General features: G+C 60.4%; 52 protein-coding genes and 3 CRISPR repeat arrays (2 of these 55 cut by a window edge). Of the genes, 18 read left to right on the forward strand and 34 right to left on the reverse strand.

All coding sequences use genetic code 11. The features are described from left to right. The 15 genes from ACZ5OO_RS04175 to cas4a all read right to left on the reverse strand — a co-directional run. Positions 1 to 1,689, reverse strand: partial view of a hypothetical protein gene (locus tag ACZ5OO_RS04175; RefSeq protein WP_464077874.1) — the 5' portion only. 405 nt of this gene lie to the left of the window's left edge; the window shows 1,689 of its 2,094 coding nt (coding positions 1-1,689); its start codon is at positions 1,687 to 1,689; its stop codon lies off the left edge, out of view. Between the two features lie 817 nt (positions 1,690 to 2,506). Beyond that, positions 2,507 to 3,035: direct repeats of the CRISPR family, unit length 24 nt; unit sequence GAATCCGCTCAATGGAATTGAAAG. Positions 3,036 to 3,069: 34 nt separating this feature from the next. Beyond that, on the reverse strand, positions 3,070 to 6,108 hold the full coding sequence (locus ACZ5OO_RS04180) for a DEAD/DEAH box helicase (protein WP_464077875.1): 3,039 nt from the start codon (positions 6,106 to 6,108) through the stop codon (positions 3,070 to 3,072). A 1-nt stretch (position 6,109) separates the two neighbouring features. Further along, complete coding sequence (locus tag ACZ5OO_RS04185; protein WP_464077876.1) at positions 6,110 to 7,171, reverse strand: hypothetical protein; 1,062 nt, start codon at positions 7,169 to 7,171, stop codon at positions 6,110 to 6,112. Further along, entirely contained in the window at positions 7,168 to 7,851 is a 684-nt protein-coding gene (locus tag ACZ5OO_RS04190) for a CRISPR-associated endonuclease Cas3'' (protein WP_464077877.1), read from the reverse strand. The genes ACZ5OO_RS04185 and ACZ5OO_RS04190 overlap by 4 nt, the downstream gene beginning before the upstream one ends. Then, a complete protein-coding gene (gene cas3 / locus ACZ5OO_RS04195; RefSeq protein ID WP_464077878.1) occupies positions 7,848 to 9,380 on the reverse strand; it encodes a CRISPR-associated helicase Cas3' in 1,533 nt (510 codons plus the stop codon). Before cas3 ends, ACZ5OO_RS04190 begins: the two co-directional genes overlap by 4 nt. A gap of 12 nt (positions 9,381 to 9,392) precedes the next feature. After that, on the reverse strand, positions 9,393 to 10,127 hold the full coding sequence (gene cas5a / locus ACZ5OO_RS04200; RefSeq protein WP_464077879.1) for a type I-A CRISPR-associated protein Cas5a: 735 nt from the start codon (positions 10,125 to 10,127) through the stop codon (positions 9,393 to 9,395). A gap of 22 nt (positions 10,128 to 10,149) precedes the next feature. Next, positions 10,150 to 11,175: a type I-A CRISPR-associated protein Cas7/Csa2 gene (gene cas7a, locus ACZ5OO_RS04205; protein ID WP_464077880.1), complete on the reverse strand. Its 1,026-nt coding sequence runs from the start codon at positions 11,173 to 11,175 to the stop codon at positions 10,150 to 10,152. Continuing rightward, the gene (gene csa5 / locus ACZ5OO_RS04210; protein ID WP_464077881.1) at positions 11,172 to 11,657 is read right to left on the reverse strand and encodes a type I-A CRISPR-associated protein Csa5; all 486 of its coding nucleotides are present in this window, start codon (positions 11,655 to 11,657) and stop codon (positions 11,172 to 11,174) included. The genes cas7a and csa5 overlap by 4 nt, the downstream gene beginning before the upstream one ends. A gap of 90 nt (positions 11,658 to 11,747) precedes the next feature. Beyond that, entirely contained in the window at positions 11,748 to 12,371 is a 624-nt protein-coding gene (csa3, locus tag ACZ5OO_RS04215) for a CRISPR-associated CARF protein Csa3 (RefSeq protein WP_464077882.1), read from the reverse strand. A 54-nt stretch (positions 12,372 to 12,425) separates the two neighbouring features. Next, complete coding sequence (gene cas6 / locus ACZ5OO_RS04220; protein ID WP_464077883.1) at positions 12,426 to 13,340, reverse strand: CRISPR system precrRNA processing endoribonuclease RAMP protein Cas6; 915 nt, start codon at positions 13,338 to 13,340, stop codon at positions 12,426 to 12,428. A gap of 76 nt (positions 13,341 to 13,416) precedes the next feature. After that, positions 13,417 to 14,816: direct repeats of the CRISPR family, unit length 24 nt; unit sequence CTTTCAATTCCATTGGACGGATTC. A gap of 573 nt (positions 14,817 to 15,389) precedes the next feature. Next, entirely contained in the window at positions 15,390 to 16,088 is a 699-nt protein-coding gene (gene csa3 / locus ACZ5OO_RS04225; RefSeq protein WP_464077884.1) for a CRISPR-associated CARF protein Csa3, read from the reverse strand. A 45-nt stretch (positions 16,089 to 16,133) separates the two neighbouring features. After that, positions 16,134 to 16,700, reverse strand: coding sequence for a CRISPR-associated protein Cas4 (gene cas4 / locus ACZ5OO_RS04230; protein WP_464077885.1), 567 nt, complete (start codon positions 16,698 to 16,700; stop codon positions 16,134 to 16,136). After that, positions 16,684 to 16,965, reverse strand: a complete 282-nt coding sequence (gene cas2 / locus ACZ5OO_RS04235) for a CRISPR-associated endonuclease Cas2 (protein ID WP_464078555.1) — start codon at positions 16,963 to 16,965, stop codon at positions 16,684 to 16,686. Before cas2 ends, cas4 begins: the two co-directional genes overlap by 17 nt. Beyond that, on the reverse strand, positions 16,965 to 17,951 hold the full coding sequence (gene cas1, locus ACZ5OO_RS04240) for a CRISPR-associated endonuclease Cas1 (RefSeq protein WP_464077886.1): 987 nt from the start codon (positions 17,949 to 17,951) through the stop codon (positions 16,965 to 16,967). Before cas1 ends, cas2 begins: the two co-directional genes overlap by 1 nt. Then, positions 17,932 to 18,756 carry a type I-A CRISPR-associated protein Cas4/Csa1 gene (cas4a, locus tag ACZ5OO_RS04245; protein ID WP_464077887.1) on the reverse strand — a complete coding sequence of 275 codons (825 nt, stop codon included), beginning with the start codon at positions 18,754 to 18,756 and terminating at the stop codon, positions 17,932 to 17,934. Before cas4a ends, cas1 begins: the two co-directional genes overlap by 20 nt. Before the next feature lie 371 nt (positions 18,757 to 19,127). After that, positions 19,128 to 20,643: direct repeats of the CRISPR family, unit length 24 nt; unit sequence GAATCCGTCCAATGGAATTGAAAG. Positions 20,644 to 20,733: 90 nt separating this feature from the next. Here cas4a and ACZ5OO_RS04250 point away from each other — a divergent pair. The 3 genes from ACZ5OO_RS04250 to ACZ5OO_RS04260 are packed head-to-tail and all read left to right on the forward strand — an operon-like array spanning position 20,734 to position 24,164. After that, positions 20,734 to 21,936, forward strand: a complete 1,203-nt coding sequence (locus ACZ5OO_RS04250; RefSeq protein WP_464077888.1) for an MFS transporter — start codon at positions 20,734 to 20,736, stop codon at positions 21,934 to 21,936. Positions 21,937 to 21,973: 37 nt separating this feature from the next. Further along, complete coding sequence (locus ACZ5OO_RS04255) at positions 21,974 to 22,705, forward strand: ABC transporter ATP-binding protein (RefSeq protein WP_464077889.1); 732 nt, start codon at positions 21,974 to 21,976, stop codon at positions 22,703 to 22,705. Then, positions 22,692 to 24,164 carry a hypothetical protein gene (locus tag ACZ5OO_RS04260; protein ID WP_464077890.1) on the forward strand — a complete coding sequence of 491 codons (1,473 nt, stop codon included), beginning with the start codon at positions 22,692 to 22,694 and terminating at the stop codon, positions 24,162 to 24,164. The genes ACZ5OO_RS04255 and ACZ5OO_RS04260 overlap by 14 nt, the downstream gene beginning before the upstream one ends. Here the strand turns inward: ACZ5OO_RS04260 and ACZ5OO_RS04265 are convergent. Both ACZ5OO_RS04265 and ACZ5OO_RS04270 read right to left on the reverse strand, forming a co-directional pair. Next, entirely contained in the window at positions 24,155 to 26,827 is a 2,673-nt protein-coding gene (locus ACZ5OO_RS04265) for an ATP-dependent helicase (RefSeq protein ID WP_464077891.1), read from the reverse strand. The two genes, ACZ5OO_RS04260 and ACZ5OO_RS04265, sit on opposite strands and share 10 nt — an antisense overlap. A 133-nt stretch (positions 26,828 to 26,960) precedes the next feature. Continuing rightward, positions 26,961 to 27,758, reverse strand: a complete 798-nt coding sequence (locus ACZ5OO_RS04270; protein WP_464077892.1) for a DUF2208 family protein — start codon at positions 27,756 to 27,758, stop codon at positions 26,961 to 26,963. 74 nt (positions 27,759 to 27,832) lie between these two features. On the opposite strand from ACZ5OO_RS04270, the gene ACZ5OO_RS04275 reads away from it, so the two are divergent. Continuing rightward, entirely contained in the window at positions 27,833 to 28,951 is a 1,119-nt protein-coding gene (locus ACZ5OO_RS04275) for an amidohydrolase family protein (protein ID WP_464077893.1), read from the forward strand. On the opposite strand, the gene ACZ5OO_RS04280 is transcribed toward ACZ5OO_RS04275, so the two are convergent. Continuing rightward, complete coding sequence (locus ACZ5OO_RS04280; RefSeq protein WP_013265945.1) at positions 28,913 to 29,266, reverse strand: SCP2 sterol-binding domain-containing protein; 354 nt, start codon at positions 29,264 to 29,266, stop codon at positions 28,913 to 28,915. The two genes, ACZ5OO_RS04275 and ACZ5OO_RS04280, sit on opposite strands and share 39 nt — an antisense overlap. A gap of 196 nt (positions 29,267 to 29,462) precedes the next feature. Here ACZ5OO_RS04280 and ACZ5OO_RS04285 point away from each other — a divergent pair, with 196 nt between their 5' ends. Next, positions 29,463 to 30,653 carry a thiolase domain-containing protein gene (locus ACZ5OO_RS04285; protein WP_464077894.1) on the forward strand — a complete coding sequence of 397 codons (1,191 nt, stop codon included), beginning with the start codon at positions 29,463 to 29,465 and terminating at the stop codon, positions 30,651 to 30,653. Between the two features lie 6 nt (positions 30,654 to 30,659). Continuing rightward, the gene (locus ACZ5OO_RS04290; protein ID WP_013265947.1) at positions 30,660 to 31,199 is read left to right on the forward strand and encodes a Zn-ribbon domain-containing OB-fold protein; all 540 of its coding nucleotides are present in this window, start codon (positions 30,660 to 30,662) and stop codon (positions 31,197 to 31,199) included. A 37-nt stretch (positions 31,200 to 31,236) separates the two neighbouring features. Here ACZ5OO_RS04290 and ACZ5OO_RS04295 read toward each other — a convergent pair whose 3' ends face one another. After that, the gene (locus ACZ5OO_RS04295; protein WP_464077895.1) at positions 31,237 to 32,553 is read right to left on the reverse strand and encodes a 5'-methylthioadenosine/S-adenosylhomocysteine nucleosidase family protein; all 1,317 of its coding nucleotides are present in this window, start codon (positions 32,551 to 32,553) and stop codon (positions 31,237 to 31,239) included. A gap of 175 nt (positions 32,554 to 32,728) precedes the next feature. On the opposite strand from ACZ5OO_RS04295, the gene fba reads away from it, so the two are divergent. The 3 genes from fba to ACZ5OO_RS04310 are packed head-to-tail and all read left to right on the forward strand — an operon-like array spanning position 32,729 to position 35,136. After that, positions 32,729 to 33,565 (forward strand): class I fructose-bisphosphate aldolase, encoded by an 837-nt coding sequence (fba, locus tag ACZ5OO_RS04300; RefSeq protein WP_464078556.1) that lies wholly within the window; start codon positions 32,729 to 32,731, stop codon positions 33,563 to 33,565. Positions 33,566 to 33,583: 18 nt separating this feature from the next. Beyond that, on the forward strand, positions 33,584 to 34,546 hold the full coding sequence (locus ACZ5OO_RS04305; protein WP_013265950.1) for a carbohydrate kinase family protein: 963 nt from the start codon (positions 33,584 to 33,586) through the stop codon (positions 34,544 to 34,546). Next, positions 34,543 to 35,136 carry a UbiX family flavin prenyltransferase gene (locus ACZ5OO_RS04310; RefSeq protein ID WP_464077896.1) on the forward strand — a complete coding sequence of 198 codons (594 nt, stop codon included), beginning with the start codon at positions 34,543 to 34,545 and terminating at the stop codon, positions 35,134 to 35,136. The genes ACZ5OO_RS04305 and ACZ5OO_RS04310 overlap by 4 nt, the downstream gene beginning before the upstream one ends. Here the strand turns inward: ACZ5OO_RS04310 and ACZ5OO_RS04315 are convergent. After that, the gene (locus ACZ5OO_RS04315) at positions 35,111 to 35,719 is read right to left on the reverse strand and encodes a hypothetical protein (protein ID WP_464077897.1); all 609 of its coding nucleotides are present in this window, start codon (positions 35,717 to 35,719) and stop codon (positions 35,111 to 35,113) included. The two genes, ACZ5OO_RS04310 and ACZ5OO_RS04315, sit on opposite strands and share 26 nt — an antisense overlap. A gap of 76 nt (positions 35,720 to 35,795) precedes the next feature. Between ACZ5OO_RS04315 and ACZ5OO_RS04320 the strand changes: the two genes are divergently transcribed. Genes ACZ5OO_RS04320 through ACZ5OO_RS04330 form a run of 3 tightly spaced genes read left to right on the forward strand, consistent with a single transcriptional unit; the run spans position 35,796 to position 37,441 of the window. Next, complete coding sequence (locus ACZ5OO_RS04320) at positions 35,796 to 36,473, forward strand: hypothetical protein (protein ID WP_464077898.1); 678 nt, start codon at positions 35,796 to 35,798, stop codon at positions 36,471 to 36,473. Next, positions 36,457 to 37,020: a tRNA-intron lyase gene (gene endA, locus ACZ5OO_RS04325; RefSeq protein WP_464077899.1), complete on the forward strand. Its 564-nt coding sequence runs from the start codon at positions 36,457 to 36,459 to the stop codon at positions 37,018 to 37,020. Before ACZ5OO_RS04320 ends, endA begins: the two co-directional genes overlap by 17 nt. A 31-nt stretch (positions 37,021 to 37,051) precedes the next feature. Further along, positions 37,052 to 37,441 (forward strand): hypothetical protein, encoded by a 390-nt coding sequence (locus ACZ5OO_RS04330; RefSeq protein ID WP_013265955.1) that lies wholly within the window; start codon positions 37,052 to 37,054, stop codon positions 37,439 to 37,441. Here ACZ5OO_RS04330 and ACZ5OO_RS04335 read toward each other — a convergent pair. Then, complete coding sequence (locus ACZ5OO_RS04335; RefSeq protein WP_464077900.1) at positions 37,410 to 38,288, reverse strand: cation efflux transmembrane domain-containing protein; 879 nt, start codon at positions 38,286 to 38,288, stop codon at positions 37,410 to 37,412. The genes ACZ5OO_RS04330 and ACZ5OO_RS04335 overlap by 32 nt on opposite strands. Before the next feature lie 98 nt (positions 38,289 to 38,386). Next, a complete protein-coding gene (proC, locus tag ACZ5OO_RS04340) occupies positions 38,387 to 39,193 on the reverse strand; it encodes a pyrroline-5-carboxylate reductase (protein ID WP_464077901.1) in 807 nt (268 codons plus the stop codon). Positions 39,194 to 39,263: 70 nt separating this feature from the next. Between proC and ACZ5OO_RS04345 the strand changes: the two genes are divergently transcribed. Continuing rightward, positions 39,264 to 40,049 carry a GNAT family N-acetyltransferase gene (locus tag ACZ5OO_RS04345; RefSeq protein WP_464077902.1) on the forward strand — a complete coding sequence of 262 codons (786 nt, stop codon included), beginning with the start codon at positions 39,264 to 39,266 and terminating at the stop codon, positions 40,047 to 40,049. Here the strand turns inward: ACZ5OO_RS04345 and ACZ5OO_RS04350 are convergent. Next, positions 40,037 to 40,831 (reverse strand): ATP/GTP-binding protein, encoded by a 795-nt coding sequence (locus ACZ5OO_RS04350; protein WP_464077903.1) that lies wholly within the window; start codon positions 40,829 to 40,831, stop codon positions 40,037 to 40,039. The genes ACZ5OO_RS04345 and ACZ5OO_RS04350 overlap by 13 nt on opposite strands. 140 nt (positions 40,832 to 40,971) lie before the next feature. On the opposite strand from ACZ5OO_RS04350, the gene ACZ5OO_RS04355 reads away from it, so the two are divergent. Together ACZ5OO_RS04355 and ACZ5OO_RS04360 are read left to right on the forward strand one after the other, a co-directional pair. Then, complete coding sequence (locus tag ACZ5OO_RS04355) at positions 40,972 to 41,349, forward strand: thioesterase family protein (RefSeq protein ID WP_464077904.1); 378 nt, start codon at positions 40,972 to 40,974, stop codon at positions 41,347 to 41,349. A gap of 42 nt (positions 41,350 to 41,391) precedes the next feature. Then, positions 41,392 to 42,426 carry an aldo/keto reductase gene (locus ACZ5OO_RS04360; protein ID WP_464077905.1) on the forward strand — a complete coding sequence of 345 codons (1,035 nt, stop codon included), beginning with the start codon at positions 41,392 to 41,394 and terminating at the stop codon, positions 42,424 to 42,426. Here ACZ5OO_RS04360 and ACZ5OO_RS04365 read toward each other — a convergent pair. After that, positions 42,423 to 43,622, reverse strand: a complete 1,200-nt coding sequence (locus ACZ5OO_RS04365) for an MFS transporter (protein WP_464077906.1) — start codon at positions 43,620 to 43,622, stop codon at positions 42,423 to 42,425. The two genes, ACZ5OO_RS04360 and ACZ5OO_RS04365, sit on opposite strands and share 4 nt — an antisense overlap. Positions 43,623 to 43,735: 113 nt before the next feature. On the opposite strand from ACZ5OO_RS04365, the gene ACZ5OO_RS04370 reads away from it, so the two are divergent. Next, positions 43,736 to 43,975: a hypothetical protein gene (locus ACZ5OO_RS04370; RefSeq protein WP_013265963.1), complete on the forward strand. Its 240-nt coding sequence runs from the start codon at positions 43,736 to 43,738 to the stop codon at positions 43,973 to 43,975. Here ACZ5OO_RS04370 and ACZ5OO_RS04375 read toward each other — a convergent pair. The 8 genes from ACZ5OO_RS04375 to ACZ5OO_RS04410 all read right to left on the reverse strand — a co-directional run bounded on the left by ACZ5OO_RS04375 (position 43,964) and on the right by ACZ5OO_RS04410 (position 54,294). Then, positions 43,964 to 45,166 (reverse strand): LUD domain-containing protein, encoded by a 1,203-nt coding sequence (locus tag ACZ5OO_RS04375; protein WP_464077907.1) that lies wholly within the window; start codon positions 45,164 to 45,166, stop codon positions 43,964 to 43,966. The genes ACZ5OO_RS04370 and ACZ5OO_RS04375 overlap by 12 nt on opposite strands. Beyond that, complete coding sequence (locus ACZ5OO_RS04380) at positions 45,159 to 46,103, reverse strand: heterodisulfide reductase-related iron-sulfur binding cluster (protein WP_464077908.1); 945 nt, start codon at positions 46,101 to 46,103, stop codon at positions 45,159 to 45,161. The genes ACZ5OO_RS04375 and ACZ5OO_RS04380 overlap by 8 nt, the downstream gene beginning before the upstream one ends. Positions 46,104 to 46,180: 77 nt before the next feature. Further along, positions 46,181 to 46,945 (reverse strand): hypothetical protein, encoded by a 765-nt coding sequence (locus tag ACZ5OO_RS04385; protein ID WP_464077909.1) that lies wholly within the window; start codon positions 46,943 to 46,945, stop codon positions 46,181 to 46,183. Positions 46,946 to 47,013: 68 nt separating this feature from the next. Next, positions 47,014 to 47,934: a VIT1/CCC1 transporter family protein gene (locus ACZ5OO_RS04390; RefSeq protein ID WP_013265967.1), complete on the reverse strand. Its 921-nt coding sequence runs from the start codon at positions 47,932 to 47,934 to the stop codon at positions 47,014 to 47,016. A gap of 50 nt (positions 47,935 to 47,984) precedes the next feature. Continuing rightward, positions 47,985 to 48,500, reverse strand: coding sequence for an NUDIX hydrolase (locus ACZ5OO_RS04395; protein WP_013265968.1), 516 nt, complete (start codon positions 48,498 to 48,500; stop codon positions 47,985 to 47,987). Further along, positions 48,497 to 50,437, reverse strand: a complete 1,941-nt coding sequence (locus ACZ5OO_RS04400; RefSeq protein WP_464078557.1) for a S9 family peptidase — start codon at positions 50,435 to 50,437, stop codon at positions 48,497 to 48,499. Before ACZ5OO_RS04400 ends, ACZ5OO_RS04395 begins: the two co-directional genes overlap by 4 nt. 64 nt (positions 50,438 to 50,501) lie before the next feature. Continuing rightward, positions 50,502 to 52,826: a M1 family metallopeptidase gene (locus tag ACZ5OO_RS04405; RefSeq protein ID WP_464077910.1), complete on the reverse strand. Its 2,325-nt coding sequence runs from the start codon at positions 52,824 to 52,826 to the stop codon at positions 50,502 to 50,504. Positions 52,827 to 52,911: 85 nt separating this feature from the next. Beyond that, positions 52,912 to 54,294 carry a hypothetical protein gene (locus tag ACZ5OO_RS04410; RefSeq protein WP_464077911.1) on the reverse strand — a complete coding sequence of 461 codons (1,383 nt, stop codon included), beginning with the start codon at positions 54,292 to 54,294 and terminating at the stop codon, positions 52,912 to 52,914. Positions 54,295 to 54,429: 135 nt separating this feature from the next. Between ACZ5OO_RS04410 and ACZ5OO_RS04415 the strand changes: the two genes are divergently transcribed. Continuing rightward, entirely contained in the window at positions 54,430 to 55,695 is a 1,266-nt protein-coding gene (locus ACZ5OO_RS04415; protein ID WP_464077912.1) for a hypothetical protein, read from the forward strand. Here the strand turns inward: ACZ5OO_RS04415 and sat are convergent. Together sat and ACZ5OO_RS04425 are read right to left on the reverse strand one after the other, a co-directional pair. Then, complete coding sequence (sat, locus tag ACZ5OO_RS04420; protein ID WP_048812915.1) at positions 55,673 to 56,836, reverse strand: sulfate adenylyltransferase; 1,164 nt, start codon at positions 56,834 to 56,836, stop codon at positions 55,673 to 55,675. The genes ACZ5OO_RS04415 and sat overlap by 23 nt on opposite strands. Before the next feature lie 10 nt (positions 56,837 to 56,846). Then, entirely contained in the window at positions 56,847 to 57,086 is a 240-nt protein-coding gene (locus ACZ5OO_RS04425; protein ID WP_013265974.1) for a hypothetical protein, read from the reverse strand. Between the two features lie 111 nt (positions 57,087 to 57,197). On the opposite strand from ACZ5OO_RS04425, the gene cysC reads away from it, so the two are divergent. After that, positions 57,198 to 57,671, forward strand: the 5' portion of a protein-coding gene (cysC, locus tag ACZ5OO_RS04430; RefSeq protein WP_013265975.1) for an adenylyl-sulfate kinase. Its footprint extends 69 nt past the window's final position; only the first 474 of its 543 coding nucleotides appear in the window; it begins with the start codon at positions 57,198 to 57,200; the stop codon falls past the right edge of the window.

Genomic DNA, 57,671 nt, shown 5'->3' on the forward strand with positions numbered 1-57,671 from the left:
GTTATTGAGGGGCTTTTCAACAAACACACGCCCTTCTAGGAAGTTCAATATCTCGTCGATCTCGGACTTGCGACTCCGAAGGTCAAAATCGTTGAGCTCCTCCAGAGAACTCGCCCAGTGCCTCTCCCTCGCGAACCTGCTTATGAGGTGTATCAGAGTCAGGACCTTGCCGGCCCTGTGCTCGTCGCTCTCTGCTCCTGAGGTGCCCGCCATGACACTAGATATGTATAACGTCAGGTTGCCTAGGTCAAGGTTCAAGTTGTGCTCTCTCTCGTTGAAGGCGAGCCGCCCGCTCCTAGCATAGTTGGCCAGCCTGTCGACCCTCGCCTCGCGCCACCTGAGGAAATCGTTGAGCCGCCCCAGCGGCCTCCCAGGCTCGGCCTCGGTGAGGAGCTTCCTAAGCTCGGCCGGCGGCTTGAAGGAATTAAAGGAATCGGCTGTTCTGTAGGCTGTAAAGTCAAAAGTGATGTTGACCGCAAAGCCAAGGACGTCGTACTCGTCAACCCCCGCGCTGGCCGGCAGGCTCTCGGGCCTGAGGGTCAGGACGTACATTGGAATTGAGGGATTGTCATAGCGCTGTCCTATAATGGACGGCATCAATTTGTTGTAGTACTCCTGCGGCATTATAACGTAGTTGTACGGAGGCTCTGAGCCGCCCATCTCGTTGAGGAGCCTCTCAAGGTCCAGGCCACACTCTTTCAGGAACTCCTCACGCTGCTCCTTGGGCGAGCCCACGAGGCCTGGCGTGATAACTAGAATTGCCGAGCGGTCCTCAAGGGCCACCCTGTAGTAGCACTGCTCCTTCTGATCATAGGCGTTCGGCGTGGCCTCCACTATCCTCCTCGAGACGTCCTTCTCATTTAGCAGGCCGCTGACGGCGAGGCTCCTCTCAATCATGTAGGATATCGGCTGGGCCAGCCAGTAGCGGCTTTCCGGGATCATTATGACGCCCTTCTCCTTGGTCAGGCTCTCCTCAATGCTGAGGTCCTCCTGCCTTGGGGCAACGGCCGCCTGCGGGGGCTGCCCGTGGCCTGAGGCCCCCTCTTTACTGCCCCTTGGCGGGGGGCTGGGCAGCTCGTCAAGTACTTCGCTGCTGAGCTCAAGCGGCGCCGCCTCGGGCGGCCTCCGTTCAACGGGCGGGCGCGGCCCCACGTAGAGGAGTGTTACTGCCACCGCGGGCATGGGCAGCTCGTAGAGGTCGGAGTCGACGCTGCCCGGAATCGCAAGGGGGACCTCCCTGGCGAGGGGTGGACGGGACAGCAGGTAGTCGAGAACGGACGCCCTTGGAGGGGTTGCGGCGCCGGGCAGGCCTGGGGGCCTCACCTCGGCCCGGCTTAGGGTTTGGCCGGCGTTGCCTTCGCCTCTGGCCTCTTCCTCCTTTGTTATTGCCGCGCCCGCGGCGTCCTTAGGCCCCTCCTCGGCCGCCGCCCGCCTGCCCTCCTGCGCCTCAGAGGTCCTTGGGGCCGGGCTCGGGGGCTCCTCGCCGCCCTCGTTCCTGGCGTTATCAACGCGCGGCGAGGGCTCTACGCGCTGAGCCCGAGGGGGCTCGTTGTTCTCATCCTTGGATCTCCCGCTCTGCTTCTCGGCCGCGCGACCCCTTCCACCCGTTGCCATCCGAGCCTCGGCAGGGCCGCTGAGGCGCTCACGGTCAAGGAGCCTCCTGCCCTTGAACCCGTCAAGGCTTGACATAAAGGAGTTACCCCTAATGTTAGCTGTCCTTCCCATTATAAATTTCTTCCCCTCGGAAGGTGAAAATGATGACTTAACGTCTCAGCAGCGCTCTAAGCTACAGCGACAGGGGGTCGCCCTTTAACGCGGCCGCCGACGTAACGCCCCAGCCCGAGGCCGCAGGAGCTTGCCAGGCCCAGGGCCCTAACACAGCAACGGGTTATGTCAGCGGGGCTGGCCCAATGATCCACGCCACATGCTTTAGTCCCCTGTCAAAAGCTTCTACTGAACTCCGTGCCTGTCAAACCCCGCGGGCCGGCCTTTACGGCTGCGCCCTGCAAGCCGCCATGCGGGCGATCAACACGCTGGGGCTCACGTGGCCTGGCTGGCCCTGGACTAAAGGGGCCGTGGTGCCCGCCCCTGCCTCCGCCAGGCCCGGCCTCGCGGTTCAGCTCTCGTAAACCTGTTGGCTCGCTCAGCGTCATCCTGTCATACTTCAGGAGCTGCTGCAGCCAGGCTCAGCTAAGGCCTTGGCCCCAGTTAATGGGGCCTCCCGCTAGTGCCCGCTCCCCTTGGGCAGCCGCGTCCCCGAAGCTCAGGCCTCCCACGGCTCACATGGGAAGAACTTAAGGGCCGCGACCGCGGGTGACCGTTAATTTAGGTTAACTTAAATATTTTGATAAAAATAAAAACGTAACTTAATGGTAGCCCTCCCAGGCGGCCCCTGGGGAGTATCGGCTAAGCGTCAGGGCGGGCTTAAATAGTCCCAAGTGGACTCAGGGAGGCGGGGAGGTACACCGGGCCCCGCCACGTGCACGCATGGAGGGGCCAAGGCTCGGAATCCGCTCAATGGAATTGAAAGACAGAACCCAGACAGGGCCATACTTGCCACTTCCTATGCTCTGAATCCGCTCAATGGAATTGAAAGAGCAAGACCTCTCGGGCCCGCTAACAGTCATAACTGCCAAGGAATCCGCTCAATGGAATTGAAAGTCGGTTCTGCAGAGAAGGACGTAATCCACGTAGGGGGAATCCGCTCAATGGAATTGAAAGAAGTGGCCCTGCGAGGTGTGAGAAGATGGCGCAGACAGAATCCGCTCAATGGAATTGAAAGTTCTCTATCCCCGTAAGCAGATGCCAATTCTCGGCCTTCAGAATCCGCTCAATGGAATTGAAAGTTATATATATAATAGGATAGAGAGGACGCTGCAGTTTGGAATCCGCTCAATGGAATTGAAAGAGCTCACCAAAAACGTACATTGATGTGAAACAACAATAAAGAATCCGCTCAATGGAATTGAAAGGTGGGGGAAGCGACGCCATCACTGAGGGACTTGCAGCCGGAATCCGCTCAATGGAATTGAAAGACCAATAAAATTAAAAGGTAAAAGAAGATGAAATCTAGGCCTTACCCTGGTTGGATAGCTTAGTGTAGAGGTTGTAAAGCCACGCTATGGTCTCGGCCCTCTTGAGTCCTACTTCTCTAAAGACTTCGTCATCAACCCTTCCGCTGAGGAGGGCTTCAGAGTTAACTTTAAGCTCCAGCTCCGTTAGGTCATCCTTGCCGAAGACCTTCCTCCTTACGCCAGACAACATGAAGGGCCTCGGGTCCCCGGAGGCTAAGCCCTTCAGCGTCCTCGTTAGATTGATGAAGATCACCCTTAGCAAATAATTTGCTTCTACCATTTTCTCAAGTTTTTCATCTGGCGGGCCATAATATATTATCTTGATGTTACTGAAGAGATCTAAGCCGTTTGGGAAAGCTATCTTGAAGGCCTTCTCGAGCGCGCTCTTGACGTCGTCCGCAGTCTCTATTACATCCTTCCTCGAGATTATGTACTTACCGTTAAAGTAATCTATCACTGTCAGCCACTGCGGCCACTCCCTGGAGACCAGGACAACGTTGTTTTCCACCACGGCCGGTATCATGTTACAAATGTAGTAGACGAACCTTTCAGCGGCGTCTTTAACCGCCTTCAAATTCCCCAGGACCTCGCTCCTGCCGAAGTCTAACGGGTCAAGGTACCTTAGGAGGAACTTCATGTACTCATCGTGCTCAACGTCAGCGCTTTTCACCTCGCTGAGCAGCGACTCGCAGCTCAGCTCCCTGTCGCCTGCCAGGACCTTCTCGCCCGCCCTGAGCTTCTTGAGGAGGCCCACAGGCTCGCTCTCCCAGACCTTCAACAAGCCCTGCGAGTAGCTGTAGTTTATGAGCGAGAGGCTCACGCCAAACGATTTCCTGAGGACCGCCTGTATAAATGACATAGCCATGTTAATATAGGCCAGGTCCCCGGGCTCCAAGTCCACGGCGTAGGCGTATGTGAAGAGCTCATGGTTAGGCCTCCTGGAGTTGAAGTATGGGTCAAAGTCAGCCGCAGGCACTACCTTATATAGGTGCACTATGCTGCCGTCCTCAAGCACCACAGGTACCCTGTCCCTTGACTCCAGGAACCACATGACATAGCTGGGAACAACCTGGCCCCTGACGAAGCCCTCGCTGGTGAACGCCAGGTCCACAATGACCTTTGACCACAGCTTGCCGTTGTAGTAATCTTCTATAAGCTCGTCCAGGTCGCATCTCCTCCTCTCACCAAGTTTTGAGCATTCGCTGAAGTAGTCCTCTAGGGCGCGCTTCAGGAAGGACGGCATGTAGAAGTACCTGTCACCGCACTTTATCGGTGAGTCCCTGCTCGTCTTGCTTGCCTCCCTTAAGTCCTTCACGGGCACCTCGAATATAAGGCCCTTCTTCCGATCATCCTTCTTCCGATCATACCAGATCACCAGCGAGTCCGTGTAGCTGTCAAAAGCGCCCGGCTGGAAGTAGTTTATGAAGTCGCTCTGGCTTATGTCCTCCTCAACTTCCTTGCACTGATAAGTATCCTCGTTCCACGTCGCCAGAATCCTCTTTATCCTGCCATACTCTGTGCCATAGAAGCTTAGCTTCTTCCTCAGCTGTTCCTTCTCTTTATCGGTAAGCCCCAGATCGTGCTCAAATACAGGGTCACTAACAAGCCCAAAGACGACGTCGTTAAGTTTAAAGAAATCGTTGTCGGGCACAAATATCAGCTTCTCAGGGCCGCGCGAGAGCCAAGTGTAGAGGTCAGCCAATATTATGAGGTCGTCCAAGGAGGTCGGTACTATTATGCTTTCAGTGCTCGCCACGTCCTGGGTCCTCCCCTTCCTTCCCTCCCTCTGTATGAAGTCCCTTACGCTGGCAAACCTGGGCAGGCCCACGTGCACGACCCTGGTTATGTGGCCTATATCTATGCCCTGCAGGAGCGTCCTGACAGTGAACGCAGCCCTTAGCCTGCCCGTCCTGAGCCCCTCCTCTATCTCAGCGCGGCGATGCCTACTTGTAAGGTGGCTGTGCACAGGCACCTCAAAGCCTGCGTAGATGCTAACCTCCTTGGAGAGCTTCGTCGCCTCTGCTATTGAATTAGTGAATATCAGTGTCGACCCCTGGCACTTGACTATGTCCGCCAGGACCCTTGGCACATAACCTCTAAGGGCCTTTAGCTGCGTCGAGACCGCGCTCACTAGCTCTTTGCTTGAAAGTACCTTGAGCATGACATTCTTAAGGCCGTCAAGGTTCCCGAGATCACACGTAGTGCCAAGCTTTGCGCATGTCTCCGTAAAGCCTGGGGGCAACAGCACGTAGACGTAATTATCGGGCCTGTAACCCTGCCCAGCTATAAGGGTGGCCCCAAGGTACCTCTCCAGCTCTTTCGACTCCCCTATAGTTGCGCTCATTATAGCCAACTGAGGGTTTAACTTGAACTTATCCCTGAGAAGCTTAAGCATGTGAATGAGGAGCCCAGCCCTCGAGCTTCCGTACGAATCCAGCTCGTCAATCACTACCAGCTTTGAGCCCAGCAGGAAGCTCAGGGGCGGGTATTGTCTACTAAATCTATTGTATACAGCTATGTGGAATACCTCAGCGTTAGTGAGCAGCACCTTAGCCTGGTTCACATACTTTCTGACGTAAGTGCCCACGTCGTTATCATATCTTACTACGTCGCCCTTTATTACCTTAACATTACCGTGATCCTCAGAGTACACCTCAAGGCCTGCCTCCCTGGCATACTCTGCGAACCTCCTGACCTGGTCCCCGGCCAGCGCCTTGGTGGGGTATATGAACATGGCCTTAAAGTGGGGGTCCCTGAAGACCGAGTTAAGGACGTAGCCTATTACTGGCTCCGTCTTGCCGCTGCCGGTCTCTGAGGCGAGTATCACGCTCCCCCCTGCCATGAGCTCCTGCAGGGCCCTCTCCTGGTGCAGGTACATGGGCCACCTGCATAACATCAAGTCCCTCCTGCAGAGCTCGCCGAGCAGGGCGGAGAAGGGCTTCCCCTTCGGGGCGTCGTGACCCGACTCCTTAACCTTGACATAAGGTATGCCGTGGTGCCTCAACGCGGCCTCCACGCACTCGCTGTAGCTCATGTCATCTCACCCCGAGCTCCTTCGTGAGGTCCTCGGCGTACCTATAGGCGTAGTACCTCGCGGGGTTGTTAGCGAAAAAGTCGCTGCCCTTCATGTTAACCACGTACTCCCTATAGGCGTAGTACAGCAGGTCCTCGAGCCTCCTTGAGCCGTTCACGTACTCGTAAACTAGGTTGGTGAACCTTATGGCGAAGTCCCTCTCGTAGGCTCTCCTGCTATTGGTCTCAAGAGCCGTGGTGGCCAACCGCTCCAGGTAGGGGCTGTCCATGCTACTTTCGTTACCTGGCATGAGAAGCTCTTTCCTTGTGATGAGCCTAGAAAGGTTTACTGCGAACCCTCCCTTCAGCGTGGTCGATTTTCTGCCGTATGCATCGGAGACCACGTAGATCTCTAGGATGAAGTTATCAACTACTATGTTGGCCTTAATGGTATTAATGGCTAGCCATAACGAGAGGGCCGTCTCAGGCTTGATGCCAGGGAGGAGCCCCTTCCTGACTTTTAATAAATGGCCTATAAGCGTCTGGAGCGAGGTCCGCACGCTGCTAAAGGCGTGAACGCCGACCCACTCATTCTCATTTAATTGCGTCGAGCCAAGCCTTGAAAGCACCCACCCAGCCATTGCCAGCACTGTATAGCCTAGGGACACTTTAATGATGTTCCTCGCCGGGGTCCCCCCTGGTTTCCCGGGAAGCCTCGCGTACTCGTAGATGTCTGGCTTAAGGAATGATATGGGGGATAGCTCGTCCTTTACGAAGTCGTTGTTATTTGGTTTGTAGGAGCTGAGGACCTTCCACATCGGGTCCGCTCCGCTGAGCCCAAGGCTATTCAATATTTTATTATAGATGCCCTGGTCGTTGTTGTTCATGGGTACTACCTTGTTCATATTCTTGGCCCGGTCGCTCGCCATTTTCAGCACGTTCAACAGGTCGTTACTGTCCACCTCTATGAACGTCCTATTGCCACTCACTACCTCCCTGTATTCGCCCACCTCTACCGCGACCTGCCTTATGAAGTTGTCACCAAAAATACCATAGAGGGGCACCTTTATAACCTCGTCACTCACAGATCCTTCACCTCCTTCACCAAGATCTCAACAAACCTCCTCTTCTCTTCGGGTGAACGAGAGGCAGAGTCAAGGTTGTCCCCAACAATTATGGGGGCAAGGAAGAGCGTGTAAAGCTTCAAGTAGTCCTTATTTGCATAAGAAAAAATGATACCCCTCATCATCATGGTGTAATCGCCAGCCGTATAGTCCCTTATAGTGTAGCTGTAGCCCAGCTCATCAAGAAGCTGCCTACCGTACTTGCTGAGCTTTAGCATGTCACTGGAGGAGCCCTGTGGAAGCCTTGTGGGGTTCAGCTCTGGGAGCCCTCTCACGGCGTTCAAGTGATTAAGTTCTGCAAGAGTTAAGAGCACCCTTAGCCTTTCATCTGAGTCAAACTCATAATAGAAGAACAGGGCTGTGCCTATCTCATGGTATTTGAAGGACGGCCGCGCGCCGCGGGACGGGTTGCACTCATCATCAAATTGGGCCTGGTAGTGCTCTGCCGCCTTACCTATGTCGTGGAGCTCTATCACGGCCTTAAGCGTCTCTACAGGGTCTCCTACGTCTATGCCGTAGCGCTTAAGCCTTCTGGCTATCACGAGAGGGTAGGAGCCCCTGAGCAGCGGGGCCGCCATATTATATGAAGACTTTGAGTGCTCAAAGAGCGACTGGCCGGAGAAGGCGCAGGGCTTCTTCATAGCTTGAGCCCCACCTCCTGATCGTAATCACTTACTACAACTCCGTATATCCTGTTAGTTATGAACTCAACCTCAAGGCAGCGAGGCTTAGGGTTGCACGCCATAAGGAGCCTCCCAAGCTTATCCTGTGCTATGCCTGAGTCGGTATAGTACCTGCGGGTCTTTCTTAGCAGCTCGCACGCCTCCTCTTCGGTTAACGGCACTATGTCGTAGGAATCCCCGTAATTCACCACGCCTGGCACCAGGGACGTCTCCCTTGTGAGGCCGCAGAGCGCCTTGTAGAGTTCGCTTGAAACGCCTCCGCTGGCCCACACGCTTTCATCTATAAGTACGAGGTCATGAAGAAGGCATCTGTCTATAAGGCTCTCGTAATCCCTCTTACCTGCCGACAGCAGCTCCCCTGCGTTTAAGGTACCGCCGTCCTTCAAGGAGTTATACGCGGCGTCAACCTCCTCTTTATTATAGACGGCCCCCCTGAACGGGAACACGTGGAGTTCCCCGTGCCCGCCATACCTGGCGGCCCTGCCAGCCCTCTGAATGAGGTTATGCGAGGGGGCCGCCTCAGTTATAACAACGTCGAAGCTCGTGTCTATGCCGGCCTCTATAACTTGTGTCGATACTACGAGCCTGGTGGACGTGTAGTTAAGTATTTTTTCTACTTTACTTGTCCTGTCCCCCCTGGTGAACTTGCTGTGTATGAGCAGCGGCTGGAGACCTTTTGACTTCAGCTGCTGATAAGTCTGGACGGCCTCCTTCCTCGTGTTAAACACTATGAGCACCCTCTTCCCTTCCCTGACAAGCCCTTCAGCGTCAGCTATGGGGTCACTTATGAGCCTCGCCGTCACCTCTCTGTTGTTATTAAAGTTAGGGTCATCTATTATAACGAAGTCCCTGAGTTTATTGAGCTCCTTTCTCAGTAAATCAATTAAGGCGTCATCAATGGTGGCCGAGGCCACGACGAGAGGCACCCCGGCCTTTGAGAGCGCCTTGAGGGCCGCAAGAGCTGCCGTGAGGGGCCTCCCCTCCTCCCCGAGAAGGTGGAACTCATCAAATACAACCACGGAGCTGTAGATCATGCCCCTTGGCAGCTCGTAGTGCGCTTTAAAGTTATTGAAGAGTTTCTCCTTCTCGACAGGAGGTATTTTAAACAGGTTCAGGGCAAACGTGTCCAGGGTGGTAACGGTAACTCTCTTTATGAAGAACGGCGACTCGTGAAAGTCCATGTCCTGGGCAGCCACGGCCACGTTAATGAAGCCCTTTTCACGGTCCTCTTGCAGCTTCCGGTAAAGGTCCTGCACTATTGACCTGAGCGGGAGGACATGTATGACCCTGGCATATAGGTCGTTCCTGCTGTCTGTGAGGGCCCTGGCGAGCACCCTGGTCAGCGTAGTCTTGCCGTAACCGGTCGGCGCCTTTATAATAACGTTCTTGCCGTTTTCAAGTGCTTCGAGCGCTCTAGCGATACCGCTCCTCTCCGTGAGGCCGCTGAACTTAAGGAAATCGCTGTAGGCGTCCGTCAGGAAGCCCACCAGGCTCACCCCCTACTTCAGTACTACGTATTCGTCCCCAACTTGATATGCCAGCTTGGCGTCTACCTCGACCTCGCTCCTGAGCAGAGGAAAGCCAGGCCTGGGCATCGCGTACTTAACCCAATTGTCTTTATTAGCTTTTCCGCGCCACAGGTAGCCGCTGCTGTCCCAGAAGTCAACTATGATAACGCTAGATTGGCTGCTCAATAAGTTAACGTCTGCAGGGAAATAGTAGGAGGTCCTGATCCTGCCCTTGGCCTCCTTAGCCTCGCCAACCTCGACATCCTTCACACTCACTAGGCACTCCTTGCAGCCGAGCCGTATAATAGACCAGCTCAGCCTTTTGAGCTCATCCTCGCTTAGCGAGTCGGTCAGGTACACTACGTTGATCTCCTGGCCTGGCGCGTATACCTTGCCTGTGGAAATCACGTTGTACCAGTGGCTGCGATCCTTATACCTCTCGTAGTAATATGCTACGTTTCTTATTATATCCTCTATGTAGGCGCCGCTGAAGCCCTTGGAGAAGCTCGCGAAGGCCCCCCTTATCTTAGCCTGTAGCTTATATGCAGGGCTTCCCATGTAATTCCCGAGAAGGTCGCTCTCGAGCCCCCTGAAGTCACCGTAGCTGAGGGCCCCTATCAGAGTAGTAGGAGGAGGAAGCAGGTAGGAGGGCTTAGCCTTGGCCTTAATCGGGTGGCTCACGGCAAAGCCCCAGTGGAGCTTTAAGGTAACCTTGGAGTATATCAAAAAAGACCGCCTCCTTCGACATTTAGGGCTTGGCCGCCCGTTGGCTGAAGATCTTGATAAGCGAGTCTATGATGTCCTCTACGCTCTTAACTGTGGTTACATTTACATTTCCGGAGCTGCTGCCCTGGGTTACTTTGAGGCCCTCACTGTTAATTATTATGGCACTAGCTTTGCCATTAAAGATCGACGCAGCCTTGCCAAGCCTTTCTATGGTATCATCTATGTAGGTGTCCGCCTGGGCGGGCTCAGGCATGAACGGGAAGTCGGTTACTGTTACGATTCCTGAGGCTATCGAGTAGTGCGGAAGGAACCTGGACCTCTTGCCGCCGAGGTTACCTGTGAGGACCGAGTACAGGGCCTCTATCGCGGCCTTGACCCTCTCTGAGCTCTCTTCTTCGAGCTTACTCTCCTTGTCAGGCACCGGGTTGCCTGGATTGCTGGGCACAGCTATCAGGTCCTCGTCCATGGAGAACGATAAGGTGTATAGCGCTGACGACAGCTCAACGTTAAATATCTTCTGCCTGCTCTCCTCATCATTACCGCCGCTAACCTTCGATGAGTACCTGACGTGGAACTGCGTCTCAAGCTGGGCTAAGATGTTGCCGTTGACCACCGCCGGAACCATATAGCCAAACTTTATTCTCGAGGTCCTCCTCACGGGAACGTCGCCAGCGTAGAGGAACCCACCAACGTCAGCGACCACGTCATGTAAAAGGACGTCGACCTCGAACCTCCTGGCGTCGGAGTTGTTTTGAGGGGGCGTGAGGCCCTCCTCTTTGACTACGTTGTCGTCGGCGTACTTTATGAACTCGTACTGCGAGGAGTAGACCCCTACGGGCAGCTTGTGCTTCTTGGCAAGGTCCGCGAGGAACGACTGATAGGCGTGAGCTATGGACTCACCTGATATCACTGGGACGTAGTATATATTGTAGCCATTAGCGTCCTTAACCACTATTGGCGCCGTCCTGTGTTTAGTAAGGTTCCCTATGCTTTCAACGCTGTTAAGGTCCTCCGTGTTTATTATAACTCTGAAGGAGCCGCTTATCACTTCGCACCACCTCCCTTGCCCGAAGCGGTGAGGATCTGCCGTTCACCCTGTTGTTGAGCAGACTCGTTACTCTGCTCCTTGCCTGAAGCGGTGAGGATCTTAGCCACTTTGCCCATAGCGAGGACTGCGGCCTTCCTGGCCACATATATGTTCTTTTCAACCTCGCTTAGGAACGCGTTCAGCTCGTCCTCGTTAGGCAGAGAGCCGTAGACTACCTTATTGCTGGCGCCCTCCTCTGCCTTAGCGATAACTATTGCCTGGTACTTGGTCTCGCCGCCATAAGGCCCTACCTTGATGTCCCCGTTTGAGAGCCCCACCTCTATGGTCCTCAGCGCCTCGTAGAGAATCCTTGACACCGGCTCCTTGGAGAGGGCGTTGGCCATAACGTCGACGTACCTGGGTGACTCCGTGTATATAGTCACAGCTGCCAAGAGGTTGGTCACCCTCTCAACGGACCTATCCAACTCCTCCTGCGATGACACGCTATCACCTCTCCTCCGACTCACCTGAGTTATATCTGAGCCTCGGAGCTATTTATTTTTTCCGCAGGAAAGTGTATATATTTCCGTTGCCTATGAAAAACTATGGAGTTCTATTTCCACAACTGCCTTGAGAGTCAGGCTAAGCCTACCGTTATCCTCTACTACAAGACCCTGATCCTTCAGGTCCTTGACTTTCCGCCAGGTAGTTGAGAGGGGCATCCCAAGGTAACCGTGTATCGAGTTGATAGTAGTGTAGCCCTCCCTTATGGCTTTAAGTACCTTGATGTGGTCCTCGGTCAGCCTTACTGGCATGAGGTCGCCTGACGTGAACGTGGCGAGGTGAGCGAAGTCCTCGGTCTCTACTTCAATAGTCACCTTGGCCTCCCTGAGTATTATGGCGGCGAGGACCCCTATGATAATTATCCTCATGCCTCCTGAGAGGTTCACGACAACGTCCTGGCCGGCCAGGGAGGCCAGGAGCTTTCCCACCTTGACAACTATGTCAGTCATGTCGTGGGGGTTCACCTCAACCCTCTCGTGCTGAATTCCCAGCTTATCTAGGTAGTCCTCCAGCGAGCTCAGGGCCCTCCTAGCCTTGTCGTCATCGAACGAACCAACTACAACCACCTTACTAAGGCCCCTACCGAACCAGCGGCCCACGGCCCTGAGCTGGAACTTCTCGTCATAGCCAAGGGTTGCTATGAGCACGGTCACGGCTTTACCTAGATGTTAAGGCCCTTGGGAGCTTTAAACTTTTCAGGAACAGCGCTAGCCCTTTGGCTGCTTTCCGCCTGGACGGAATTTAGGGGCCTGCAGGACCTCGGCCCTCACCTCGCCCATCCCCATGGACCTCAGCTTCCCAATCCCCAGCTCCTGGGCGAGCGCTAAGGGCCCGTCGAACCTCTCCACAGTCCTAGACGTCAGCGCGTACTCCGTCCACCCCACGAAGCCCCTCATGAGCCTCATGTTGCCCCTGTCGTCAGAGCCCACCAGGGCCGTCACGGGCCTCACGTTATAGTTAACCTCTATCATCCTGAGGTCCGCCAGCCTGCCCAGGTAGTAGTGGGCGTAGCCCGCGTCCCTCTCCCTGCCCGCGGCCCTGAGCCAGAGCTTGATAGAGTACGCCACTATGTGCGAGGGCTCCGGCAAAAGCCTGTAGCCCCTCGTGCCCCCTATGGCCCTCCCCCTCGCCCTGGCCCACGGGGGGTTCATTATCATTGCAGGGATGGCTGTCGGGGTCAGGAAGCTGAGCCTAAGGTTTAGCCCCTCTCCGAGGCCTAGCCTGAGGGAGTCAAGCTGGCGCACGGACATGGAGACCACCTGGTACTCAAAAGGGGGGCCGTCGTCGAAGGGCCTCACCCTGCCGGAGCAGTAGAGCAGCTGGGAGGGGTCTGAGGCCGTAACGAGCGAAACGTAGCCCCTGAGCGGCTCCCCCTGCCTCGCAACCCTGGGCCTGCCGCCGGTTGAGTATATTGGGGAGCCCCTCTGGTCCCTCAGCATGCTGAGCCTGAAGAGGGGGGCCTTGGAGAGCTGGTCGCCGAGGCATCGCTCCTTCATGGCCAGGCTCTTCAGAACCCTGGAGGACATCGGGGGCAGCACGGCGCTCTCCAGGGGGATCATCAGCAGCTCCGCCCTGACAACGTTTATGCCCTCAGGGGGCCTGAGAAGGTCGTTTAACTTCAACTCAGCGCGCCTGAGGATACCTTAATGTGGACGGTATTTATCCTCAGATCGTTAATCGAACATGTTCCGCCCTAAGCTTTCAATTCCATTGAGCGGATTCCACCCATAGCGGCTAACGGCATCTTCAGGGTCAAGTACTTTCAATTCCATTGGACGGATTCAGCCCCCAGAGGTCGCCAAGCTAATCGCTGGGCTCTCAAAGATCTTTCAATTCCATTGGACGGATTCTCCACTGGAATTGGCCTTGCTGACAAGCTTGCGGCTGCACTTTCAATTCCATTGGACGGATTCTAAGGATTTCGGCAAGTAAATCAGCAGCAACAGTATTATGTTCTTTCAATTCCATTGGACGGATTCGCAACTCCGAACAGCTGGGTTGGCGCAGATGCTGAAGCTTTCAATTCCATTGGACGGATTCAGGCCTGTGCCTCCCCAGCTTGCTCCTGTGCCATTTCCTTTCAATTCCATTGGACGGATTCAGCTATATTTTAATGTGGGGCTAAGCGTCAGCGATGCAGACTTGGCTTTCAATTCCATTGGACGGATTCACAGGAGCCATGACAATTGACAGGGCGAGCGCGGCCTATAACTTTCAATTCCATTGGACGGATTCAATAATAGTTATACAGTTCACAGCCACGGCGCTCTTGAATATACTTTCAATTCCATTGGACGGATTCTATGGACGCCTTAAACGCGGGCCTCCCGACCTCAAAAACAACTTTCAATTCCATTGGACGGATTCCACTGCCATGGTTAATGCTGTCAAAAGGATGGGGTATAGTAACTTTCAATTCCATTGGACGGATTCCGCATCGGTCATTGACGGCTACGACTCCTACGCACAGAAGACTTTCAATTCCATTGGACGGATTCATCCTGAGGGCCTCCTTCCATCCCTTCACCTTAAACTTACTTTCAATTCCATTGGACGGATTCATAGAATTTTTGCAAAGGAAAGGTGGGGTAGTCTCTCTTGCCACTTTCAATTCCATTGGACGGATTCCGACAATAAAAAGAACCTGGGCCCCCAGCCTGATTCCCTCGAGACTTTCAATTCCATTGGACGGATTCAGCGCAGCCAGGCCAGGAGGTAACTGCGAGCGGCAACATCGCTGTAACTTTCAATTCCATTGGACGGATTCGCCGTCGTGGTTCTCTTCACTGTAACGCTTTCATTCTTCCTTTCAATTCCATTGGACGGATTCAAGTACTCCGACACAATTATTACTGCGGTTACCATGACTATAGTCTTTCAATTCCATTGGACGGATTCATTATATATGTCGGACGCAAACTTAGCAAAGGACGCATATATGCTTTCAATTCCATTGGACGGATTCTTATACAGCGTGAACCTTATGAAGCCGTCATACCAGGACTCTGACTTTCAATTCCATTGGACGGATTCAGAGCCACCCGAGACGTTAAACGTGGGACTCGAGTTTGAGGCTTTCAATTCCATTGGACGGATTCCGAGCCGCGGACGTCACTTCCCGGCCGCGCTCCTCTGCGAGGCCCCCCGGCCGGTGCACCTCCGCTTTCAGTTACAGTAACTTGGGCCTTATTTAAGCCTGAGCCCCTGAGGGCGGCGGCCCTCCCAAGGGGACCTTGGGAGGGCCACGTCAATAATATAATATAATTATTTTTAAAAAATTTTAGTTGCCTAAAGCTACGGCTGCGGGCTGGGCTGGAGGCTTAAGTGCCTCCCATGGAGGACATGGGAGGGCAAGCTGAAGTCAGCCCGCGAAATTATCAACAAGCCTACGACTGAATTTTGTGGTAGGCTGTTCCAATAGCTGATAGCGATCAAGCTTTTGCTTTACCCCTACTGCCCAGGCCCTTTAGGATATCGTGAGGATATCGCACTGCCTGCTTGCGCTAGAATAGGACATCCGCTTTTTTAACGGGCCGATAGTAGCACGAACCGCAGCTATGCCTTCACTAGTTCTCGGCCTTCCAGTACACAATGGATCTAAGCTCACAAAGCCGCTGCTCGGCGGCATCCGGCCCCAGCTAGATCAAGATATAGGCTCCGTCCACTATAGGCTAGGCCTTGCGCGTCGCCTTCTCGCCCAGCCTGGCCATTATGACGGACAGCTCCCCCGCCTCGGTGAGCCTGAGGGCCCCCGACCTTCCCGCCTGTGAGACCAGCCCCTGGTCCTTGAGCTTCACCAGGGAGTTCACCACGGTCTTCCTGCTGACGTTAAGCTGTGAGGCCACGTCGTCAGGTGTCGGCCCCCCACCCTCCCTGGAGAGCCTTGATATTAGCGTGAGGTACCTAAGCTCGGAGTCGCCAAGGCCGAGCACGGACTCCAGCTCGGAGTAGTCAAGTTCCGACTCCTCCCCGCTGGCCGCCTCCGACGCTATGTAGGCCCTCACGTTAAACGAGGACCTGGCCAGCAGCATACCTGCTATAAAGGTTCCCACGACAAGGACCCTGAGGCCGCCCCCGAGCCCTATGATGACCCTCCTGGGCACCTCGTCGAGGGCCTCTACCCTGCCCAGCACGTCCCTCGCCACCCTGAGGGGGCTCGAGGAGTCCACCGCCAGGAGCTCTATGTCATCATGCCTCACGCCTATTGTGGTCGCGGTAGCCACGGCGCTCTGGTAAGCCTTGAGGACTCCCGAGGCCCTGTCGGACGACACCATTATGACCCTGTCGCCCGGCCCTAATGAGTACCTGTGGAGGGCCCTGATAACGTGGCCTTCCGTGAACCCAAGCGTCGATATGAGCAGCTGCTCCAAGGCCCTCCGCCCGCAGCGCGGTGGCGGCCGAGGTAATAAGCCTGGTCAGTCCCACGCTGGACACACGTGCCTGTACCAGCAGTAGGCGCACTTGGCCGACCTCTGGGCAGGGGGAGGGGACTCGGACTCCACGGCCTCCCACGTCATTTTGACCAGCTCCTCCGCCTCCCTCAGCGCGCCCAGGGTGACGGGCACGCTGACAAGGCTTCCACCCAGGTACAGGTGGGCCGCCCTCACACCTCCTAGGGCCTTCTCCGCAAGGAGGGAGTAGACGAGCAGCTGCGCCCTGAAGTGGCGCGACTTCTCGTAGCTTCTCCTGAAGGCCTTGACCTCGAGGACGTGGACGTTGCCCCTCTCGCCCGCCATGAGGTCCACGGTGCCTCTCACCATTAGCCTGTCGTCCCTGACGCTGACCCCCTCCCTCCAGGGCCTCGGGAGGCCAAGCTTTGACGCCACGTCAACAGCCTTGACCTCCTTCCCAGCCCTCATTCTCTCCCCAGGGGCCTCGGCCATGCCCAGCCTCCTGTTTATCCACGGTATGATGGGGCAGTAGGCGAACTGCTTCACGTCGGAGGCCGTTATGTACACCTGAAGCTCACGCGAGGAGCTCATAGCTATTCACCTCAGGCCTGCCTGCTGGCCTCCCAATTACCACGGCTGAGGCCCACTCGGCCTCTGAAACCCTGACCATGTGAACTACGTCATCTACTTGGTTCACGGTGGCGGCGACCCTTGAAGTGAGCTCCCTGAAGAGGGCGGAGCCCGCCCTTCCGATGAACGCGCTCCTCTGCACCCTTGAGAGGCCCATCCTCTCCAGCTCCCTGGAGAGCCTGAGCCTCCTCGAGTTGTCGCTCACGTCATAGATTACCAGGAGCATCAATGAGGCTCACCTCCCGTGTAGCAGGGGTACTGCTGGCCGGCCCTGAGCGAGGAGGCCAGCCTGTACGCGTACTCCCTTATTGCCTCGCCCAGGCTCATCGACCTGTACGCCCCCAGGGCCTGGTCCTTGAGCCTCTCCATGAATGCCCTGATGAGCTCCTTCCTGGAGCCCACGTCGAGCAGCCCTCCCTCGAGCCTCGGCCTCCAGCCAGACATTAACATCCTCACCAGGGGCTCGTCAACGACGGGCGCCCTGAACTGCTCAACGTAGTCATAGACCAGCACGGGCCTGCCGCTCCTGTCCACGTGGAGGAAGCCGGCGTAGGGGTCGAGGCCCGCCAGCAGCAGGGCCCTGAGGCCAAGCGAGTAGAGCACCGCGTACATGTAGTTGAGGCACGCGTTGACAGGGTCGTCGCCCTCCTGGTCCCTGCCGTCAAAGCCGAGGTCCCTGGGCAGCAGCGAGGCCACGAAGCCCCAGTACTCTCTCGCGGCCGCGGCCTCGACCTGGAGCAGCTCCTTCCTCGCCTCGTCCAGGGGGCCGCTGACGGACATCGCCTTCCTCGCCTTGGCCTTGAGGGACAATGCGGCGGACCTGTAGGACGCCCCGGCCGACTGGCCCAGCCTCACAAGCGTAGAGGCCTGAGACATTATCTTGCAGTACACGATTGACGAGGCCACCCTGGTCCCCGCCTCGCTCAACATCGCGCTGTACTGGGCCCTCCTGGTGTCAGGAGTCCTGGAGTAGTGGCTAAGGTAAGTGACTGAGACGGGCATCCCCCTGGAGTCAAGGACTACCAGCTCAATCCCGGCAGACGCCATGAGCCTGAGCGCCCTGCTGGTGATGGACACGCCCGAGCTGGCTACTATGACTGCGTCCACCTCCCACACCGGCACCTCCCTGCTTGACGACCTGTCCTTAACCACAAGGGAGGTGCCCGAGACTCCAAGCTTAACCCCATAGCCATCAAGCAGAAGGGCTCTCAAGGCTCACAGCCCCCGCCTGTATGAGCTCATCTATCATGGAGTCCCTGGCCTCCAGGAACCTAATCCTCGGCGTCTCCCCCAGCGGGATCCCTATAACCTCGTACCTGAGGGGCCTGAGGTTAACCCTTACTAGGATGCCGTAGTCAACCGGGGACTCCAACTGCGACTCAAGAGCCATCGCGTAGCCAGCCAGCTGAACCTCATGCCATGGCCTCCCGCTCTGGCCCAGCTTAACCTCAACGACCACGTTGCCCATCACCGCGTCAGCCCTGAGCCTCCTCGAGAGGCCAAGGGGGCTGCCGTCTATGGTGAGCTCCTCGAGCCAGGGAGTCCAGGCAGACATGTTATTAGGTGACGATGTGTAGGCGGAGGAGGCCTCGCCGGCGAGCTCAGCCACCAGGGCCCTGTAGAGCTCCACGAGGTCCTGTGCGTAGCCCTCCACGCCCTTGGAGAGGCCCCTGATCCTGTCCCAGGCCTTGAGGCTGAGCCTTATCGCGGCGTCCCAGGGCCTGTTGCCAGTGGCCAGGGACCTCCTCAGGTCGCTCACGGCTGCCGAGAAGACCGCGTGGACTGCCGAGCCGAGCCTCAGCTGCTCCCCCTCATTCCTCCTCTTCCCAAGCCTCACCTCAAGGGCCTCGCTCGGGCAGCAGCTGTAGAAGGCCACCTCGGAGACGCCGAGGCCCAGGTTGGCCCTGGGCCTCACGGGCGGCCTCTCCCAGGCCCAGCCCCTGAGCTCCGGCGGGACCTGGAAGTCGCCGCCCAGGGACCTGACCCTCCTGAGCTCCTGCCTGATTTCTCTGAGCACGCAGATCACCGACGTTTGTGAGCCGCTGAATTCTATTATCCATGACAAAGAAGGGCTGTCAGCTCATCCCTAGGCCTTCGTGGGAGCGACAAATAGGCTGAGGCCAGCCGGCCGCTTGCCCTCCCATGTCCTCCATGGGAGGCACTTAAGCCTCCAGCCCAGCCCGCAGCCGTAGCTTTAGGCAACTAAAATTTTTTAAAAATAATTATATTATATTATTGACGTGGCCCTCCCAAGGTCCCCTTGGGAGGGCCGCCGCCCTCAGGGGCTCAGGCTTAAATAAGGCCCAAGTTACTGTAACTGAAAGCGGAGGTGCACCGGCCGGGGGGCCTCGCAGAGGAGCGCGGCCGGGAAGTGACGTCCGCGGCTCGGAATCCGTCCAATGGAATTGAAAGGGAGAACGTTGTCGTAGTCCACGGCCCCTATTGTTTCCTCGAATCCGTCCAATGGAATTGAAAGTGGGGCCATGACCGACCCCAGGGCTTTTTTTATGCGCCATGAGAATCCGTCCAATGGAATTGAAAGACATAGTCTCCGTGTCGAGGCCGAAGAACATGCACGACATCGAATCCGTCCAATGGAATTGAAAGAGGATGGGGTAGCATAATACGCCATGGGCCCGTAGGGATAGTGCTGGAATCCGTCCAATGGAATTGAAAGTGCTGGACTGGCTGCTGCTCTGGCCCGAGCATCTTCATGAGGGAATCCGTCCAATGGAATTGAAAGTTTAACGTAGGGATATGGGGCCTGCCAAGGTAACTTTGGAATCCGTCCAATGGAATTGAAAGTTTAAACGTTACTGAAAAGGCCGCAGGCACAGGAAAACTTTGAATCCGTCCAATGGAATTGAAAGCATGAAAAAGGTGGAAGAGGAGGCCAAAAAACGGGAGGAGGAGGAATCCGTCCAATGGAATTGAAAGGGCTGGAGGGTAACCGTGGCTCTATTGACGGCTACAGGGGAATCCGTCCAATGGAATTGAAAGCTATATTTCCCGACGCTTCGCTCATACTCTCACGCTCACTGAATCCGTCCAATGGAATTGAAAGTTGAGAATCTTGGTTACCTTGGCCTTGCCCTTGCTCTTTATGAATCCGTCCAATGGAATTGAAAGCAGAGACCATTGGTCAACCCTGCTAATGACGGCTGGCGCGGCGAATCCGTCCAATGGAATTGAAAGGAAGAGTCCGCATCAGAGCTACTTAAGAGAATCCTTGATTGAATCCGTCCAATGGAATTGAAAGCCTTGTGCCTAACGCCAGGGGGCTCACAGACGCCCACGGAATCCGTCCAATGGAATTGAAAGCCGTTAGTGAGGTAGTCGCTGAGCATTATGTATATGCCGTGAATCCGTCCAATGGAATTGAAAGGCATTTTCACTGGCTTCAGGGCCTCGTTAAGGAATTCCGGAATCCGTCCAATGAAATTGAAAGAACATCTACCACATCTATACCGTCATTTTCAAACGCTTTGAATCCGTCCAATGAAATTGAAAGCCATGGGCACCCCTGCACAGGCCGCTGAGGCCGAGGAGAGGGAATCCGCTCAATGGAATTGAAAGGAAACTACATAATGAAAGAGATGCAGAGGAAATACGTAGGAATCCGCTCAATGGAATTGAAAGACTGGTCATTGTTCACCACCTCACTTCGCGCCTACCGCTTTAGAATCCGCTCAATGGAATTGAAAGTATGGGGCATGCCCCACAGCTCTTATAGAGATTGAATATAAGAATCCGCTCAATGGAATTGAAAGCACATAATAGATTACTATGACACTGTCCGCTATGGGGCCCTTGGAATCCGCTCAATGGAATTGAAAGCTTGGCAACCAGGACCTGCAGTCCCTCCTGTCAAGCGACATGGGAATCCGCTCAATGGAATTGAAAGTCGAGGTCCTGTCTGGCGGCTCCTTTGCCAAGCTGTTAAGGCTTGTACAAAGCTTATTAACATCATCCCTTAGCCACCTCTGGGGCTGCCATGACACTCACGAGGGACCAGAGGCTGGTGCTGGTATCAACCGCGCTAGACATGTTCCTGGAGGGAGTCTTCGTCACCCTCCCATCTGTGTCGGCCCTGCTCTCGTCAATACCGTCGTGGGCCACCCCGCTGGTCTTCTCCACCATTCCCGTGGGCACCCTCATAGGCAACCTGGCCCTGGGCAGGCTCACGGACCTGAGGGGCAGGAAGTCCACTTACATGGCCATGCTCGGGGTCTACGCCCTGGGGGCCCTGCTGATACTTGCCTTCAACAGTCTCTACGCTGTCCTGGCGGGCCTTCTCATAACGCAGACGGCCATGGGGGGAGAGGTCCCCATAGTGCTGAGCTACATAGTTGAGAGCGCCCCGGCCGACATAAAGGAGAGGCTTGTCGTGCTCATAACTAACGTGGGCAACGTCGGCGCAGTTGTCATATCCGCGGTGGCCCTGGCCTTCGGCGGCCTCTCTGCCGCCTCCGGCAGGGCTGCCATAGGGGCCCTGGTGGCCGGGGCCATAGCAATAATGGCCGTGACACGCTCCATGGTGCCCGAGTCGAGGCCCTGGCTCTCCCTCAGGCCCGAGGAGAGGGGCAGGGTTGTCCTAGGGGCTGAGGCCAGGCTCTGGCTCGCCCTGCTAACCCTCATGGCTATTTCCTCGGTGCTCACCTTCGGCCTCCTGGCCCTCAGCATAGGACCCGAGGAGTTCCCATCGCACGCCCTCGAGATTATAATGCTCTACTTCGCGGGCGAGGCCCTGGGCGGGCTCGTCGCGGCAGCTGCAATAGACCGGGTGGGCTCAAGGGCCTTCACGCTGGCCAGCTTCGCGGGCGGCTTCGCCACGTCGCTGGCAGCCATACCTGCCCTCAGGGCCGGGCTGGCGCCATTCATGGCACTGCTGTTCGTTAACGGCGCCTTCACGGAGACGGTCTGGGCCTCGAGGAACGTCCTAGAGTCCCTGTCCTTCCCCACAACTTTCAGGGCCACGGGGATAGCCCTGGTCAGGGTGGCGCCCTACGTGCTGATGCTAGCGAGCTTCTTCGCCACCGCAGGCATGGGGGTCGTCGACTTCCTGTGGTACGCCACCTCCATGTGGGCCCTCGGCCTGGCGGCCTCGGCAGCATGGATGGCCAGGGGCAGGGAGGTAGTGGGCTCCCCCGTGGCAATAAGGCCCGAGGACCTGGACAGGCTGAGGAGGAGGGCCTAGCGTTACAAAGCTTTATAGCCCCGCCTCACCCATCACCTTGGGAAGCCCCTTGGCCAACGCGATCGAGGTAAGGGACGTAGTCAAGTTCTACGGCACCGTGCCCGCCCTCAGGGGGCTCAGCTTCGAGGTGCCCGAGGGCGGCAGGTACGCCCTCCTGGGCCCCAACGGGGCTGGCAAGAGCACCACCCTGAGGCTTCTCGTGGGCCTCATGAAGCCCGACAGGGGCGAGGTCAGGGTCCTCGGCAGGGACCCGGCCGACGACTACGGTGTGAAGGCCCAAATGGGCTACCTGCCCGAGGACGCCACGCCCTACTTAGCGCTCACGGTCAGGGAGAACCTGGAGTACATAGCGGCCCTGAGGGGCCTCGACGACCCTAGGGACAGGGCGGAGAAGATGATGGACCTCCTGGGTCTGAGGAAATACGAGAACTACAGGGTGTCGGCGCTCTCCAGGGGAAACGTTCAGAAGCTCGCCATAGCGCTGGCCATAATCCACGAGCCCAAGGTGGTGTTCCTGGACGAGCCCCTGAACTACCTAGACATACCGACCCAGGAGGAGGTCATAGGGGTGCTGAGCAGGATGGGCTCCACCATGCTCGTGTCGACGCACATAATGAGCGTGGCCGGCAGGCTGACGGACCACATACTGATGATAAGCGGGGGGAGGCTCGTCTGGCAGGGCACCTTCGACGACCTGAGGAGGATGGCGAAGGAGGAGGAGCCGGTGGAGAGCGTCGTGGCGAGGCTGATGAGGAGTGTCGAGGCTTAAGCTCATAGCCTTCGTGGTCAAGACCAGGATATCCAGGCCCCTGCTCATAATAACCCTGATAATGCTGTTCTACGGCGTCATGAGCGGCGCCTACCTCTACGCGAACCACATAGAGCTCCCACAGGGCGAGGTGGCCCAGGAGAGGACCATGGCCGTCATATACTCGGCCATAGTCATATTCCTGGCCTCCCTGCAGGGAGGCGTCACCGTGATAAAGTCAGACAGGGACTACCTCTTCACCCTGCCCATAAGCAGGGGGAGCCTCGCGCTCTCGCTCTACATAGGGCAGATGGTGCTCAGCGGCCTGCTGGCCATAGCCTGGCTCGGCTGGTACTTCCCGTTCATAGACGTGCCCCTGGGGTACGCTGTAGTCGACATGGTCCTCTTCGTGCTCCTGCTGACGTCGCTGACAGCTTCAATAGCGGAGCTGCAGGCCAAGAGGAGGGTCGCCGTGGCCGCTGCCCTGGCGGCCTGGTCTATATCAGCCCTGTTCAGGAACCCCGTCAGCCCCTCCGGGGTCTTCGACGGCTACTACCTGGCGGGCACGGCCACGCTAGCCATGCTCTCCCTGGGCCTCACCTCCTACGTGGCCACGAGGCTCGGCAGGGCCCCGCTGCTCTACGGCTACTCCCCGGTGGTCAGCGAGGGCAGGGGGCAGGTGGCCTCGAGCGCGCTCTCCTTCGCGGGCGTCAGGGGGCTCAGGGCCGAGCTCAGGATGAAGCTCAACACGCTTACCATAACTGGAAGGGTCGGGGGCTTCGGCGCCGGGGGCTCCAGGTACTTCACCCGCACCGTGAGCGTGAGGAAGTTCATGGGCTACATGTCGATTGCCGCCGCTGCCTACCTGGCGCTTGGCGTGGCCCTGATGGCCACGGGGCTCGTCCCCCAGAGGCTGACCCCCCAGGGCCCTGGGAACGGGGTGCTCTTCGGGCTCCTCTTCGTGCCTGCCATAGCCGTTGAGGCCTTCTTCATAGGCTCCAGCGCCTCCCAGGTGGGTAACGAGAGGCCCTGGCTTGCCTTCACTGCCGCGGACCCCGGCACCTACATGTGGCTGAGCGCCCTCTCCTGGTCCCTCGTGGTTTTCCTAGCCTCCCTCCCCTTCGCCGCCGCCTACCTTACCCTCTGGCTCATGGGCCTCAGGGAGGCGATTAACATGGTGCCGCAGCTGCTCCTGGTGGGCCCCGCCTTCTCCCTGCTGTCATACGCTGCCTCCGCCTACATGGCGGTGTCGCCGCAGGTGAGGAGCGAGGGGTTCATGCCGGGCCAGGTCAGGGCCAGGGGGCTGGTAATAACCTTTATAATTATAGTGCCGTTCGCCCTCATCTCAGCTTCAATGGCGTCGCTTAGCGTCAGCGTCTACAGCGGCCTCGCCTCGCTGCTGATCGCCGCCCCCTTCATGGCCCTCAGGGGCTTCTGGAGGTCAGCCTCAAGGAGGATAGTTGAGGCCGGCTACGTGTGAGCCTCCTCGCCCTGGGCCTGCTGGACGCCCTCCTCCAGGACTTTGCCCTTTGACCTCAGGTACTCCATTATCCTGTCGTGGAGGTACGCCATTATCTTCTGCTTGTCCTCCATGAGCACCACGTCGCTGTACTCCTTTATGAACAGGTTGTGCGCGAAGGGCGACGGGTAGGGCAGCGGCCCCCTTATGGTGACCTTGACCTCGCCGTCCTCGATCCACCTGAGGACCCTCCCCGCGTCCTGTATGTCCATGTAGTCCTCCAGTATCTCCCTGTAAGTCTCCCTTATGACTGGGCTGTCCGGCATCTCCTCAAGCATGACGTCGAGCAGCTTCTGCGCTGAGAGCTGCATCCTCTCCGGGCTCCTCTCGTGCCCCCTGTACCTCCTCAGTATCATGAAGCTCCTCTGGGCCACGTGCCTGAACCTCCTCCTCATCATCTCCGTCCTCACCACGGCGCCCTCGAGGAGCTGCCTGAGGTTGTCGCTCCTCACGGAGCTCAGCAGGTACCTTATGAGGCCCTCGTCCGGCTCCCTGCCCTCGTAGGTGAGCATGAATGCGTTGTCCGTGACCGAGACCTTGACGGGCACGTTGAGCCTGTCGGAAAGCACCGCGCCGTAGGCCCTGGAGAGTGCGTCGTTGGTCCTCCTGCCAAAGAGGGTGTGGAAGGCTATGCTCCACTCGCCCTCATCGCCCTGGAAGTACTCTATGAGTATGTTCCTCCTGCCCGGCACGACGCCGGTGTAGGCCAGCTGCTCCCACACGTACTGGATTACCTCCTCGGCGGCGTGGGGCTCCAGCCTGTACTCCTCCACGAGCATCCTCCTGGCCTCGTCTAACTTGCCCTGGGCTATAAGCTCCCCCACCCTCTCCCTGAACTCCCCGACCAGGAGGGCGCTGTCGAAGGCCAGGGGCAGCATCTCGCTGAACCAGCTCGGCACCGTGGGCCTCTCGTTCTCGGCAGGCTCCACGTAAACCTTCATGCCGTCAGCCCTGAGGAACCTGTAGGTCTTGCCCCCGAGGACGAATATGTCGCCGGGCTCAAGTATCTCGACGAACTCCTCCTCCAGGCTGCCTATGCTCTTGCCCTTAGATATGACCTTTATCTTGGCCTCGTCCGGTATCGTGCCCGCGTTGAGCTGGTATATCATCCTGGCGCTCCTCTTCCTGCCGAACTCCCCCAGGTCCTCGTCAAGCCTTATCTTTGAGTAGACCCCCTCGTCCTCGAGCCCCTGGCTCTTGCCGCCGAGGAAGCGGAGGACGCTCATGTAGTCCTCCCAGCTGAGCGCGTGGAACGGGTAGGCCCTCCTTATCACCCTGAAGGCCTCCTCCAACTTCCACGGCCTCTCTATTGACATGCCAACTATGTGCTGGGCCAGCACGTCAAGCGGGTTCCTGGGTATCCTCACGTTGTCTATCTTCCTCTCCATGGCGGCCTTGGCCAGCACGGTGCACTCTATCAGGTCGTCCCTGTTAACCGCCACCATGACGCCCCTGCTCACCTGGCTCACGTGGTGCCCCGCCCTGCCCACCCTCTGGAGGAGCCTGCTCACGCTCTTCGGGCTGCTCAGGAGGACCACGAGGTCTATGTAGCCTATGTCTATGCCAAGCTCTAGGCTGGTGCTCGACACCACCAGCTTGAGCTCGCCCCTCTTCAGCCTCTCCTCTACGTCGAGCCTCACCTCCCTGGAGAGGCTGCTGTGGTGGGCCTCTATCTCATCCATGTCAACGTAGCCCTTGGAGGCCATGAGCTTCTTGAGCTTGAACACCACCCTCTCCGTGGCGCTCCTGGTGTTTGTGAAGACCAGCGTGGTCCTGGCGGTCCTCGAGAGCTCGGCCACGGTGTTGTATATTTCCTCGTTTATCTTTTCCGGGTCGCCGTGTATGAGGTCCACCCTGGGCGTTATCACCCTTATGTCAAAGGGCTTGGCGAACCTGGCGTCCACTATCTCCACTGGCCTCGGCGTCCCATCGTCGTAGTAGCCTCCCAGGAACCTGGCGACCTCCTCGAGGGGCGATATGGTTGCCGAGAGGCCTACCCTCTGGAGCCCCCTTCCCTGGGCCTCGCTGACCAGCTCCTCGAGCCTCTCCAGCGTCAGGGCGAGGTGCGAGCCCCTCTTGCTGGAGGCAAGCTCGTGTATCTCGTCAACTATGACCCACCTGGCGGTCGAGAGCCTCTCCCTGAACTTGGGGGCCACGAGGCTTATGGCGAGGCTCTCGGGCGTCGTTATAAGTATGTGAGGGGGCCTCCTCAGCATCCTGGCCTTCTCGTTGGCCGGCGTGTCGCTAGTCCTGGTGGCCACCCTGACCTCAGGGGGCTGGAAGCCCATGGACTTTGCCTTCTCGTATATCTCGCCCAGCGGCTGGACCAGGTTCCTGTACATGTCGTTGTCCAGGGCCCTGAGGGGGCTGACGTAGACCGCGTATATCTTGTCCTCCAGCTCCCCCCTCTCCCCCATGGCGAGGAGGTCGTCGAGTATTGCAAGGAAGGCGGCGAGAGTCTTGCCCGTCCCAGTGGGGCTCGATATCAGCACGCTCCTCCCCTGCTTTATTAGCGGTATGGCCTCCCTCTGCGGGTCGGTGAAGGAGCCGTACTTCTCCCTGAACCAGGCGGCCACGTAGGGCCTCAGCAGCGAGAGTACTTCCTCGTCGTCCTGCAACGCCACTCCCCAGGGCCCTGGGACAGGCTAATGCCCGTAACCCTACCCTGGGCGGGCCGGGGAATATAGGGTACGATACTTACTCCTTCCCCTGAGGGCTGCGCGGGGCCAGCTAAGGAGGGGCGCTGGCTTCCAAGCGCTAGGACTCCTGCCCCCTTGAGGAGGCCGGGAAGGCGACCTTCCTTATTATCTCGTACAGCTTCTCGGGGTTCTTAGTGTAGAGCCTCAGCCTCGTCACGGTCCTCTTGCCCTGCCTTGTGAGCTCCACGAACCTCCTGTCCTTGTTAAGTACCACCTCTATGTCGGGGGGCAGGGGGAACCTTATGCCCTTTGTAGTGATCAGCCCCTTGATCACTATGCCCTTGTCGGTAACTATGTAGGAGGTCGGCACGTTGAGGGCGGGGAGCTTCTTTATCCTTGAGAGCGACCACATCATTATTCCCTGGTTTATCACGAAGTACCCCTCAAAGTAGAGCAGGAAGGCTATGAAGAGGAGGAGCCTGAGGTACTCGATGCCCACGTCCTTTATCTGCCTCCCGAAGAGCTCCAGGGACAGGTACGCGGCCAGGTCAGGCACGTACCTCCACAGCACGAAGAAGTAGGCCAGGCCTATGAGTATGCCGAGGGTCGTGTAGAGGGAGAACTTCGTCTGCTCCTGGAGGTCAACGTATATCATGGTGTCCTTGCTCTGTATGGCCCTCGTGTTGTCCTCGTGGAAGAGCCTCTTGCCGGAGAGCACCTCGGCCACGTAGGAGGACTTCTCGTTGAGGCCGCTGCTCATCAGTATGCTCTGCACGAACATGCTTATAGCTATGAACACGAATATGAGCAGGAAGAGGTACACGTTTATTCCTATGACCGCCGCCAGGGCGCTGTATATCAATATGTAGAGCTGGTTCAGCGCCACCATTCTGCCCATCTTCTCCATGTAGGCCATGGCTGAAGCCTCCGCTCTCTACTCCAGGGCCCGAGATTAAAGACTTAACATGCCAATGCCCTCAGGCCCAGGCGGTGAGCCAAGTGCACCTGAGGGCCTCCCTCGCGCTCATAGGCGACGACCTGAGGGCAGTCAGGGACGTCTGCGTCACTGTAGACGGTGATGGCTTTGTGGAGTCCGTGGAGGGCTGGGGCAGCTGCCCGTGGAACTCCGCAGGGGGGACGTGGGCCGCCCTCCTCCCCCAGCCGGCCAACGCCCACGTGCACAGCGCTGACGGCCGCTTCCCGGAGTTCGGCGTGGACCTGGGCCTTCACGAGCTCGTGGCCCCTCCTGATGGACTCAAGTACAGGCTGCTCTCCACGCTCGGCCCCACTGAGACGGCCCTGGGCATCTGGAGGACCTACAGGGCTGCCTACGAGCTCGGGGTCGGCCTCCTGGTCGACTTCAGGGAGGGGGGAGGCCTGGGGTGCCTCGCGGCCCAGAGGGCCAGGTCGATGGTGCCTGACATGGACGTGCTGGTGCTCGGCACCCCAGGGCCCTCGTTCCCCGGCTGGTGCCAGGGCCTTGGGCTCTCCAGCCCCCTCGACTACAGCGAGGGGGTGCTGAGGGCTCTCACGTCGCAGCTCAGGCCGTCGTTCACCCACGTGGCCGAGGACCCGGAGAACAGGAGGGAGGGAGACCTTGAGGTGGCCCTGAGGGCCGGCTTCACCGCAATAGTGCACGGCACCCACCTCTCGCGGGACGACCTTCAGGCTATAGCCGAGAAGGGGGTCCCCCTTGTCATGTGCCCCAGGAGCAACATGTGGCACGGCCTCAGGCTCCCTCCCGTGGCCGACGCCATAAGCCTCGGCGTCACCCTGGGCCTCGGCAGCGACAACGCCGCCTGGAACCTGCCTGACCCGTGGGCCGAGGCCGAGGAGGCCATGCTCATAGCCAGGTCCCAGGGCCTCAGGGGCGCCCCCGCCGCCGTCCTGGAGGCCCTCATGGTTGGAGGCTACAGGGCGGCGGGCATTGAGCCGAGGACGGTTGAGGAGGGCAGGAGGCTCCACGCGGTCCTGGTCGACGCCTACAGCACTGGCATACTCTCGGCCGCGGACACTGCCTCGGCGATAGTTAGGAGGGCCAGGGCCGGCCTGGCCCTCAGGGTTGACGGCTCACATCTCGCTTACCTTTCCAAGGCCGGCGTCTATTAGCTTCTTCAGGTTTATCGTGTCAAGCACGTCCCCGGTTATCTTCAGCTGCCCTCCCAGGAACGCCTTCATCGCGTCGAGCTGGCCCGACATCATCCTCTCCAGCACGTCGGAGGTCGTGGTGAGGGTCGCTATTGGCTTCGGGTGCCTCCCCTCGACCACCCTGAGGGCGCCGCTCTTTATCTCAACGTAGAAGTCTCCCAGGCCCTGCACCGAGAACTGGTAGACCTTGTCCCAGCTCCTTATCTCCGGCACCTCCTCCACGGCCCTCGAGAAGAGCTGCTGGAGGGCCTTCCTAACGTCGTCCAGTGTAACCAAACTCCCACCGGGGCTGGGGTGACCGATGTAGGTAATAGCCCTGGATGGGCAAGCCGCAGTTATGGGCTCGCCTTGGCCCCTTTTAAACCCCTTAAGCCTTGGAGGCGGTTTTAAAGGGCCCCACGCCTTGATGTATCTAACTTCCCAAGCCTTAACACGTAAGGCCCTCATGCCTTACGCTTAACCAGGTGAGCGCTTGAGGAACGTGGCAATAGTGGGATACGGCCACACGAAGTTCGGGGTCAGGAACGAGGTGAACCTGGCCGAGCTGGCCTACGAGGCCATAAGGGAGGCCCTCGAGAAGGCGGGCCTGGAGCCTAAGGACGTGGAGCACGTGGTCGTCTCAAACGTGGGCGGCTGGAGCAGCGAGCCCCTGCCTGCCGTGGTGGTGGCCGAGTACGCCGGGCTCTCCGGCAAGCCCCTGCACAGGGTAGAGGCCGCCTGCGCCTCGGGCTCCTCCGCCCTGGCCTCGGCCTACGAGGCCGTGGCCTCGGGCATGGCAGACATAGCCCTCGCGGTTGGAGTTGAGAAGATGAACGAGAGCCCGACCCCCAACGTGGTGGAGCTCATAGGCAGGGCCGGCAACTACTTCTGGGAGTTCCAGAACTTCGGCCTGACCTTCCCCGGCTACTACGCCCTCTACGCCACGGCCTACATGAACAAGTACGGGGCCACGGAGGAGGACTTCTGCAGGGTCGCCGTCAAGAACCACTACTACGCCAGCATGAACCCCAAGGCGCAGTTCCCGAGGAAGATAGACCTCGAGACGTGCATGAGCAGCAGGTACATAGCCTGGCCCATAAAGCTCTACGACTCCTCGCCCATAACCGACGGGGCCGCCGCGGTGGTCCTGGCGAGCGAGGAGGTCGCCAAGAAGCTGACAGACTCGCCGGTGTGGATACACTCCATAGGCATGGCCTCTGGCACGGCAAACCTGTCCAGGAGGGACGACTTCACTGGGCTCCTGGCGGCCCAGCTGGCGGCCAAGGCGGCCTACAAGGTGGCCGGCCTTGAGGCTGAGAACACCGCAAGGTACTTTGACGTGGCCGAGGTCCACGACTGCTTCACCATAGCTGAGGTCATGGCCTACGAGGACCTGGGCTTCGTGAAGCGCGGCGAGGGCTACAAGCTTGTCAGGGAGGGGCAGACCTACATAGGCGGCCTCATACCGGTCAACCTCAGCGGGGGGCTCAAGGCCAAGGGGCACCCGCTGGGGGCCACGGGGATAAGCATGGCCGTTGAGCTGACCAAGCAGCTCCTCCACGAGGTGGAGCCCGGGAGGCAGGCCACCATAAACAAGGGCATGGCCGTGGCACACAACGTCGGCGGCACGGGCCACTACGCCTACGTCACCGTGCTGGGCCTCGAGAAGCCCAGGGGGAGGTGAGGGGTCGTGAGCCAGAGGCAGGAGGCCGACGCCTACCTAAAGCAGCTTGAGGCCTACGCCAACGCCATGAAGTCGTCCGTCGGGGTCCCGGTCATAGTGGACCCCAAGACAAACGTGGCCATATGGTACGACCAGAGGGAGATGAGGTTCAAGTTCCTGATAAGCGTCGAGAGGACGAGGAGGTTCTTCGAGGCCCTCAGCGAGGGCAAGGTGCTCGCCACCAGGTGCAGGCAGACGGGCGAGGTCTTCTTCCCGCCGCAGGTGGACTGCCCCGGCGTCAAGGACGGCGAGGTGGAGTGGGTGGAGCTGCCCAGGGAGGGCGAGCTGGTGACCTACACTGTTATATACACTAAGCCCTACAGCTTCAGCCACTACGACGACTACACGGTGGGCATAGCCAGGCTCAGCAACGGCGTCCAGGTGCTTGCCTGGGTCAGGGAGAGGGACCCGAAGAGGCTGAGGGTCGGCATGAAGGTCAGGCTGGAGGTCGTTAAGAGGGAGCCGGAGGGCTACCTCACCTACGAGCTCGTGCCGGAGCAGCCTTAGCTGACTTTTTTGCAGGCCGCCGCCCTGCGGCCGGCCGCTAGCCTATGACCTTGTTGGCCGCCAGCAGGTCCTTCATGGCGGCCGAGTAGGAGTACTCGCTGTAGTACTCATACTCAAAGGCAGGGCCGGTCTCGTTGACCATTTGCCCCTGCTGGCTCACGTAGGAGACCCCAATTACCCTGAGTCCAAGGTAGTAGGCCCTGGCAGCTACTATGTAGCCGTGGATGGCGGCGTTGCTCACGTTTGACAGCGCTGAGAACGCGGCCGGGGCGTCGCTCACGCTGTTAAGGTCCAGGTGCTCAACTATGTAGATGGTTACGTTGGCCGCCTCCTCCGCTGCAGTGGGGCCTATGTAGACGCTCGGGAACCAGGGGCTGTCAGAGATCCCCCTCACTATGACCCACGGTATCCCGAGCCTCGAGTTGACGTAGGCGAAGCCCATGCCCTCGTTCTCCCCCGCGTCGGTCTCGTAGAGCGCGTTCTGCTGGGCCATCCAGGAGAGCGGCTCCGTCCACTGGTTGGCTGAGCCTATGACCCCCACTATGACCCTGGGCACGAGCTCGCCGCTGACGTTGAGGCCGGTCACGTTGGCCAGGGGAATGGGGCTCAGCGCTGAGGCGGCCCGCTCGGCTATCTCCACCAGCTGGGCCGAGGCCGCCAGGTACTCAACGTAGACGTAGCTGAGGTCGACGCCATAGCCGTAGCCGTAGGAGGAGGCGTTGGAGTACGACGGCATGGCCTCGCCGAAGCCCGACACCAGGTCGCCCCTGAGCGGCGTCACGTTGACGACCTCGACGCCCGAGTACGGCGTCTCGCTGTAGGCCATGGTTGAGTTCACCAGGGACGCCCTGTGGTAGTGTATGCTCGACTTGTCAACCACGAAGGCGCCTATCACGACGTCGCCTGGGACCACGTAGGGGTTCCTGCTGCCCGCCGTGCCCGAGAGTATGGCGGCCCTCACGTTAAACAGCGCGTCCATGAGCGTCGTGGCCTCCACGGCGGCGTACTCCTTCTCGCCGCTCCTGACCAGGACCACCGGCGTGCCGCCTATGCTGCCCACGTAGAAGGTGTAGCCCGAGTAGTTGACAATGGCCGCGAGCTTCATGGCCGCCAGCAGGGGCGCCATCTCCATTGCCATGGGCGTCACTATGCCCACCCTGGGGGTCCTGAGGACCCTCTCGAGGGCCGAGGGCGTTACTGGGGTGCCGTTTACGAAGGAGGCCCTGACCCCAGGGCTGAGGCCTACGCCCGCCCCGCCGTGGGCGGCCAGGACGAAGCCGCCAAGGAACAGGCCCACAAGAAAGAAGACGACCGCGACCCCGACAAGGCCCAGGTACCTCAAGCCAACACCCAACAGGAGCACTCCTTAGATTGCTTATAAATGTCCTTGAAGCCTTTCCCATGAAATTTAACTTGTTCAAGTTAAGAGCGTTGAAGGGGCCCGCTTAAGGGCCGTTAACGCTCCCTTCAGGAGCTGTAACTTGAACTTATTAGACACGGTGGCCCCTCACCTCGTGGAGGTTAAGGCTATGACGCACCCAGGCGTTAACTACGGTGCCGTCGGCGTCAGGGTGAGGCTCGGCAGGATCCTCAGGGACGGCAAGGCAGTGATATTCGCCTTCGACCACGGCTTTGAGCACGGCCCCAAGGACTTCCCCGAGGACAGGGTGGCGGCCAGGAACATAATACAGCAGGTCGTCGACGCCGGCGTTGACGCGATAATGCTCCTGCCCGGCATGGCCAGGCTGACGCACGACATATGGGCCGGCAGGACGGCCCTCATAGTAAAGCTGACCAGCAAGACTGAGCTAAGGCCCGAGAGCTCCATATACCTGCAGACCAGGCTGGCCACCGTGGAGGACGCCGTTGCACTCGGCGCCGACGCTGTCGCGGCCACCGTCTACTGGGGCAGCGAGCACGAGTCGGAGATGATGGAGAACTGGATGATAATAAAGGAGGAGGCGGAGGCCTACGGCATGCCCGCCCTCCAGCTCGCGTACCCCAGGGGATCACACTTCAAGAACTGGTACGACCCCGAGGTGGTGATGTACGGCGTGAGGGCCGCCATAGAGGTCGGCGCTGACCTGATAAAGACCTACTACACCGGCTCGAGGGAGACCTTCACCAAGGTGGTCGAGATGGCCCAGGGCATACCCGTCGTCATGAGCGGCGGCGCCGTGAGGGACAGGCCGGTCGACTTCCTCACCGACCTCAGCAACGTGATAGCGGCCGGCGGCAGCGGCGTGGCCGTCGGGAGGAACGTGTTCAGGGCCAAGGACATAAAGTCCATGGCCAGGGCAGTAATGGCCGTGGTCCACGAGGGCCTGAGCCCGGAGGAGGCGGCGAAGCGCTTCAACCTTGAGTGATGGTGGTGTTCCAAGCTTATGGAGCAGAAGGACCTTGACGTCGTCGCCATAGGGCACGCGCTCGTCGACCTCAGGTTCACGGTGAGCAAGTTCGCCTCCCCCGACGAGGAGGCTGACATAGAGGAGCAGAGCACGGGCCCCGGCGGCTCAGCGATAAACGTGGCCCTGATAACCTCAAGGCTCGGGGGCAAGGCAGCCGTAATAACAAAGATAGGGCTTGACAACTTCGGCAGGCAGATAGTCGAGGAGCTGGTCAGGAGCAAGGTCGACATATCTGGCCTCAAGGTTGGCTTCGGCTCGACGGGCTTCTCAGTGCTCATGATAGACAAGGAGGGCAACATAGTGCTCTACGGCTACAAGGGCTGCGCGGAGAAGCTCGACCCAGACGAGATAGACGAGAAGGTCATAGCTAGGGGCAAGTTCGTCCACATAGCCAGCCTGAGGCCCGACACGAGCCTCAGGGCGGCCGTCAGGGCCAAGGAGCTCGACGCCATGGTCTCCTGGGACCCCGGGAGGAGGCTCAGCATGGCTGGCCTGAAGGCCCTCAGGGGGCTCATAAAGTTCGTCGACATAGTTGAGCTTAACAGCAGGGAGTGCGCCAACCTAACCGGAATAAGGGACCCCGTGGCCTGCGCCGAGGAGATACAGAGGGTGGGGCCCTCCACAGTGATAGTGAAGATGGGCCCCAGGGGGCTCTACGCCCTCAGCGACGACTTCACGGGCTACGTGCCGGCCTTCAAGGTCAGCGTGGTCAGGGACTCGACGGGCAGCGGGGACACCTTCGCGGCCGCCATGCTGCTGAGGCTCTCAAGGGGCGATAAGCTCAGGGACGCCCTAGTCTACGCCCAGGCCGTGGCCGCCCTCAAGGTTACTATGCTTGGGGCCAACGCGCTGCCCCCCATTGAGGAGATAGAGAAGTTCTACCAGGAGCACAGGAAGGAGGTTGAGGCAGGCATAGCGGACAAGCCGCCGGCTGAGTGATTGGCTTGCCCTGCGGCACCCTCTCCGTTGCGATAACCGGGGCCAGCGGGGTAAGGTACGGCATAAGGCTCCTTCAGGCCGCCTCAGAGCTGGGGCTCAGGCTCTCGGGGGTAATTGTGACCAGGTCCGCCGACCTGGTGGCCCAGGCTGAGGAGGGCATGAGGGCCGGCGAGCTCCTTGAGCTGGCCTCAAGGTACTCGCAGGCCTACGGCGAGGACGACATGACCTCCCCCCTGGCCTCCTCCAGCAGCCAGCCGGACTGCATGGCAATAGTGCCCGCCAGCATGAAGACCGTGGCCCTGATAGCCAACGGCCTCGAGCTGAACCTCGTGGCCAGGGCGGCGCTTGCCATGCTTAGGCTCAGGAGGCCCCTCGTGGTGGCCTTCAGGGAGGCGCCGCTTGGGGTGGCGGAGCTCAGGAACCTGCTCTCGCTCGCTGAGATGGGGGCGGTGGTGATGCCTCTGGCCCCGGGCTTCTACTCCAAGCCCAGGACAGTTGAGGACCTGGTAGACTTCATGGTTGGAAAGATCCTGGACTCGCTGGGGGTTGACAACAGCCTCTACCTCAGGTGGAGGGGAGGGAGGCCTTAGCCTTCTCTATGGCCTCTATCATCGCCTTGGCCAGGCTCTCCTTGCCCGGGAACTCGTTCGGGGGCATGTAGTGGACCTCCACGTTGCCCAGCTGCGAGGCCGTGACCTCGGCCTGGCCGGCGAGCCTCTTGTCGCCCGTGAAGAAGAGCACCCTCCTGGCCCCCCTGGCGACCCTCTCAACGACCTTAAGCACGTCGAAGTCGTCGTTGGCTGGCTCCAGCACCCTCCTGGGCCCCGCCTGCTGGGGCGCCTGGAGGCCCCTCCCGACTATCACGTGGAGCTCGACGTCAGGCTCCTCCCTCTCTATGACGTCAGGGTAGTAGCCCCTGAACATCTGGTCAAGGACTGCGGCCACGCCGACCGCCCTGCCCTGCTGGGCCTGCTGGGCGGCGGGGGCCTGCTGGGCCTCCTGCTGGCCCTCCACTATGTTCCTGACCACCGTCAGCCTGCCGCTGGCTATGACGTCCCCGTCTATCAACACTATGAACAGGTCCCCGGGCCCCTCCCTGTCCAGCTGGGACAGCTGGGACGGGTCCACGACCCTGACATCCCTGCAGTCAAACACTATGAGCTTCCTGGCCACGCCTGACCCTCACGTGTTCGCCTAACGCTAAACTTATATGGTTACGCGCGACTATACAGCCCGGCCGGTGTTAATAATGGGAGAGAGCATCACCTCCAACACCATCATTGAGAGGCTCATAACTATGGCCCAGGGGGTTGAGGACACCTCGAGCCACATGCTCCAGGTGCTCAGCTCGGCCCCCATCTCGCCGGAGCTCATTGAGAAGACCTACAGGCAGGACCTGCTCCAGTTCAGGGACGTGGTCACCAAGGGCAAGGAGGGGCTCCTCGACTACATAGCCAACGGGAGGCTCAGCCTCATAGCCTACAAGGAGTTCTACATAGAGGCCGCCCTGCAGATGGAGTGCATAATGAGCAGGCTCGAGGCGGGCACCTACAGGCTCCTGCTGAGCCTCAGCCTTGAGAGGAACCTGCCCGAGGGCCTCGTGGAGAGCGTCAGGGGCCTGCTGAGGGAGCTGCAGGGCTCTTCAATAGCCCTGGTCGACATGCTGAGGGCCAGCGAGGGCCCTGTGAAGGACCCGGCCGCGAGGAGGAAGCTCCTCGACGACAAGTTCGACCTGGTCAGCGAGTCTGAGAAGAGGGCCGACGCCATATACCGCGAGGCGCTGGCCATGGTGGCCGAGAAGTACTCCAACGAGGCCGCCAAGCTGCTCATGCTCAAGGAGGTCATAGACTCCTTCGAGGACGCTGTAGACTGCGCCTACAACGCCTCGACCTACGTGAGGCTAGTCGGCCTTGGACTCCTCAGCTGAGCCCGTCAGGGCCAAGTTAATAGGCGGCGTCGTGGTAGTCCCCTCTGTGGAGGGCTCCAGGAGGCTCTACTCCATCGGCTTCTACGGCAGGCCCATGGGCGTGGAGAAGGTCAGGGACCCGAGCTCCATATCGTCCCCCCTCGTCCTTGACCCCCTGGAGGCCCTGTACCTGGTTGAAAGGGGCATGATAGAGGTCGAGGGCGAGGACGGCAGGGTCCTTGACTTCAGCAGCCTGAAGGAGGCCCTGGGGCTCACCGGCAGGCAGGAGAAGCTGTACCTGCTCTACAGGTCCCTGAGGTCAAGGGGGCTCGTGGTCAGGTCAGGCCTCAAGTACGGGGCCTCCTTTGTGGCCTACAGGAAGGGGCCGGGGCTGGAGCACGCCCCGTTCATAATACACTACTACGACCCCGACGAGCCCTTCGACCCCGTTGAGCTGGTGAGGGCCGGGAGGCTGAGCCACAGCGTCAAGAAGACGTTCATCGTCGCCACCACTGGCCAGGTAGGGGAGGAGCCATATTATATAATGCTTAAATGGCTTCGTCCCTAACTACTTCCCCTGAGCGAAGGGCGGAACAGCTGTGAGCTTCGGCCACAGAAGACAAGGGGACCCGAGGCCCGAGGCCAGCCAGGGGACTAGGCAGGAGCCAAGGCCAAAGCCCATAGGGGACAGGTGCAACCCCCTGTGCCCCTTCTTCAGGTGCGGCCAGAGGGCGCTGAGGGTGTCGGTTGAGCACTACAGGGGAAGGCCTGTAAAGGTAGCCATGTGCTCGCTGGTGGGCGACAGGTGCGTGGGCACCCAGTGCAGGTACGCCTACTGTGAGAAGAAGGCCATGCTGCCAGACGGCAGGTGCTCCTTCGCCATAGAGAGCAGGGCGAGGCAGGTGAAGTCGTTCGAGGAGGAGCTGAAGGAGGAGGGGGAGCTGCCCGGGCTGGCGATCAAAGATAAGAGGCTGTCCGACGAGCTCTAGCCCCCTGCTGCCTCAGCTCAGAGCTCGGGACCACCCTGACGTCGGCGATGGCCACGCCGTCAAAGGATGCTATGAGGCGAGACACTCTCTTCTTGATCCTGTAGGCCCTTGCCAGCGTCGTCTCCGGCGGCAGCGCTATTATGGCCTGCACCAGGTAGAAGGAGCCGGCCCTGGCCACGTATATCCTGAGGGGCCTCAGCCCCATGGCTGCTATGCCCCTGCCTATGGCCTCCCTGAGGCCGGTGCCGAAGACCTCGGCGCCCAGCAGCGACTGGAGCGAGGTCCAGGAGCTCTCAACCGCGTTGTAGAGGACTACCAACATCATAGCGCCCAACACCACAGGCGTGAGGCTGAAGTAAGCCGTCGATATCACTCCCCCCGCGACTAAGTCAAGGGCGGTGTCGACGCTGGCGTGCATCAGGTCCGACTTCACTATGAGCAGCCTCATATACCTGACCTCGGCTATGGCAACTGACGCCGAGAGGGCGGCGCTGGCCCAGAGTATCCAGGAGGTCCAGGAGGGCATCACCTGGGGGCCGGCGAGTGAGTCGGCGAAGGCCGAGGCCACAAGGTAGACCACGAATATGGACACCAGTATGGTCACTATGCCCTCGGCGTTGTAGAGGCCCCAGGGGAACGACCTGGACCTCCTGTAGGCGACCTTCAGCAGGACGGCGTACAGCACCGCGAGGAGGGAGTCGAACAGGGCGTGGTAGCCGTCAGCCTGAAGCAGGTAGTAGCCCCTCCCGAGGCCGAGGTAGAGCTCGTAGACGGCCAGCGGGAGGCCCGCCAGCCCGGTGACCAGGAACAGCCTTGACGCGTGCCTCAGCAGGCTCCTCGATATCAAGCGGCATCACCTCTGGCCATCACCCCCTGCCAGGAAGGGGCTACTCCATATCTATAGTTGTGTCCAGCCCCTTATTAATTTTAGGTACGCCTAAAGCCCTAGGAGAGGCCCATCTCGTCCCTCATCTCCTTGGCCCTCCTGGTGGCCTCCAGCACGGCCTCCATGAGCGTCCTCTTGAGCCCGTTGCCCTGGAGCACCATGACCCCCCTTATGGTTGTGCCGGCGGGGGTCAGCACCATGTCCCTGACCTGGTGGGGAGGCCTGCCGGTCTCGAGCAGGTTCCTGGAGGTGCCCATCATAGCCATGAGGGTGGCCCTGTATGCCAGGTCCCTCGGGAGGCCGGCCGCTATGCCGCCCAGGGCCAGCGCGTCTATTACCTCCGCTATGAACGCCGGGGCGCTGCCGCTCAGGGCGGTGAGGGCGTCCATGTACCTCTCGTCAACCCACTCCACCGTGCCGAGCCTCCTGAAGAGCTCCTCGGCGGCCGACCTGGCGGCCTGGTCGCAGTTGGGGCCGGCCGAGAGCGTGGTGAAGCCCTCGTTAACCTCTACGTTTATGTTTGTCATCCCCCTTATCACCTTGGCCTTCGGGGCCCTCGAGGCTATGTAGCCCGTGCTGACCGCCGCCGCGAGGGACACGAGCGGCTTGCCCTCGAGCTCGGCCGCCACCTCCCTGAGCACGTCAGCCACGACGTAGGGCTTGACGGTGAGGATCACCAGGTCGGCCTCCCTGACGGCCTCAACGTTATCCGTGGTGGCATCGACTCCCAGGCCCCTGAGCCTCTCCACGGTTGAGCTGCTCCTGGCGGTGGCGACTACCCTGTAGCCCCCTCCGGCCCTCAGGAGGCCCTTGATTATTGCACCCCCTATGGTTCCAGCGCCTATAACTGCGACCGCCCTGTCCACGTTCCCACTGGGCTCAGGGCTAAGGCTCAGGATTTTTAAGCCTTGATGACAATGCTTCAGCGGTGCCAGCATGCTGAGCGAGGACGGCGCGAGGCTCCTGAGGGACACCATGGACATGCCCTCGATATTCCTCCTCGGCTCCCTTGAGGGCACCCAGTGGCTCAGCTCCCTCGAGGAGGTGAGGGAGGTAGACGGCGACGTTGTTGGCCTCCAGAGGTCCAACTACTCGGAGGACTACTTCATAGACGTCGTGTGCAGGGGGCCCTGCTCCGGCGCCCTAGGGGCCGCGCTTGACTACCTCAGGTCTTACGGCAGGGCCTGGGTATCAACGTCAAACTTCGGCGTGATACAGGAGCTGGTTAAGGGCGGGGCCAGGGTCGAGGGCCTGACGGCCTTTCACGTCATGGAGGTTGACAGGGCCAGCTTCAGGAGGTTCGAGGGGAGGCCGGACTTCATCCAGTTCTCGACGCTGGACGAGCACCACATAGAGGACCTCAGGGACCTCCTCTCCAAGTGGGACGAGTCAAGGGCCCAGTGGGCTGACGACATGATAATGAGGGGCACCGCCTTTGGGGCGTGGGACGGCGAGAGGCTGGTGGGGGTGGCCGCCACCTACGCCATGGCCGAGGGCTGGTGGTACCTGGGCTCCCTCTTCGTGGACCCCGAGTACAGGAGCAGGAAGGTGGGCATAAGCCTCTCAAGCGTGGCCACCGAGGAGGCCCTGGCGAGGGTCGAGAAGGTCTACATAACAGTTGAGGTGGACAACATCACTAGCCTGGCGATCAACTCCCTCCTGAACTACAGGTCCAGGGGGATAAGCTACCTGGCGCTGGTAAGCCTGACTCAGTCCCCCTGATCCTCGTCAACGTCGTATATCCTGTAGTCGTCCCCTCCCTCGAGGACCTCCTGCACCTTGCCGTAGAGCTCCTTCAGGCTCACGTCGTCGTAGGCGCTGACGGGAAGTATCTCACCTATGTAGCCCGCCTCGTACAGGGCCCTGGCGAGGCTCAGCGACAGGTTGAGCTCGGTGCCGCTCAGCACCTTCGAGTCCCTGACCGCCGCCTCGAGGTAGCCCTCCTCGTGCAGCATGGGGAGCACGTTGTTCACGACCTCAGGGCTCAGCAGGTCGGCCTTGCTGATCACGTTTACCTGCGGCCTCCTGAGCCTCACGTTAACGGAGGACGCCAGGGTCAGTATGGACACTATGTCGGCTGGGCTCTCGAAGAACACTGAGTCCATGAGGAACACGGTGACAGCCTTGTCGTCCTGTATGAGGGCGTCGAGCACCAGGGGGCCTCCCACCCTGTATGCGAAGGGCTCCAGCTGGCCCGGGGTGTCCACTATCACGTAGTCCGGCCTGAACTGCTCGACCTCCTCCCTGACCTTGTCCACGTGGTTTATCAGCGAGTCTATGGCGCTCACCAGGGCCCCGTTCGGCCCTAGGCCCTTCTCCATGAACTCCTCCGCCGTCACGTAGTCCCTCACGTCGACGTCAGGGTCGTAGGGCGGCTTGTCCTCGGCCGGGTCAAAGTTCACCTTGACCACCGTGGCCCCGAGGGACTCCATGGCTGAGGCTAACTGCATGGTTAGTGTGCTCTTGCCGGAGCCCGCGGGCCCCACCATCACTATGAACTTCAAGGCTAAGCACCGGGCTGGGGAAAGCCTCGCGCACACGCAGACCCGGGACGCGGGTCAGTTCGCGCGGGGCGTCCTCCCGGTCAGGCTAAGCCTTTTTATCCGAGGCTTAATAACCTTAACATCGCTTCCAAGGGACCCCAATGGCTGAGCTGGTGGAGTGCAGCGACGACTTCAGGGTAGAGAGGGCCCACCTGGCGGTCTCCGTTGGCTCAGGAGACGTGGAGGTCCTCTCCACCCCGAGCCTCCTCGCGTTTGTAGAGTCCGTGGCCTCAAGGTGCCTCTCGGGGGCCGTGAGCCCGGGGTACACCACGGTAGGCACCTACGTGGAGCTGAGGCACAAGGCCCCCGCGCCCCAGGGGGCGACAGTCAGGGTAACGGTGAGGGTTGAGAACTTCGACGGCAAGAGGGCCAGGCTCAGCTTCAGGGCCGAGTGCTGCGGGAGGCTGGTAGGCGACGGGGTGCACGAGAGGGTCGTGGTGAACAAGGACGACTTCCTCAGGAGGGCCGGGGTAAGGTAGAAACGCCTAAAAGCCCTCCATCCTCGCCTTCACTGACCTGAAATGATTTACGTGAGGCTCGGCTGGAGCGGCGTGAAGGTCTCCAGGCTGTGCCTGGGCACGTGGCACCTGCCGCCCTCAAGGCAGGTCGACGAGTTCGGGGTCCTCAAGGTCGACGAGGAGGAGGCCCTGAAGGCCATGAGGAGGGCCTACGACCTCGGGGTCAACTTCATAGACACCGCCAACAGGTACCACGGCATAATGCAGCCCGTGGACCTGAACCACGTCGGCAACTCAGAGAGGGTCGTGGGCAAGTTCCTGGCGACCGTTGACAGGGAGTCCATAGTGCTGGCCACCAAGGTGAGGGGGCAGATGGCCGCGTGGCCCAACGGCGAGGGCCTCAGCAGGAAGCACATAATGTGGCAGGCGAGGGAGAGCCTGAGGAGGCTCGGCACTGACCACATAGACCTGTACCAGCTCCACTGGCCGGACCCCGACACCCCAAAGCTGGAGACGCTGAGGGCCCTCCAGGACCTGGTGAGGATGGGCCTGGTGAACTACACGGGCATAAGCAACCACCCCGCCCACGACGTTGTCGAGTTCCTGGAGCTGGCGGACAGGGTGGGGGCTGACCGCTTCGTAACGATGCAGGAGCTCTACAACATACTCGAGAGAGGCATAGAGAGGGACGGCAGGCTTGAGGTGGCCAAGAGGTACGGCCTGGCGGTGATGGTGTACAGCCCACTGGCCCAGGGGGTGCTGACGGGCAAGTACTACGACTTCAAGGAGAACAGGTGGGCCGTGCCGGAGCTGAGCAGGGCGTCAATAACGGATGAGATACGCAAGAGGTACTTCAGCGACAGGACGGCGGCAGTTCTGAGGGCCATGAAGGAGGTCGCGGACTCGAAGGGCATAACCATGGCCCAGCTCGCCCTGGCCTGGGTGATCAAGAGGTCGGAGCAGCTGGGCGTCACGCTCATACCCATAACCAGCGCCACCAAGGCCTCTCACATAGACGAGGCGGTCGAGGCCCTCAGCGTGAGCCTGAAGGACGACGACATGAAGGCCATAGACGAGGCCCTCCAGGGCAAGGGCTAGCGCTTCCTCGCGGGGACCTGTATATCTGATATGGCCTCAAGGGGCCTGCGCGCCGTGTCCACGCCCCTGGCGAGCCAGAGGGCCGCACCTGAGAGGCCAACAGCCCACAGGCCCACGTTGTAGACCAGGTACGAGAACTCGCTGAAGGGCTGCGTGAAGAATATGGAGGCCGTGTAGAGCGCGTAGGCCGCCGCCCTCACTGCGCCAACCCCGGTGGCCCTGAGCCTCGTGGGGAACAGCTCGGGCTCCAGGATCACCCTGGCCGCCCAGGCCATCTCGCCGAAGACCCCGTTGAGGAAGAGCAGGGACTCAAACGCCATCAGTGACGACCTGGCCGCCACGTACTGGGGTATGAACAGGGCCATGGTTATGACGCCCCCGAGGTATGCTATGAACGGGAACGTCCTCCTGCTTGTTGAGTCTATTATAGGCAGGAGGGCGAAGCCGGCGAGGGACTCGCCCAGGTTGTAGGTGAACACTATCAGGCTCGTCAGCCTGGGGAACAGGTAGGGACCTATGACCAGGGCCATGAGGGCGTAGGTGAGCACGACAGTTATGGCCATGGTCAGCAGGAGGTAAACCCTGACCGCGTAGTCGCCCCTCCCCAGCGAGACCCTCTCCCCTGACCTGTACTTGAGCCACCTGAAGGACTCCGGCGCCATGAACCTGGTGACAACTATCACGGGCACTGCCGATGCCAGCAGGAGGGCGAAGGCGAGCCTCTGGAGGCCCACCGAAAAGCTCGTGACGAGCGATATGGCTGAAGCCGTGAGGGCGCCCACGTTTGCGGCGTTTGTGACCCCCACAAGTATCTTGCCCCTGTGGGCCTCCGGCGCCTCCTCGGCGAGGTAGGCCAGCAGGGTGGTCTCGTCGCCGCCCAGCGAGAACTCCGCGAGGGCTATGCCGGCTATGAGGTCCAGGGGGCCGGTGGCGAACAGTATAAACGGTATGGAGGCGGCGAAGAGCACCATGTCAACTATGAAGCCGCTCTTCCTGCCGAAGGCGTCCGTGAACCTGCCCATTGTGAGGCTGCCGGCCAGGAGGGAGGCGGGGGAGGCGACCAGGAGGTACACGTCGTAGCTGCTGGGGACCACGGGCCACTCGGTCAGCAGCGGCGCCAGCGCGAGCACCACTCCCCAGGCGAACATGGTCACCGTGGCGCTGGCCACTATCACCGGAAGCCTCCTGCCCGACATGGGAATCCTTGTTACTACTGCCAGTAGTAATTTAAACGTATTATTCCATACGGGCCCTCGAGCCGAGGTGAGCTGGGCTGCCGTGGGTCCCAGCGGGCTCCGCCGACAGGCTGGTGATATCCCAGTCGCTTAAGCTCAAGGACGGCGAGACCCTCAGGGTCGAGAGCTTCAAGGGGGACCGCTGGCTTGAGATCACCAGGAAGAGGGGCGACGGTTTCTCAGTCACGGAGCACGGCTTCAAGAACGCCACCTACGAGGTGGGCGAGGAGGAGCTGAGGCAGCTGCTCAGGAGGCTCATTGACTTCGAGTTCCCCAGGAGCCACCAGCTCAGGGTTAGCAAGTCAAAGGGATGATGCGAACCTCCTCTTCAGGTCAGCGAGTATGCCGGAGATGGGTATCTCGACGGGGCACGCCACGTCGCACCTGCCGCAGCCGAGGCAGAGCATCGCCAGGGCCGCGCCCCTGTCAACTCCCTCGGTTATGGCAGTCCAGTTGACGCCCATGGGCCCACCGTACGTTGAGCCTCCCCAGTTGTTTGCCACCTGGCCCCACACGGGGCAGACGAACTGGCAGTAGCCGCACCTTATGCACCTGAGCTGCTCCCTGAGCACCACGTCCTTGGCTGCCGCCCTCCTGCCGTGGTCCACAAGGACAACGTGGACCTCAACGGGGCCGTGGGCGCCGTAGACCCTCCTGTGCCCTATGTCGCCGGTGCTGCTCGGGCCGGCTATGAGGCTTACGTAGGTGGGCGGGTAGAGGCCGGCGAAGGCCGCCTGCACGAGTATTACCTTGAATGCGTCAAGCATCGTCGGGACCAGCTTCTCGACCCCCACGAAGGCTATGTGAAGCCTGGGCAGGTTCGTGACCATCCTTATGTTGCCCTCGTTCTCGACAAGCAGCAGGGCCCCCTCCCTGGCGGCCAGCGCGTTGCCCCCGCTTATGCCCACGTCTGCGCTTACGAACTTGGACCTGAGGAACTCCCTCACCTTGGCCACCATCTGCTGGGGCGAGTCGCTGGGGCTGACGTCAAGGCCCAGCCTGTCCCTCAGCAGCTGCGCCACCCTGGCCACAGTCATGTGTATTGCAGGCGCTATGGAGTGCATGGGCTTCCCTCCCTCAAGCTGCACGAGCAGCTGCCCCAGGTCGGTCTCCCAGACCTCGTTGCCGGCCTCCTCCAGGGCCTCCCTTATGCCAAGCTCCTCGGCAGTCATGGACTTCGACATGACTACAACCTTGCCCCTGCCCACCAGGCTGAGGGCCAGCTCCCTGGCCTCCCTGGCGTCGGCGGCGTAGTGGGGGACCGCGTTAACAGACTTAAGCGACCTCATGGCCTCGTCTATGAGCTCGTCCATGTGGGCTATGGAGTACTCCTTTATTGCCTTGACCTCCCTGGCCAGCTGGACTATGTCAGGCCTGGACTCCAGGAACCTCCTCACCCTCTCCTCGGAGCCAGGCACGTAGGTGTGGAGGGCCTCCTGAAGGTCTGGGTCCTCCAGGGCCCTCAGTATGGCCCTGGCGTACCCCTCGAGGAGCTCGTCACTCACCGCCTATCACCTCGGCCAGGTCAAGGAGCCTTATCGGGACCCCTGAGGACCTCGAGGCCCTGCGGAGGTTCACGTAGCATATGGGGCACATGGTTATCGCCGTGTCGCCCGCGCCCGCCAGCTCCCTGACCCTGGTCGCCGCCACAGCCTGGGCAAGCGAGGGGAGGAGGGCCTCGAGGGGGCCGCCGCAGCAGTAGGTCCACCTGCCGGACCTGCTGACCTCCTTCACGTTGACGCCCGCCTCCCTCAGGAGCTCCCTGGGCCTGTCTACAATGCCGAGCTTCCTCGCGTACACGCACGAGTCGTGCACGGTCGCCGCCAGCCCGCGCCTGGCCGTGGGCCTCACGAGCTCCATGTAGTTCACAGCCTTTAGGCCCTCCCCGAGGACCTCCTGGTAGCCCCTGGTGACGGTTTCCATGGTGTGGGGGTCCACCACTATGAGCTCCTCGTAGCCGGCGGACCTCACAGCCCTCACCACCCTCTCGGCGTGCCTCCTGAAGGCCTCAGCCATGCCGTAGTCCCTGAGCAGCGCCCCGCTGTACATGTCAGAGAGCTCGGGCACGTAGTCGAACTCCGCGCCGGAGGCGAGCAGCAGCCTCGCCATCGACCTCAGGACCCTCCTTGACCACTCCACGAGCTCGGGGTCAGGCCTGACGAGCAGCGAGAGGTCGAGCCTCCTTGAGGCCACCCTCGCGGCCCTCAGGGCCGCCCAGCCGACCCCCTCGGCCCTCTCAAGGCTTCGGAGGAGCTCCACCGTGCCCTCTATGTAGGGCACCAGCTGGTAGAGGGCCCCGGTGAAGAGCAGCCTCCCGCTCCCCCTCCTCCCAAGGCCAAGGCCCTCGGACCACCTCGACGCGAACCCCGGGGGCACTGGCATTGGGTAGCCAGTCCTCTCGTCGAGCTCCGCCATGAGGTTAAGGAGCTCAGCGAACTTCAAGCCCGACACTGAGCCCCTGAGGCTGGCCCAAGCTAATTAGCCTGCCTGCGGCGCGTTTACGTAACCCCTTATGGCATTCAGAGGTAGCCCTCCTCGTCCTCTTCGTCCTCCTCGGCCTCGTACTCCGGCGGCCCGCCGCTCCCCTTCCCAGCGGTCTTAGCCACCCTCCACTTCTTTGTGTCCTCGTCGTATATTATGAGGCCGCTCCTCACCATCTTGTTGAACAGCGCTGCCGCCCTGTCACCCATGTCAGCCTGCACCTTGTCGCTCACCTGCCTCGGGTCCTTGAGCGAGGTGGACTCCACCTCGGCCACGAACTTCTTCCAGAACTCCGGGTCCACCGCCGCCTTGCCGTCGCTCAGGGTGAGCACCACCGCCCCCTCCCTGCCCAGCTTGGCGAAGAACTTGTCAGGGGCCTTGAGCCACGGCAGCTCCTCCTGGAAGACCACCCCCTGCCTCCTCAGCCTCTCAACCGCCGTGCTGCCACCCTGCCTGCCCCCAGCCTCGGCCTCCCTCCTCTCGGCCTGCGGCTGCGCCTGCCTCTCCTGCCTCAGCGACTCTATGTCCTCCTCTATCTGGGCCAGCCTCTTGGCCAGGTCGTCCACCTTCTGGGTGAACGGGTTCAGCATGTCCTGTATTAGCCTCTCGAGCCTCTTGGCAAGCCCCTCTAAGCTCTCCCCCTGGGCCGGGGGAGAAGGGCCCCCGCCCTTGACTATGGCCTCCAGGTACGACCTCACGTCCTGGTAGCCAGCGTCCTTGGCCCTCCTCTCAAGGGCCGCCAGCTCCGCGTCAGTCAGCCTCAGCTCTATCACGGTGTACTTGTCGACCTTTGACTGGGACAAGACCGACCCCCGCCTGTTACCTGGTCCTCGTGGCCTAATTAGTGAAGATCAATAAAAGAGGTATGAGGCTACCTCAGGGCCTGAAGCGCCACAGAGAAGAGGCCCGTGAGGTGGAAGGCCCTCCCTATCACGTCGCCGAACAGGAGGCCCGCGGCGGTGGCCCCGAGGAGTATCAGCAGCCCCAGGCCGAGCTCCCTGGCGAAGCTGGTCCCGTTGACCGTGGCGCTGTAGAAGTGGAACGCCGCCAGGACACCTATGCCTATCATCAGGGACGCCGCCAGGGCCTCGGCGGTGCTGCTCAGCAGCAGGTAAGGTATGCCCAGCAGCAGGGCCGTCACGAAGTAGGAGAGGCCCGTGGCCGCCGCGCTGAGGCCTGGCCTCGTGGTCCCCTCCTGCCTGGACTGCAGGAAGGCAGCCGCGGCCATGGATATGGCTGCCGAGAAGCCCACCAGGAGGCCGGCGAGCCCAACTATGAGGGTCCTCGCCGTGGCCCCCAGGAAGCCAGCGTAGACGCCAACTAGCTCAGTTATCGCATCTGCCATCCCGAGGGCCACGAAGCCCAGGTACTCAACCCTGACGTCCTTGAGCCCCCTGAGGAACTCCGACTCGTGGCCCTCCTCGTCGGCTATTATCTGCTCAAGCCTTGGCCTGAGCTCCTGGGGCATCCTGGGCATGAACCTCCTGTACTCCCTCGCGGCGCTGGCCTCCCTCCTCTCCAGGGCCTCCAAGGTGAACACCGGCCCAAAGACCTTGTAAAGCAGCCTGAAAGCCCTGCCCGGCGGCGACGCCTGGCAGTCCCTGCCTAGGAGGGACCTCCAGAAGAGGTAGTGGCCCCTCTCCTGCTCGGCTGCCTGCCTCAGCTTCTGCGAGAGCTCGCCCTCCTCCTCGTCCGCCAGGGCCTCGTAGAGCAGGTATGTGCCCAGCTCGTCCCTGCAGTAGGCCTCTATCTTCCTCATGTCCTCCTCAGTTAGGCTTAGCTGGGACTGCATGGCCCACCTGAAATCATGTGGCCCCGTGACCGTTATATCTTTCTACAGATTTAGCCCCGCCTTAAGTTGACGTAGGCCTCCAACAGGGCTATGGTCTTGAGGTCCCTCGCCTGCCCAAGGGCCTCCTCGGGCCTCATGAAGGCGAGGCTTATGACCTCGTCAGGCTCAAGCCTCTGGCCAACCCTTGTCAGGCCCTCAGCTATGTAGCCGTGCTGCACCTCATCGCTGTAGCCCGGGCTCACGTAGGCCTCGTAAACCTTTGTCAGCCTTGACGCCCTGTAGCCCGTCTCCTCCTCCAGCTCCCTCATGGCCGCCTCCTCGGGCGTCTCGCCCCGCTCAACCCTGCCCGCCGGGGCCTCAAGGACCCAGGAGCCAGTGGCGGGCCTCCACTGCCTCTCAAGTATGACCCTGCCGTCCTCAAGCACGGGCAGCACTGCCACTGAGAGGCCGAAGGTCACCCTGTCGGCGTCGAACTCCCTGCCGTTGTAGGAGAACCTTACCCTCTCAAGCCTCACCCTGGCCCCCGAGCAGAGCTCCTCGCTCGAGCTCAGCCTGGGCTCGCTCACCTGCCCTCACCCAGGTGGCCCTTCATCCAGTCAAGCATCAGCTTGAGGTACTCAACCCTTGTCTTGGGCCTGCCGCTCCTGGTCAGGTCGTGGTCCTCGCCGGGGAAGAGGGCCAGCTTAACCTCAACGCCGAGCACCTTGAGCGCGGTGAAGAGCTGGAGGGCCTGGCTCACGGGGCACCTGTAGTCCTCAAGGGCGTGCATTATGAGCAGCGGCGTTGTAACGGACTCTATGTAGGTCATCGGGCTCGCCTTGAGGTACTGCTCGGCCGACTTCCACGGAGGCTGGGCCATCAGCTGGTCCTCGTCGAAGAACCAGCCTATGTCGCTTGTGCCCCAGTCGCTGTAGAACTCCACGCAGCTCCTCTCAGTCATGGCTGCCCTGAACCTTGAGGTGTGGGTTATAACCCAGTTGGTCATGAACCCCCCGTAGCTCCCGCCGGCCACGCCCGCCCTGCCGGGGTCGAGCTGCTGGAACTGCCTCGTGGCCTCGTCAGCAATAGTCATGAGGTCCTCGTAGTCCACGGTGCCCCACCTGCCCCTTATGTCAGCGAAGTCCTCGCTGTAGCCGTCGCTCCCCCTCGGGTTGCCGTAGACCACAGCTATCCCAGCCGAGGCGAGGACGTGGAAGGCCACCATGAAGCCGTAGCCGTAGCTCGTCTTAGGCCCTCCATGTATGTAGAGCACCCACGGCACCTTCCCCTTGGCGTCCCTGGGCAGCAGCGCCCAGAAGTCAAGCTCCGTGCCGTCCCTCGCCCTTGCCCTGGCCTTGAAGGCCCTCGGCAGCGAGGCCTGCCTTAGGAAGTCGTCGTTGAAGGACGTGAGCCTCTTGCCCGAGGTCCCCCTTAGCACGTAGAGCTCCGCGGGCTCGGACTCGTTCATCTGCGTGTAGTAGACCACGTCGGAGGACTGGGCCACGCTGAAGTCGTCGATCACAGCGTCCTCAGGCCTGAGCACGGGCTCCACCCTGCCGCTGAGGGTCGCCCTGTACAGCCACGCCCTGCCGGCGTCGCTGACGCTGAAGTAGAGCCAGCCGCCCGAGGCCTGTATTGGCTTAGTGCAGGAGGGCCCCCTGGCCTCGCTGTTGACACTGTTGAGCAGGTTCCTGTCGAGGCCAAGCTCTACCTTCGTCAACTCCCCGGTCTTCAAGTTATAGGAGTGAAGCTTGTAGTGGCTCGAGAGCCCCCTCTCGAACCTGTGCATGAGCAGGGCAATGCTGTTGCCGTCCGGGGACCAGGCCAGGCCAGCTATCGAGACCTTGGAGAGCAGCTGCACGTCCTCGCCAGTCTCAACGTTAATGAGCCTCAGCTCGTCGTACTGGGCGTGCACCTCCTCGAGCTGCTTAACGTACGCTATGCTCCTGCCGTCCGGGGACCAGGCGAAGTCGCTCACGTCAAGCGCGTGGGAGGTCAGCCTCCTGGGCTCCCCTCCGTTGGCGCTGACCAGGTAGATGTTCCTGGGCCTGTCAAATATGTAGCCCTCCCCGTTGAAGAAGGGCGGGAGCCTCTCTATCACCAGGGCCTCCCTCTTGGAGTAGTCCTTCCACTCGCCCTGCCCCAGCGGCCTCCTGGCCAGGAAAGCTATTGAGCTCCCCGCAGGGGACCACGATATTGCTGAGGCCCCGAAGCCCCAGGTGAAGAGGGGCACGGGCTCATAGCCGGGCCTCATTAACATGACGGAGGTCTGGGCCGGCTGCCCCTCCTGCCTCACTGTCCTGATGAATGCTATCGACTGGCCGTCCGGGGACCAGGCGGGGCAGGAGTCCCCAGGGCCCGAGGTCACGGGGTAGTAGGACCTGCCGTCGTAGAGCCATATGGAGCTGTCGTACCTGTTCTGCTGAAGGTTAGGCCTTGAGGCCACGAACAGGGCCCTGGAGCCGTCGGGCGAGGCCGCCGGGCTTGAGACTAGGGTGAGCTTGGAGAGGTCCTCAGGCGACATGCCTGACAAGTTGAACCCCAGGTATCGCTGCGGTGGGAAAAATAAAAGCTAGGGCCTGAAGGCCTCACTGCCTCAGCCTTGAGTAGGCCTCCAGGATCTCCAGGCCTCCCCTTACCTCCGCGCTCCTGCCGTCCGGCCTTGAGGCGAAGAAGTCGCTGACCTCCTTCTCCCTCCCGAGCCCTATGAACGGCAGGTAGCCCAGGAGCCACCTCTGCACTATCGCCGTCCCCTCGAAGGCCTTCTCCAGCCTGTCGAGGCCCCCGTCCCTGAGCCAGCCCCAGACCAGGTCCCTGCCGTCGGGGTTGAGCCCAACCGTGAGCACGTAGAGCATGTCCTGCCTCTTCCCTGAGGCTATCCACTCTATGGCCTGCTGCAGGGCCGACCTGTCCCTTATCTGGGCCGCGGCCAAGAGGACCTTTATCCTCTCAGAGTCCAGCTGCTGCCTCTCGTGCTCCCTCCTCAGGCCCTCAAGGTCGCCTGCGGCCACCGCGTAAGCAGTGTATACCGCCTGCCTCATGTTCGGGTCGACTTCCCTGCCGAACTGGGACGCGAGCTCGTTGGCGAAGGAGCGGTCCATTATGGCCAGCCTGTTCGCCACCCTTCCCGCCAGCTCCCTGTGCTGCTCCTCGGGCCTCCTGGACTGGAGGGCGAACTGCGACCTGTGGTAGTCTATGGCCCTCTGGGCGAACACGGCCGGGTTTACAAGGAACAGGTTGAAGAGCTCGCTGCTCAGCTCGAGGGCGGGCAGGTAGTCGGGGACGCTGAAGTTCATGTCAACTACCCTGAGGTAGTCGTCCCTGCTGACCAGGCCGGCGAGCATGAAGTAGTAGTAGTCGTTGAGGAGCCCGTAGGTTTCAAACTGGTTCAGCCTGGCGAGCCTCGAGAGGTCCGGGTAGAGGACCCTGTAGAAGCCAGCCCTGTCGAGGTTCACCTTGAGCTGCCTCACCTCCTCGCCCACGTCGACCTCGTGGACCCTGGAGCTGAATATGGCGTCGACCCTCCTGCCGTTGACCTCGATGGTGGCCGGCACCATGTACGTCAGGTCCTCCAGCTTTCCTGAGAGCGAGAACCTGTGCTGCTCGAGCCTCACCCTGCTGCCCTCCACCGTGACCCTGAGGTATGGGTAGCCGGGCTTCGTGATCCAGTCGTTCATGAGGTCCGCCACCGGCACCGACGTGAACGGCTGTATGGCGGTCCAGAGGTCCTGGGCCACGGCGTTTGAGTAGGCGTGGTGCTCCAGGTACGACGACAGCCCCTTCCTGAACGACTCGCCCAGGAAGTACTCGACCATCCTGAGTATGCTTGCTCCCTTGCCGTAGCTTATGTCATCAAATATCTCCTCTATCTCATCAGGTGACGAGACCTCCACGTGTATTGGGTGGGTCGTGCTCAGGGAGTCCCTCACCATGGCGCCGTCGGTCTCGCCGAGCAGGAAGTTCTCCCACATGAGGAGCTCCGGGGCGAAGGAGCTGACCGCCTTGTAGCTCATGAACGTCGCGAAGCTCTCGTTCAGCCAGAGGTCGTCCCACCACTTCATGGTCACAAGGTCGCCGAACCACTGGTGGGCTATCTCGTGGGCCACCACCTCGGCGACCCTCCTGCGCTGGGCCATGTCGGCGTCCTCAGGCGCGAGGAGGGCGCTCTCCCTGAAGGTTATGGCGCCCCAGTTCTCCATGGCGCCGAAGGCGAACTCCGGGACGGCTATCAGGTGCATCTTGGGCAGCGGGTATGGTATGCCGAAGTACCTCTCGTAGAAGTCCACGCTGTTCCTGGCGGCCCACAGGGCCAGGGAGCCGTACTTTGTCTTGCCCGGGACGGCGGCGAGCACGTAGCGGCCGCCGCTGTCGACTACCTCCTCCCACTTGCCTATGCCTACGTATAGCAGGTAGGTCGACATGGGCGGGGTCTCCATGAACTCAACTACCTTCTTGTCGCCATCAAGCGTCACCCTCTCTATGGGCATGTTTGATATGGCGTGGAGGTCCCTGGGCACCCTCACCGAGAGCTTGAACCTGGCCTTGTAGGCCGGGTTGTCGACGCACGGGAACATCTCCCTGGCGTGGACGGACTCGAACTGCGTCGATATGACGTAGCCGCCCTCGTAGGGGGCCCTGTATATGCCCACAAGCTTCTCAGCCGCCTCGCCCTCAAAGTCCACCTCGAGGGTGCCCGAGAACCTGCCGGTCCTTACCGTGACCCCCTCGTCGTCCTGCGCGAACTGGACCGGGGACCCGTTGGCCTTGACCGAGGTCACCTTCACGCCCTTCGCGTCAAGCCTCAGGTCCTCCTGCGTCTCGAGCTCTATGGACTCGTGGCCCCTGTACCTGAAGCCGTCAAAGTCCATGAATATTACATACCTCTTTATCGTGGCCTTGGGACCGAACGCCAAGCTTAGTCCCAGAGGCCTGTTATACAACTACATAAAAAGTGTTAGCACTTGTGAAGGAACAAACGAAGGGGCTAAACGACGGGCCTCAGTGCCTCCTGAGCAGGAAGAAGGCCACGAGAAGGAGTCCAACCACCACTGCAGAGCCTCCTATGACCTCCTTGGCTGGCGCGCTGCCGCTCGGCACAGTTACCACCACGGAGCTCAGGTTGCCTATCGTGGTCTGCGACGGCTTCACAGTGACGCCGTCAACGCCAACAAGGGTGACCTCCTCCCCCTCGACGGAGGCGAAGGCCTTAGCTATGTGGTCAAGCCCGTTCTGCTCGTAGAACTGCGACGCGTTGCTGAAGAGGTACTGTATGGCGATCAGCGTGTCCTTGGGGCTCTTGGCGTTGGCCTTTATTATCATGGGGCCCCTGAAGCTGAAGGTCACGCTGTGGCCGTAGCCCGTTACGTTTATCTCCTCCGTCGAGGGCACCACTACCCTGAAGTTCTGCTGTATGTAACTTATGAGCTCTGACGTGGCGTTGATGAATGGCTCGGCGTTGTCAGCCAGCTCGCCCAGGAGGCCGCCGTAGTCGCCCAGGTCCGCGCCTCCCTGGAGGTCGCCCTGCTTGGCTAGGGCCTGCGCGCCCCCAGTTAAGGCCTTCCCCAGAAGCCCTATCAGGTCGTTGGAGGCGTTTACGCTGACCTCCCCCGCGGCCACCCTGGCCTGGTAGTTAACGTAATAGTGGTAGCTGCCGTTTATGAAGCCGGGCGTCAGGGCCGCCCCTATGAGGGCCTGCACCAGGCCCAGGGTGGTGTTGGGCGGCGCTGGCGTGGCGTTAACTACAGCCTTGAGCAGCACCTCTGTGAACGTCGAGTTCTCGTAGACCTTGAGCTCAGTTATGTTTATGCCCGTGGTGTTCAGGCTCTCGTACTTGGCCAGCTGTATGGGCGCAAGGTACGGGGTGTGGGACACGTTCACATTTAACGTTATAACGTACTCGGGCGAGGGCGACGTGACCGCCTCTATGAGCCTGTAGAGGCTCACGTTGGCCTCAAACTGGCCCTCGCTGCCCACCACGGCCACAGTGCCGTTGAACCTGAGCTCCGACGCCCTCCCGTTGGAGGTCCTGTTGATGAAGCCTGAGGCGTTAAGCGACTGCAGGCCCAGCCCGCTGTCCTCGAACTTGCCCATCCCGCTGAACTTGAAGTGCGCGTGCCTGGGCAGCTGGCCGCTGTATGTGAGCCTCAGGTAGGTCGATGCGCTATAGTATGTGACCTCAAGGCTCAGGTTCTCCCTGGGGACCTCGTGCTCAAGCGACGCCGTCCCGTTAACCAACACGACTACCGCGCTGTTGGGGTAGACGTAGATGTAGTTGCTCTTGTTGACGTGAACGCCCTCAGCAAGCGAGGTCGCGGGGTAGAGGACTATGGCCGCTATTAACAGCATTGACGCAGCCGCGGCGAGGGCCCTCCTGATGTCCAATAACTTCACCTCAAGGAACTTAAAGTGTCGGGAAGAGTTATATGCATATCTGCATAATGCAACGCTGGGCTTCCATTCCCTCGCGCACTGCTCACCGCTTTTAACTTCACAGGCGACCGAGCACGGGGCTCAAGCTTGATACCTAGGTGGGCTGTGGCGGTCCTAGTTTACTCAATACTGATAGCCGGGGCCATCTTCGCTGCCGCCTACCCCTACGTGAGCGCCTCCACCGACTGGGGGGTGCTCCTGGAGGGCCGCAGGCTCATCTACTTCAGCCCGAGCAGCGGGTGGGTGGTCGCCGATGGGAACGGCACGGCTGTGGCCTACTTCAACGGCAGGTGGCTCTCGCTTAACGTCACCGCGACGGCCGCGTGCCAGCTGGGGGACCAGCTCATAGTGGTCGGCTCATCCCACGACAGGCCCTCGCTGGTGGACCTCAGCGGCTCCGGGGCCACGTACTACAGCGTTGATGATTACGGCTACCTCACTGCCGTCTCCTGTCAAAACGGCGTCGTTGCCGCGGCCGGCGTGCTCAACACGACCCCGTTCCCGCCCTACAGGCTCCTGGCGGTCTCGCTGAGGAACGGCTCGCTGAGGGCGTACGCGACTAACTTCACCACCCTGGTGCCCCCTTACAGCGCGGCCCCGCTCAGTGGCGGGGTTGCCGTAGCTTTCAGCGACAGCTACCTAGTCTACGTGAACCCCTCGGGGGCCCAGGCGTACTACTACGGCAGCAACGTCACCATAGACTACGTTGGCAGCTACGACGGGGCGCCGCTCCTGGCGGGCTCGGAGATGGTCAACGACCTGCAGGAGGCCATGATATCCCTTAACGGGACGGCATATGTCTACAGCGATGAGGCCTACGTCTTCGCTGCTGCTAGGACTCTGAACGGCCTCGCCCTTTACCTTAGGCCGCCGTCCGGGTGGGCCTCAGTGCTATACACCTACGGCGGACTTCCAGAGGCCGAGACCACGGCGGCGCTCGACTACCCGTTCTCCCTGACCGCCGCCTACCCGTTCCTCCACGGCATCGTGTACCTCGGCCAGCTGTTCGTGGGCTCAGGGAGCGACTACATAGCTGTCTACATCAATGGGACCGTGCAGGGCTACCTTGAGGCCAACGGCTCCGTCATAGGGTGGGCCACGTCCTCAAGGCCCGCGGTGGTCACCCCCTCCCTCCTGGAGAGGTCCCACCTGAGCCCCCTGGGATCCTACAGGCTGTCCCTGCAGGGGCTTAACGTCAGCGCCTCGCGCGGGGAGCCCGCGCCGACGGGCCCGCTGAGGCTGGAGCCCATTAGGCTGGACCACGGCTTCTATAACAACGCCGTGGGCTACTCTGTTGACGCAATAATAGTCGGCACCGTAATACTTGCGTTCACTGAGAGGAGGAGCTTATGAAGAGCCTGTCCCTGAGCTTTATCAGGGCGTCGGCCACCTCTGGCCTCATCATGTAGTCCGGCGGCCTCTGGCCCTCCGAGAGGAGCTTCCTTATCTCGGTCCCGCTTATCCTCCTCCTGTACTCGTCGCCGTGAGGGCATATCTTGTCATTAACTATGCCGCCGCACTTCACGCAGTAGAACGCCTCCCTGAGGAACAGCGGGGTTATCCCAAGGTCTGGGAACTCCTTGAATATGTTCCACGCGTCGTAGGGGCCGTAGAAGGAGCCGACGCCAGCGTGGTCCCTGCCAACTATTATGTGGGTTGCCCCGAAGTTCTTCCTTATTATGGCGTGGTGTATGGCCTCCTTGGGGCCTGCGTAGACCATCTTCATCCTGAGCACGCTGAAGACGTAGCTCGACCTGGGGAAGTAGTCCCTCAGCAGGACCTCATAGGCAGCAACTATGGCGTCGTCCGTGAAGTCGCCTGGCTTCTTCCAGCCGACGAGGGGGTTCACGAAGAGGCCGTCGACGAAGCTCAGGGCCGCCTTCATGACGTACTCGTGCCCCATGTGAGGGGCGTTCCTTGTCTGAAACGCCGCTACGCTCCTCCAGCCCAGCTGGTCGAAGAGCACCCTGGTCTCCTTGGGCCACAGCCTGTACTTCTCGAACGGCTCGGGCAGCTCAGCGAACTGCTCAACCTTGCCTCCTATGAGGGCCTGCCCCTCCCTCCTGTAGAGGAGGGCCACGCCCGGGTGGGCCTGGTCGGTGGTGCCGAAGACTCTCTCGGCGAAGGCCTTCCTGTCCCACTGGTAGGCGTCCTCAACGCTCATTATGGCGAACCTGACACCCTTGTAGGACAGCGCTATCTCCGAGCCGAGGACCTCCTTGGCCAGCCTGGGCTCCACGTCAAGCACTATGGGTATGGTCCACGGGAGGTCGTTCGTGAGCCTCGAGTTCCTCAGCACGCTCTCGTACTCGTCCTCTGTCATAAAGCCCTCGAGGGGGCTGTAGACTCCGTGCGTTATGTTGGCCACGTCATACGCTAACGCCCCGGAGAGCTCAACGGCCGGAAGCTCAGCGGCCTCGCAGGAGAGCTTCTCCGCCCTGGGCCCCCTGGCCACCCTGTCAATAAGCCTTCCTCCGTGGGGCTGGGATGCCATCCTGGACACCTCACAGGTAGCCCAGGCTCTTGAGCTTCCTCAGTATCTCCTCCTTCTCCTCCTCGCTCACGGCGCTCTGCACCTTCTCCCTCTCCATGTCGCTCACCACCTCCCTGAGGACGTACGTGACGAACTGGGAGACGCTGTTGAAGCCGGTGCCTGCTATGAGGCTCTTTATCCTGTCGTAGAGCGGGGTCGGTATTGAGACTGTCGTGTACCTCCCCCTCTCGCCCTCAGGCCTCCTGGCCATTGGCTTCACCGCCTAATTAAATTTAATTAGGGATATTTAAGCTTAATTAAGCTTAATTAAAGCCCACGCTTTAAAGCCCCTTAGGACGCGTCGGCTCGGCGGTGCTGGGGCTTGAGGGGGCTAGTTGCCTGGCTGACAGGCCTGCCGGGAAGCGGCAAGACCACGATAGCAAACGCCGCGGCCGAGAGGCTCAGGGCCATGGGCTACAGGGTCGAGGTGCTTGACGGCGACTGGTTCAGGTCCCACATAGACCCCGAGGCGGGCTACACGAAGGAGGAGAGGGTGAGGCACCTGGTCAGGGCCTCGTGGGTGGCCAGGCTCCTGGCAAGGAACGGGGTAATAGTGATATGCAGCTTCGTCTCCCCCTACAGGGACGCCAGGGAGGAGGTCAGGAAGATAATATCCGAGGAGGCGGACTTCCTCGAGGTCTACGTCAAGTGCCCGCTGGAGGAGTGCATAAGGAGGGACCCCAAGGGCCTCTACAGGAAGGCCCTAGCAGGTGAGATCAGGCACTTCACGGGGATCTCGGACCCCTACGAGGAGCCGCTGAGCCCCGACCTGGTGCTTGACACTGTAAACAACAGT

The organism is Acidilobus aceticus (assembly GCF_055392325.1).

Bases quoted from the DNA above. Each gene is read 5' to 3' on its own strand.
- ACZ5OO_RS04355 (WP_464077904.1), top strand. From the start codon at position 40,972: ATGGCTGAGCTGGTGGAGTGCAGCGACGACTTCAGGGTAGAGAGGGCC.
- sat (WP_048812915.1), bottom strand. From the start codon at position 56,836: ATGGCATCCCAGCCCCACGGAGGAAGGCTTATTGACAGGGTGGCCAGG.
- fba (WP_464078556.1), top strand. From the start codon at position 32,729: ATGACGCACCCAGGCGTTAACTACGGTGCCGTCGGCGTCAGGGTGAGG.
- ACZ5OO_RS04270 (WP_464077892.1), bottom strand. From the start codon at position 27,758: ATGGCCTACATGGAGAAGATGGGCAGAATGGTGGCGCTGAACCAGCTC.
- ACZ5OO_RS04400 (WP_464078557.1), bottom strand. From the start codon at position 50,437: ATGTCGCCTGAGGACCTCTCCAAGCTCACCCTAGTCTCAAGCCCGGCG.
- cas4 (WP_464077885.1), bottom strand. From the start codon at position 16,700: ATGAGCTCCTCGCGTGAGCTTCAGGTGTACATAACGGCCTCCGACGTG.
- ACZ5OO_RS04305 (WP_013265950.1), top strand. From the start codon at position 33,584: ATGGAGCAGAAGGACCTTGACGTCGTCGCCATAGGGCACGCGCTCGTC.
- ACZ5OO_RS04190 (WP_464077877.1), bottom strand. From the start codon at position 7,851: ATGAAGAAGCCCTGCGCCTTCTCCGGCCAGTCGCTCTTTGAGCACTCA.
- cas2 (WP_464078555.1), bottom strand. From the start codon at position 16,965: ATGCTCCTGGTAATCTATGACGTGAGCGACAACTCGAGGAGGCTCAGG.
- ACZ5OO_RS04425 (WP_013265974.1), bottom strand. From the start codon at position 57,086: ATGGCCAGGAGGCCTGAGGGCGAGAGGGGGAGGTACACGACAGTCTCA.
- ACZ5OO_RS04180 (WP_464077875.1), bottom strand. From the start codon at position 6,108: ATGAGCTACAGCGAGTGCGTGGAGGCCGCGTTGAGGCACCACGGCATA.
- ACZ5OO_RS04390 (WP_013265967.1), bottom strand. From the start codon at position 47,934: ATGCAGTCCCAGCTAAGCCTAACTGAGGAGGACATGAGGAAGATAGAG.
- ACZ5OO_RS04250 (WP_464077888.1), top strand. From the start codon at position 20,734: ATGACACTCACGAGGGACCAGAGGCTGGTGCTGGTATCAACCGCGCTA.
- ACZ5OO_RS04345 (WP_464077902.1), top strand. From the start codon at position 39,264: ATGCTGAGCGAGGACGGCGCGAGGCTCCTGAGGGACACCATGGACATG.
- ACZ5OO_RS04365 (WP_464077906.1), bottom strand. From the start codon at position 43,622: ATGTCGGGCAGGAGGCTTCCGGTGATAGTGGCCAGCGCCACGGTGACC.
- ACZ5OO_RS04320 (WP_464077898.1), top strand. From the start codon at position 35,796: ATGGGAGAGAGCATCACCTCCAACACCATCATTGAGAGGCTCATAACT.
- ACZ5OO_RS04360 (WP_464077905.1), top strand. From the start codon at position 41,392: ATGATTTACGTGAGGCTCGGCTGGAGCGGCGTGAAGGTCTCCAGGCTG.